At 37.2% G+C, this 57,671-nt stretch carries 57 protein-coding genes, 1 pseudogene and 3 other annotated features (1 of these 61 running past the window's edge); of the genes and pseudogenes, 53 read left to right on the forward strand and 5 right to left on the reverse strand.

The features are described 5' to 3' along the window. The first annotated feature begins 209 nt into the window (after nt 1–209). The 25 genes from citZ (at nt 210) to RZN25_02525 (ending at nt 25,226) form a co-directional block, all read left to right on the forward strand. Nucleotides 210–1,325 (forward strand): citrate synthase, encoded by a 1,116-nt coding sequence (gene citZ, locus RZN25_02405; GenBank protein ID MEQ6375683.1) that lies wholly within the window; start codon nt 210–212, stop codon nt 1,323–1,325. A gap of 156 nt (nt 1,326–1,481) precedes the next feature. Continuing rightward, complete coding sequence (gene icd / locus RZN25_02410) at nt 1,482–2,750, forward strand: NADP-dependent isocitrate dehydrogenase (GenBank protein MEQ6375684.1); 1,269 nt, start codon at nt 1,482–1,484, stop codon at nt 2,748–2,750. Between the two features lie 25 nt (nt 2,751–2,775). Next, a complete protein-coding gene (mdh, locus tag RZN25_02415) occupies nt 2,776–3,714 on the forward strand; it encodes a malate dehydrogenase (protein ID MEQ6375685.1) in 939 nt (312 codons plus the stop codon). 73 nt (nt 3,715–3,787) lie between these two features. Next, on the forward strand, nt 3,788–4,264 hold the full coding sequence (locus RZN25_02420) for a MaoC/PaaZ C-terminal domain-containing protein (GenBank protein MEQ6375686.1): 477 nt from the start codon (nt 3,788–3,790) through the stop codon (nt 4,262–4,264). A 138-nt stretch (nt 4,265–4,402) separates the two neighbouring features. Then, entirely contained in the window at nt 4,403–5,119 is a 717-nt protein-coding gene (locus RZN25_02425) for a response regulator transcription factor (protein ID MEQ6375687.1), read from the forward strand. Further along, nucleotides 5,116–6,858 carry an ATP-binding protein gene (locus tag RZN25_02430; protein ID MEQ6375688.1) on the forward strand — a complete coding sequence of 581 codons (1,743 nt, stop codon included), beginning with the start codon at nt 5,116–5,118 and terminating at the stop codon, nt 6,856–6,858. Before RZN25_02425 ends, RZN25_02430 begins: the two co-directional genes overlap by 4 nt. A 106-nt stretch (nt 6,859–6,964) precedes the next feature. Beyond that, on the forward strand, nt 6,965–7,915 hold the full coding sequence (gene hflK / locus RZN25_02435; protein MEQ6375689.1) for an FtsH protease activity modulator HflK: 951 nt from the start codon (nt 6,965–6,967) through the stop codon (nt 7,913–7,915). After that, the gene (locus RZN25_02440; GenBank protein ID MEQ6375690.1) at nt 7,905–8,834 is read left to right on the forward strand and encodes a protease modulator HflC; all 930 of its coding nucleotides are present in this window, start codon (nt 7,905–7,907) and stop codon (nt 8,832–8,834) included. Before hflK ends, RZN25_02440 begins: the two co-directional genes overlap by 11 nt. Nucleotides 8,835–8,936: 102 nt before the next feature. Next, complete coding sequence (polA, locus tag RZN25_02445) at nt 8,937–11,588, forward strand: DNA polymerase I (protein MEQ6375691.1); 2,652 nt, start codon at nt 8,937–8,939, stop codon at nt 11,586–11,588. 14 nt (nt 11,589–11,602) lie between these two features. Further along, nucleotides 11,603–12,439: a DNA-formamidopyrimidine glycosylase gene (mutM, locus tag RZN25_02450; protein MEQ6375692.1), complete on the forward strand. Its 837-nt coding sequence runs from the start codon at nt 11,603–11,605 to the stop codon at nt 12,437–12,439. 68 nt (nt 12,440–12,507) lie between these two features. Continuing rightward, nucleotides 12,508–13,149: a sporulation membrane protein YtaF gene (gene ytaF, locus RZN25_02455; GenBank protein MEQ6375693.1), complete on the forward strand. Its 642-nt coding sequence runs from the start codon at nt 12,508–12,510 to the stop codon at nt 13,147–13,149. A 12-nt stretch (nt 13,150–13,161) separates the two neighbouring features. After that, the gene (gene coaE, locus RZN25_02460) at nt 13,162–13,761 is read left to right on the forward strand and encodes a dephospho-CoA kinase (GenBank protein MEQ6375694.1); all 600 of its coding nucleotides are present in this window, start codon (nt 13,162–13,164) and stop codon (nt 13,759–13,761) included. Nucleotides 13,762–14,125: 364 nt separating this feature from the next. Beyond that, nucleotides 14,126–15,157, forward strand: coding sequence for a glyceraldehyde-3-phosphate dehydrogenase (locus tag RZN25_02465; GenBank protein MEQ6375695.1), 1,032 nt, complete (start codon nt 14,126–14,128; stop codon nt 15,155–15,157). A gap of 206 nt (nt 15,158–15,363) precedes the next feature. Next, nucleotides 15,364–15,741: an adenosylmethionine decarboxylase gene (speD, locus tag RZN25_02470; GenBank protein ID MEQ6375696.1), complete on the forward strand. Its 378-nt coding sequence runs from the start codon at nt 15,364–15,366 to the stop codon at nt 15,739–15,741. 117 nt (nt 15,742–15,858) lie between these two features. After that, complete coding sequence (locus RZN25_02475; GenBank protein MEQ6375697.1) at nt 15,859–16,251, forward strand: cytosolic protein; 393 nt, start codon at nt 15,859–15,861, stop codon at nt 16,249–16,251. Between the two features lie 24 nt (nt 16,252–16,275). Further along, the gene (gene nrdR / locus RZN25_02480; protein MEQ6375698.1) at nt 16,276–16,734 is read left to right on the forward strand and encodes a transcriptional regulator NrdR; all 459 of its coding nucleotides are present in this window, start codon (nt 16,276–16,278) and stop codon (nt 16,732–16,734) included. 251 nt (nt 16,735–16,985) lie between these two features. Continuing rightward, nucleotides 16,986–18,356, forward strand: a complete 1,371-nt coding sequence (locus RZN25_02485) for a DnaD domain protein (protein MEQ6375699.1) — start codon at nt 16,986–16,988, stop codon at nt 18,354–18,356. 5 nt (nt 18,357–18,361) lie between these two features. Then, the gene (gene dnaI, locus RZN25_02490) at nt 18,362–19,300 is read left to right on the forward strand and encodes a primosomal protein DnaI (GenBank protein MEQ6375700.1); all 939 of its coding nucleotides are present in this window, start codon (nt 18,362–18,364) and stop codon (nt 19,298–19,300) included. A gap of 105 nt (nt 19,301–19,405) precedes the next feature. After that, the gene (locus RZN25_02495; protein ID MEQ6375701.1) at nt 19,406–20,239 is read left to right on the forward strand and encodes a putative sporulation protein YtxC; all 834 of its coding nucleotides are present in this window, start codon (nt 19,406–19,408) and stop codon (nt 20,237–20,239) included. Between the two features lie 44 nt (nt 20,240–20,283). After that, nucleotides 20,284–20,500 (forward strand) — a binding site (T-box leader). Between the two features lie 53 nt (nt 20,501–20,553). Then, nucleotides 20,554–22,491 carry a threonine--tRNA ligase gene (gene thrS, locus RZN25_02500; GenBank protein ID MEQ6375702.1) on the forward strand — a complete coding sequence of 646 codons (1,938 nt, stop codon included), beginning with the start codon at nt 20,554–20,556 and terminating at the stop codon, nt 22,489–22,491. 312 nt (nt 22,492–22,803) lie between these two features. Next, nucleotides 22,804–22,945, forward strand: a sequence feature (ribosomal protein L20 leader region). 85 nt (nt 22,946–23,030) lie between these two features. Next, nucleotides 23,031–23,537, forward strand: coding sequence for a translation initiation factor IF-3 (infC, locus tag RZN25_02505; protein MEQ6375703.1), 507 nt, complete (start codon nt 23,031–23,033; stop codon nt 23,535–23,537). Nucleotides 23,538–23,577: 40 nt separating this feature from the next. Continuing rightward, nucleotides 23,578–23,772 carry a 50S ribosomal protein L35 gene (gene rpmI / locus RZN25_02510; protein MEQ6375704.1) on the forward strand — a complete coding sequence of 65 codons (195 nt, stop codon included), beginning with the start codon at nt 23,578–23,580 and terminating at the stop codon, nt 23,770–23,772. Nucleotides 23,773–23,814: 42 nt separating this feature from the next. Beyond that, the gene (gene rplT / locus RZN25_02515; protein ID MEQ6375705.1) at nt 23,815–24,171 is read left to right on the forward strand and encodes a 50S ribosomal protein L20; all 357 of its coding nucleotides are present in this window, start codon (nt 23,815–23,817) and stop codon (nt 24,169–24,171) included. Nucleotides 24,172–24,244: 73 nt separating this feature from the next. Beyond that, the gene (locus RZN25_02520) at nt 24,245–24,514 is read left to right on the forward strand and encodes a DUF1294 domain-containing protein (GenBank protein MEQ6375706.1); all 270 of its coding nucleotides are present in this window, start codon (nt 24,245–24,247) and stop codon (nt 24,512–24,514) included. A gap of 106 nt (nt 24,515–24,620) precedes the next feature. Further along, complete coding sequence (locus tag RZN25_02525) at nt 24,621–25,226, forward strand: VTT domain-containing protein (GenBank protein ID MEQ6375707.1); 606 nt, start codon at nt 24,621–24,623, stop codon at nt 25,224–25,226. Nucleotides 25,227–25,250: 24 nt separating this feature from the next. Here the strand turns inward: RZN25_02525 and RZN25_02530 are convergent, their stop codons facing one another. Further along, the gene (locus RZN25_02530) at nt 25,251–25,631 is read right to left on the reverse strand and encodes a sigma-w pathway protein ysdB (GenBank protein MEQ6375708.1); all 381 of its coding nucleotides are present in this window, start codon (nt 25,629–25,631) and stop codon (nt 25,251–25,253) included. Nucleotides 25,632–25,768: 137 nt separating this feature from the next. Between RZN25_02530 and dut the strand changes: the two genes are divergently transcribed. Then, nucleotides 25,769–26,203: a dUTP diphosphatase gene (gene dut / locus RZN25_02535; protein ID MEQ6375709.1), complete on the forward strand. Its 435-nt coding sequence runs from the start codon at nt 25,769–25,771 to the stop codon at nt 26,201–26,203. An 86-nt stretch (nt 26,204–26,289) separates the two neighbouring features. Further along, entirely contained in the window at nt 26,290–27,375 is a 1,086-nt protein-coding gene (locus tag RZN25_02540) for a M42 family metallopeptidase (protein ID MEQ6375710.1), read from the forward strand. Between the two features lie 366 nt (nt 27,376–27,741). Here RZN25_02540 and sspI read toward each other — a convergent pair whose 3' ends face one another. Next, nucleotides 27,742–27,951 carry a small acid-soluble spore protein SspI gene (sspI, locus tag RZN25_02545; protein ID MEQ6375711.1) on the reverse strand — a complete coding sequence of 70 codons (210 nt, stop codon included), beginning with the start codon at nt 27,949–27,951 and terminating at the stop codon, nt 27,742–27,744. 88 nt (nt 27,952–28,039) lie between these two features. Between sspI and RZN25_02550 the strand changes: the two genes are divergently transcribed. From RZN25_02550 to pheT, 3 genes are all read left to right on the forward strand, one after another. Further along, nucleotides 28,040–28,789, forward strand: a complete 750-nt coding sequence (locus RZN25_02550) for an RNA methyltransferase (protein ID MEQ6375712.1) — start codon at nt 28,040–28,042, stop codon at nt 28,787–28,789. A 50-nt stretch (nt 28,790–28,839) separates the two neighbouring features. Further along, nucleotides 28,840–29,079, forward strand: a binding site (T-box leader). Between the two features lie 57 nt (nt 29,080–29,136). Continuing rightward, nucleotides 29,137–30,171 carry a phenylalanine--tRNA ligase subunit alpha gene (pheS, locus tag RZN25_02555; protein MEQ6375713.1) on the forward strand — a complete coding sequence of 345 codons (1,035 nt, stop codon included), beginning with the start codon at nt 29,137–29,139 and terminating at the stop codon, nt 30,169–30,171. A 12-nt stretch (nt 30,172–30,183) separates the two neighbouring features. Beyond that, complete coding sequence (gene pheT / locus RZN25_02560; protein ID MEQ6375714.1) at nt 30,184–32,613, forward strand: phenylalanine--tRNA ligase subunit beta; 2,430 nt, start codon at nt 30,184–30,186, stop codon at nt 32,611–32,613. Between the two features lie 17 nt (nt 32,614–32,630). On the opposite strand, the gene rnhC is transcribed toward pheT, so the two are convergent. Then, complete coding sequence (rnhC, locus tag RZN25_02565; protein ID MEQ6375715.1) at nt 32,631–33,569, reverse strand: ribonuclease HIII; 939 nt, start codon at nt 33,567–33,569, stop codon at nt 32,631–32,633. 141 nt (nt 33,570–33,710) lie between these two features. Here rnhC and zapA point away from each other — a divergent pair, with 141 nt between their 5' ends. From zapA to uvrC, 12 genes are all read left to right on the forward strand, one after another. Next, nucleotides 33,711–33,974 carry a cell division protein ZapA gene (gene zapA / locus RZN25_02570; GenBank protein MEQ6375716.1) on the forward strand — a complete coding sequence of 88 codons (264 nt, stop codon included), beginning with the start codon at nt 33,711–33,713 and terminating at the stop codon, nt 33,972–33,974. Then, nucleotides 33,974–34,543 carry a CvpA family protein gene (locus tag RZN25_02575; protein ID MEQ6375717.1) on the forward strand — a complete coding sequence of 190 codons (570 nt, stop codon included), beginning with the start codon at nt 33,974–33,976 and terminating at the stop codon, nt 34,541–34,543. The genes zapA and RZN25_02575 overlap by 1 nt, the downstream gene beginning before the upstream one ends. A 194-nt stretch (nt 34,544–34,737) precedes the next feature. Continuing rightward, nucleotides 34,738–36,468, forward strand: a complete 1,731-nt coding sequence (gene polX, locus RZN25_02580; GenBank protein ID MEQ6375718.1) for a DNA polymerase/3'-5' exonuclease PolX — start codon at nt 34,738–34,740, stop codon at nt 36,466–36,468. A 13-nt stretch (nt 36,469–36,481) separates the two neighbouring features. After that, entirely contained in the window at nt 36,482–38,830 is a 2,349-nt protein-coding gene (locus RZN25_02585) for an endonuclease MutS2 (GenBank protein ID MEQ6375719.1), read from the forward strand. 33 nt (nt 38,831–38,863) lie between these two features. After that, on the forward strand, nt 38,864–39,274 hold the full coding sequence (locus tag RZN25_02590) for a DUF350 domain-containing protein (protein ID MEQ6375720.1): 411 nt from the start codon (nt 38,864–38,866) through the stop codon (nt 39,272–39,274). 313 nt (nt 39,275–39,587) lie between these two features. Then, nucleotides 39,588–41,285 (forward strand): long-chain-fatty-acid--CoA ligase, encoded by a 1,698-nt coding sequence (locus tag RZN25_02595; protein ID MEQ6375721.1) that lies wholly within the window; start codon nt 39,588–39,590, stop codon nt 41,283–41,285. 141 nt (nt 41,286–41,426) lie between these two features. Further along, on the forward strand, nt 41,427–42,017 hold the full coding sequence (locus RZN25_02600; GenBank protein MEQ6375722.1) for a TetR/AcrR family transcriptional regulator: 591 nt from the start codon (nt 41,427–41,429) through the stop codon (nt 42,015–42,017). Between the two features lie 4 nt (nt 42,018–42,021). Continuing rightward, entirely contained in the window at nt 42,022–42,789 is a 768-nt protein-coding gene (locus RZN25_02605; GenBank protein ID MEQ6375723.1) for an enoyl-CoA hydratase, read from the forward strand. An 18-nt stretch (nt 42,790–42,807) separates the two neighbouring features. Then, nucleotides 42,808–43,581 carry an electron transfer flavoprotein subunit beta/FixA family protein gene (locus RZN25_02610; GenBank protein MEQ6375724.1) on the forward strand — a complete coding sequence of 258 codons (774 nt, stop codon included), beginning with the start codon at nt 42,808–42,810 and terminating at the stop codon, nt 43,579–43,581. Between the two features lie 26 nt (nt 43,582–43,607). Next, nucleotides 43,608–44,588: an electron transfer flavoprotein subunit alpha/FixB family protein gene (locus RZN25_02615; GenBank protein ID MEQ6375725.1), complete on the forward strand. Its 981-nt coding sequence runs from the start codon at nt 43,608–43,610 to the stop codon at nt 44,586–44,588. Between the two features lie 161 nt (nt 44,589–44,749). Continuing rightward, a complete protein-coding gene (trxA, locus tag RZN25_02620) occupies nt 44,750–45,064 on the forward strand; it encodes a thioredoxin (protein MEQ6375726.1) in 315 nt (104 codons plus the stop codon). 414 nt (nt 45,065–45,478) lie between these two features. Next, on the forward strand, nt 45,479–47,278 hold the full coding sequence (gene uvrC, locus RZN25_02625; GenBank protein ID MEQ6375727.1) for an excinuclease ABC subunit UvrC: 1,800 nt from the start codon (nt 45,479–45,481) through the stop codon (nt 47,276–47,278). A 514-nt stretch (nt 47,279–47,792) separates the two neighbouring features. Here the strand turns inward: uvrC and RZN25_02630 are convergent. Further along, nucleotides 47,793–48,227 carry a DUF2507 domain-containing protein gene (locus RZN25_02630; protein ID MEQ6375728.1) on the reverse strand — a complete coding sequence of 145 codons (435 nt, stop codon included), beginning with the start codon at nt 48,225–48,227 and terminating at the stop codon, nt 47,793–47,795. A 403-nt stretch (nt 48,228–48,630) separates the two neighbouring features. Beyond that, a complete protein-coding gene (locus tag RZN25_02635; GenBank protein ID MEQ6375729.1) occupies nt 48,631–48,765 on the reverse strand; it encodes a hypothetical protein in 135 nt (44 codons plus the stop codon). Between the two features lie 79 nt (nt 48,766–48,844). On the opposite strand from RZN25_02635, the gene tnpA reads away from it, so the two are divergent. From tnpA to RZN25_02690, 11 genes and pseudogenes are all read left to right on the forward strand, one after another. Further along, the gene (tnpA, locus tag RZN25_02640) at nt 48,845–49,114 is read left to right on the forward strand and encodes an IS200/IS605 family transposase (protein ID MEQ6375730.1); all 270 of its coding nucleotides are present in this window, start codon (nt 48,845–48,847) and stop codon (nt 49,112–49,114) included. Between the two features lie 26 nt (nt 49,115–49,140). Continuing rightward, nucleotides 49,141–49,245: pseudogene (locus RZN25_02645) on the forward strand (IS200/IS605 family transposase). A 343-nt stretch (nt 49,246–49,588) separates the two neighbouring features. Continuing rightward, complete coding sequence (locus RZN25_02650) at nt 49,589–50,200, forward strand: succinate dehydrogenase cytochrome b558 subunit (protein MEQ6375731.1); 612 nt, start codon at nt 49,589–49,591, stop codon at nt 50,198–50,200. A 49-nt stretch (nt 50,201–50,249) separates the two neighbouring features. Next, entirely contained in the window at nt 50,250–52,010 is a 1,761-nt protein-coding gene (gene sdhA, locus RZN25_02655) for a succinate dehydrogenase flavoprotein subunit (GenBank protein ID MEQ6375732.1), read from the forward strand. Between the two features lie 2 nt (nt 52,011–52,012). Next, a complete protein-coding gene (sdhB, locus tag RZN25_02660; GenBank protein MEQ6375733.1) occupies nt 52,013–52,771 on the forward strand; it encodes a succinate dehydrogenase iron-sulfur subunit in 759 nt (252 codons plus the stop codon). A gap of 475 nt (nt 52,772–53,246) precedes the next feature. After that, entirely contained in the window at nt 53,247–53,471 is a 225-nt protein-coding gene (locus RZN25_02665) for a LuxR C-terminal-related transcriptional regulator (protein ID MEQ6375734.1), read from the forward strand. A 272-nt stretch (nt 53,472–53,743) separates the two neighbouring features. Continuing rightward, on the forward strand, nt 53,744–54,124 hold the full coding sequence (locus RZN25_02670; protein ID MEQ6375735.1) for a MarR family transcriptional regulator: 381 nt from the start codon (nt 53,744–53,746) through the stop codon (nt 54,122–54,124). 244 nt (nt 54,125–54,368) lie between these two features. Continuing rightward, the gene (locus RZN25_02675; protein ID MEQ6375736.1) at nt 54,369–55,445 is read left to right on the forward strand and encodes a GerMN domain-containing protein; all 1,077 of its coding nucleotides are present in this window, start codon (nt 54,369–54,371) and stop codon (nt 55,443–55,445) included. 469 nt (nt 55,446–55,914) lie between these two features. Further along, complete coding sequence (gene rph / locus RZN25_02680; protein ID MEQ6375737.1) at nt 55,915–56,655, forward strand: ribonuclease PH; 741 nt, start codon at nt 55,915–55,917, stop codon at nt 56,653–56,655. Between the two features lie 14 nt (nt 56,656–56,669). After that, nucleotides 56,670–57,272, forward strand: a complete 603-nt coding sequence (locus RZN25_02685) for an XTP/dITP diphosphatase (protein ID MEQ6375738.1) — start codon at nt 56,670–56,672, stop codon at nt 57,270–57,272. Further along, nucleotides 57,269–57,671 carry the 5' portion of a metallophosphoesterase gene (locus RZN25_02690; GenBank protein MEQ6375739.1) on the forward strand. The gene runs 110 nt beyond the window's last position, so 403 of the gene's 513 nt are visible here — the first part of the coding sequence; its start codon is at nt 57,269–57,271; the stop codon falls past the right edge of the window. Before RZN25_02685 ends, RZN25_02690 begins: the two co-directional genes overlap by 4 nt.

Genomic DNA, 57,671 nt, shown 5'->3' on the forward strand with positions numbered 1-57,671 from the left:
TAAATGGGCTGTTTAGCGAATCGTTCAGCAGACCCTATAGTAAAGAATCTATTTCCGTTTCTGAGAAATAAAAAATTTCACATTCGCCAGATAATTGTTTATAATTGTGTATGGGGATGATTGTCCTGTAGCAATAAAATAAAGTTAAGCGTTTTCTTACAATAATAAAGGGGACGCACGGGGAATTCTTAAAAAAGGAGAGAGATAACATGTCAGTAACAAAAGGTCTTGAAGGGGTTATTGCAACACAAACTACCGTTAGCTCTATCATTGATGATCAGCTTACATATGTGGGTTATCCCATTGATGATTTAGCAGTTCACTCTACTTTTGAAGAGGTAATCTATCTTTTATGGAATAGCAGATTACCTAATCAGCAAGAGCTTAAGGAATTAAGCCAACAACTTGCCGATGAGATGGTTTTGCCGGATGAAATAATTCAACACCTGAAATCTTATGATTTAAAAACCGTCCACCCAATGGCTGCATTAAGAACTGCTGTCTCTATGTTAGGTCTTTTTGATCCTGAAGCTGATGTTATGGACGAAGAAGCAAACTTTAGGAAATCAGTTCGTCTTCAAGCAAAAATACCTACCATTGTGACTGCTTTTGCTAGAATTCGTCAAGGTCAGGAGCCTATAGCTCCTAAAAAGGATTTAAGTTTCGCTGCCAATTTCCTTTATATGTTATCTGGAAAGGACCCAGAGCCTATTGAAGTAGAAGCTTTCAATAAGGCACTAGTTCTTCATGCTGACCATGAATTGAATGCTTCTACATTTACAGCGCGTGTGTGTGTGGCTACACTTTCTGATGTGTATTCTGGTGTTACAGCCGCAATTGGAGCGCTGAAAGGGCCTCTTCATGGAGGAGCGAATGAAAGAGTTATGAAAATGCTGACCGAAATTGGTGAAGTTGAGAATGCCATTCCATATATAGAAGAGAAATTAGCAAACAATGAAAAAATTATGGGAATGGGACATCGAGTATACCAAAACGGAGATCCTCGTGCTAAACATTTAAAAGAAATGTCTAGACAGCTCACACAATTAACGGGTCAATCAAAATATTATGATATGTCTGTAAAGATTGAAGAATATATAAAAGAACATAAAGGTCTACCTGCAAATGTTGATTTTTATTCTGCGTCTGTATATCACAGCTTAGGGATTGATCACGATTTATTCACCCCGATTTTTGCTGTGAGTCGTATTTCAGGCTGGCTAGCACACATTTTAGAACAATATCAAAACAATCGATTAATTCGTCCGCGTGCAGATTATTCTGGACCTAAGGGACAAAAGTATGTACCGCTTGAACAAAGATAGATGATTAGGGCCGGCATTGCCGGCTTTCTCCATGATAGATTGGAAAAGGATTTTCCAATCTATCGTAAAAACTAAAACTTTCGCCATTAAGACTTGGCAAAATAGTGAATCCATTTTACACTAGGATCGTTGAAATTTTATATGGGAGGTATTTTCGTGTCAATAGGTGAAAAAATTGTTGTAGAAAATGGAGTAATGAATGTCCCAAATAACCCAGTCATTCCATACATAGAAGGGGATGGAATTGGTCCCGATATTTGGGCAGCTGCATCGCGTGTATTGGAAGCGGCTGTGGAAAAAGCATATAACGGGGAAAAAGGAATTGTTTGGAAAGAGGTTTTAGCTGGGGAAAAAGCCTACAACCAAACAGGTGAATGGCTACCATCTGAAACACTTGACGTTATTCGTGATTATAAGATTGCAATTAAAGGGCCTTTAACAACTCCTATTGGAGGAGGAATTCGTTCTCTTAACGTAGCTTTACGTCAAGAACTTGATCTGTTTACTTGTCTTCGTCCAGTTCGTTATTTTGAAGGTGTACCATCACCTGTTAAACGACCTGAGGATACAGATATGGTTATTTTCCGTGAAAATACAGAGGATATCTATGCAGGAATTGAATGGCAAAAGGGATCGCCCGAAGTAAAGAAGGTCATTGAATTCTTACAAAATGAAATGGGAGTACAGAAAATTCGATTCCCTGAAACTTCTGGTATTGGAATTAAGCCTGTTTCAGAAGAAGGAACGAAGCGCCTTGTTCGAGCGGCTATTGATTATGCTCTCCGTGAAGGTCGTAAGAGTGTAACTCTTGTTCATAAAGGTAATATTATGAAGTTCACTGAAGGGGCCTTTAAAAATTGGGGATATGAACTCGCAGAACAGGAATTTGGTGCTCAAACCTTTACATGGGCTGAGTATGACCGTATTGCTGAAGAAAAAGGAAAGGATGCTGCAAACGAAGCTCAGGCTAAAGCTGAGGCTGAGGGGAAAATCATCGTGAAGGATGCAATTGCTGATATATTCCTTCAACAAATCCTTACACGTCCGGCTGAATTTGATGTTGTTGCCACAATGAACTTGAATGGTGACTATATTTCTGATGCATTAGCTGCACAAGTTGGTGGAATTGGTATTGCGCCAGGAGCAAATATAAACTTTGAGACTGGTCATGCTATTTTTGAAGCTACCCATGGTACTGCACCGAAGTACGCTGGTTTAGATAAGGTAAATCCTTCATCTGTTATCTTGTCAGGAGTATTAATGCTGGAGCATCTTGGTTGGAGAGAAGCTGCTGACCTTGTTATGCAGTCTATTGAGAAGACAATTGCAAGTAAGGTAGTAACTTATGACTTTGCACGATTAATGGATAATGCTACAGAAGTAAAGTGTTCTGAATTTGGTAATGCAGTAATTGAAAATATGTAATCCAAAAATCAAGGGGGAAAGAGTCATGGGAATTACTCGTAGAAAAGTGTCTGTTATTGGTGGAGGATTTACAGGAGCTACCACTGCGCTGATGATTGCTCAAAAGGAGTTAGCTGATGTTGTTTTAGTTGATATTCCAAATATGGAAAATCCAACTAAGGGAAAAGCACTGGATATGCTAGAGGCAAGTCCTGTTCAGGGGTTTGATTCTGATATTGTAGGAACATCCAATTATGAAGATACAAAAGGCTCCGATCTAGTAATTATAACAGCAGGGATTGCACGTAAGCCAGGTATGAGTCGTGATGACTTAGTAAATACCAATGCAAAAATCATGAAGAGTATTACAAAGGAAATTGTGAAGTATTCTCCGGATTGTTATATTGTGGTTTTAACAAACCCAGTAGATGCAATGACCTATACTGTTTTCCAAGAATCAGGGTTACCAAAAAATAGAGTTATTGGTCAATCAGGTGTGTTAGATTCTGCACGTTTTCGTACTTTCGTTGCCCAAGAATTAAATCTATCTGTCAAGGATATTACAGGTTTTGTTCTAGGTGGACATGGGGATGACATGGTTCCATTAGTTCGTTATTCTTATGCGGGAGGCATCCCGTTAGAGAAGCTAATTCCAGCTGATCGTCTCGAGGAAATCGTTGAGCGTACCCGTAAAGGTGGCGGTGAAATCGTTAACTTATTAGGAAATGGAAGTGCATATTACGCACCAGCAGCATCCCTAACTGAAATGGCTGAAGCAATCTTGAAAGATCAAAGAAGGGTTCTTCCAGCTATCGCGTATTTAGAGGGTGAGTATGGCTACTCTGATATTTACTTGGGAGTACCGACTGTTCTTGGTGGCAATGGTATCGAAAAAATTATAGAACTTGAGTTAACAGAAGAAGAAAAAATGGCACTTGATAAATCAGCAGATTCTGTTAAAAATGTTATCAAAGTTTTACAGTAACCAAAGATTCGAGGGCTTACCCTCGAATCTTTTTACACACAAAAAGTAAACGCTTACAAAGGGGTGTTTCGTGATGTTAGGAAAGAAACGTAAACTTGGGAAAAAGATCAAGGAAATACAAGTGGGGGATTCTTACGAAAATGAAATTGTCATAAAAGATCGTGATTTACTTTTGTATTTAGGGCTAACAAACGACGCTAATCCTCTTTATATTCAACATGATTACGCTTCTCAAACTCCATTTGAAAGACCAATTGTTCCTTCTATCATGGTTTATGGTATGGTCTCTGCCTCCATATCTATGCATTTACCAGGACCAGGGAGTCATGTTGTTCAATCAAACATATCTTACCCTCATCCTGTATACCACTACGAAAAAGTTAAGCTATCGCTAAAGGTTGAAGAGGTAAATGTTAAAGAACATTTTGCCTTGATCAAGGCTGAGGGAAAACGTGAGGATGGAAAATGTGTTCTTTCTGGGGTAGTGAAGGTCTGTCCAGCCTATGAGCCAAAATCTATGAACTCACATTCACTGGATAACTTTTATTAATACTTTTAATATTTGTATGGGAATTCAGCTTAGGTTGAATTCCTTTTTCTTCATCGTTAATCGTTAGAAACTTGATTAGCTTTCTTACAGTGATATGATAGAATACATATAAGATTTTGTTTATGGAGTGTGACACAAATGGTTCAGCGAGTGCTAATTGTTGATGATGAAGAATCCATTGCAACTCTTCTTCAGTATAATATTGATCAAGCAGGGTTTGAAACAGTTGTGGCTAATGATGGTCTTACTGCATTGGACTTTGCATCTAAAGGAAAATATGATCTTATTATTCTAGACATCATGCTTCCTGAAATGGATGGCATCGAGGTTTGTAAAAGGTTAAGAGCACAAAAGATAGAAACGCCTATCCTAATGCTGACAGCTAAGGATGAAGAGTTTGATAAAGTTTTAGGGCTTGAGTTAGGAGCAGATGACTATTTGACAAAACCATTTAGTCCTAGGGAGGTTGTAGCAAGAATCAAAGCAATCTTAAGGAGGACAACCCAACAAGAGACAAAAGAGACATCCGCAGAAGAGGTACCCAAACAAATAAAAATAGGTAACCTTGCGATATTGCCCGACCAATATGAGGTATACTTGAAGGGCGAAGAGCTGTTTTTTACTCCGAAGGAATTTGAATTGCTTCTGTTTCTTGCCAAAAACAAAGGCAGAGTTTTGTCACGTGATCAATTATTATCGTCCGTATGGAATTATGATTTTGTGGGAGATACCAGAATAGTGGATGTTCACATAAGTCATCTAAGAGATAAGATAGAACCAGATACAAAAAAGCCCTCTTACATTAAAACAATTAGAGGCCTAGGTTATAAACTAGAGGAACCGAAATTAAAATGAAAGGAATAAATTCACGTCCACTCTTAGGATACTCTCTTGTTATTATTATCATAATGTTTAGCCTTGGTGTGATTTTAGTTCAAAGTACAAGGAATTATGTAGTTCATACTGTTGAAGAACGTTTAATAAATGAAGGGACTTATATTTCTTCTTATATTGAAACAAGATCTTTTGAAAAAGACAGTGTTCCTGATGAACTTAAGAAAATTAGTGAGCAGTTAGGGATAGGAATTGCTTACATAAATCAATATGGGGAGTTGAATTATTACACAATTCATGCTCTTGATTTAGAAACGGAAAAAAGAGAGCAGGTCCAATTATACCTTCACAAATATAAGGAAAAGAATATTTCTAATTCTAAAGGAGAATTGGTAGATACTTTATTTTTTTATCCAGTTCCCTTAAATGATGTGGAGAATCATACTCTTCTCCTTATTTTAGAAGTGGGGCTTTTAGAGGATGTTACAAGGAATATATGGATTATAACAGCTATTACATTATCTCTAGGGATAGTAGCAATTGTCTATATTGGGTACGGTATTGTAGGAAAGTATATAAAACCTATGCAATCTGTAACGGAATTAGCTGATGAGTTATCAAAAGGGAATTATTCTGTAAGAACCTATGAGGATTATTATGGTGAGTCAGGGGTGTTGACTGGAGCTGTAAATAAATTAGCACGTAATCTTCAACAAATGAGCATCCAACAAGAGCGATTAAAGACTGTCATTGATAATATGGGAAGCGGACTGCTTCTTATCGATGAAAAAGGATATATTCAATTAGTTAATCGTGCTTTTCTTGAAGTTTTTAGTGGAGAGATAAAAGATTATGTCGGTTATCTATATTATGAAGCAATCTCTTACCCTGACATCCATCAAACGGTTCAGGAAGTATTTATGCTGGATCAAAAAGTGATAAAATCAATGATATTACCTTTAACTATTCAACGTAAGTTTTTAGAAATAACAGGAGTTCCCATTATGAACAATAAGATGGTTCCAAAAGGTGCTGTTTTGGTCTTTCATGATATTACAGAATTGAAAATGCTAGAGAAAACAAGGAAAGACTTTGTAGCTAATGTATCACATGAACTTAAAACACCTATTACCTCCATTCGAGGATTTGCAGAGACATTACTTGAGGGCAATTCTATAGATCCACCTACATCTCAACAATTTTTATCCATTATTTTAAAGGAAAGTGAACGATTACAGTCATTAATTCAAGACTTGTTGGAACTTTCTAAGATAGAGAAAGATGGATTTAAATTAGAGAAATATGAGTTTTTTTTGTCGGACTTAGTTGAAGAAGTCTGGCCAATTTTACTTTCTCAGGCGGAGCAAAAGGGGATTAATCTAACCAAGAAAGTTGACCATATTTTAGTTGATGGTGATCCTAATCGTATAAAACAAATCATTGTAAATCTGATTGTGAATGCAGTTAATTACACAGGACAAAACGGTCAAATTGAACTGATTGGGAGAGAGGAAGATGAATGGATAAGCCTTGTTGTAAAGGATAATGGAATAGGAATCCCCGAGCAGGAACTTCCTAGAATTTTTGAACGGTTTTACCGCGTAGATAAAGCTAGAAGTAGGAATTCTGGGGGGACTGGATTAGGTTTAGCCATTGTTAAGCATATTGTTGAAGCCCATAAAGGAAAAATTAATGTTCAAAGTGAGGTAGGAACAGGGACTACTTTTTCTATTTACCTGCCGCGAAATATTAAAGAATAGGACAGAGGCCTACTCTGCCCTTTTCATATAAAAAAATAAGAAACCTTTTCATGGGCTATTACGTATAAAGATATGTCACAGATAATGATACAAGGGAGAGGACCAAATGAGTATTAAAAGGATGTATATGTGGTTTGCTCTAGGTATAGGATTAATTATCCTTGTACTAGTGGCCGCTACCAGCTGGTATACAGTAGATGAATCAGAACAAGCAGTCATTTTAACCTTTGGACAAGCAGACGAAGATATTACACAACCAGGATTGCATTTTAAGTTACCATGGCCTGTGCAAACTGTAGAAATTCTATCTAAAGAGACTTATAGTTTAGATTTTGGATTTTCGACAGGGGACAACGGAAATTCTGACACAGTGAAGATGATTACTGGAGATGAAAATATTGTTTTGGCAGATTTAGTTGTTCAATGGAAGATTACAGAACCAGCAAAATATCTATACCAATCTAATGAACCAAAACAAATTTTATACGATGCTACATCAGCCTCTTTACGAGGAATTATAGGAAATTCAAAAATAGACGATGCTTTAACTTCAGGAAAAGCGGAAATAGAAAATGAAGTTCGAGACCAGCTTATTTCTCTTATTAACAGCTATGATATTGGGATTTCCATTATTGATGTAAAGTTACAAGAAGTGGACCTTCCAAATGAGGAAGTTCGAAAGGCATTTACAAAAGTGACAGATGCTAGAGAAACGATGAACACCAAGATAAATGAAGCAAGAAAATATGAAAATAAACAAATGGAAGAAGCGCTAGGAGAAAAAGATGCCATCATATCCCGTGCTGAAGGTGAAAAAGTAGAAAGAATTCAAAAAGCAATAGGTGATGTAGCAGAATTTAATGCCTTGTATGAAGAGTATGTTCAGGCTCCTTCCACAACAAAACAACGTCTCGTTCTTGAAACCTTAGAAAAAGTATTACCTGATGCAAGGGTCTATATTATGAATGATGATGGAAATACCGTTAAATATTTACCTTTAGATCCTAAACAAACAACTCGGATCCAAACGGAAGGAGGATCAGAAAGTGAGCAATGATAATATTGTGGATATGAATGAAAAAAAGCCTGTAAATTCAAGGTTTTATGTAAAAACGGGGTTAGGTTTTATATTGCTCGTTTTAGTATTCGCTCTTTTTTTAGCTAGTGTGATTATCGTAAAAGAAGGAGAATATAAGGTGGTTCGTCAATTTGGTGAGGTCGTTAAAATAGAAGATGAACCCGGGTTGAAATTTAAAATACCATTTATACAAAGTGTTACTACTCTACCTAATAAGAAGTTAGTGTATGACGTTGACCAAAAAGAAATCAATACATTGGACAAAAAAAGAATGATTATTGATAACTTTGCTATCTGGCATATTGTAGGTCCTGAAGATATGATAGAAAATGCTCGTACAGTAGAGAATGCCGAAGCTCGAATGGGCGAATTTATTTTTTCTGCTATTCGATCTGAGCTTGGCCAAATGAATTATGAGGAGATCATCAATGACGAGAAATCCTCAAGAGGAAATTTGAATGAGACGGTAAAAGACAGAGTTAATGAGCTTCTTGCTCGGGATAACTATGGAATTCAGGTTGATGATGTTCGTATAAAACGGACTGATTTACCTGATGAAAATGAGCAGTCTGTTTATCTAAGAATGATTTCAGAAAGGGAATCTAAGGCTCAAGAATATTTGTCCCAAGGGGATGCTGAAAAGAATAGAATTACCGCTACAACGGATAGAAAAGTGAAGGAAATGATCTCTACTACCAATGCCGAAGCTGCTCAAATTCGTGGAGAAGGTGAAAAAGAGGCAGCACGTATTTACAATGAAGCATTTGAAAAAGACGGGGAGTTTTACAGTTTATACCGTACACTACAATCCTATAAACAAACGATTAATGGAGAAACTACCATATTTATTCCACAGGATTCTCCTTATGCACAGCTTCTATTAGGATATTTTAATTAATAAAGCGACGCCTTTTTTCTTCTATGAACCAAACATGGTAAAATAGGAGAAATAAGGCGTTTTTAAGTTAAAAACAAGTGAAGTACATAGTGGAGGAATGTAATGATGGGAGAACAATCAAATAAAATCATGCTAATTGACGGGAATAGTATCGCCTACCGAGCATTTTTTGCTCTACCATTATTGAATAATGATAAAGGTGTTTATACAAATGCTGTATACGGCTTTACTACGATGCTTTTAAAAATGCTAGAGGAGGAAAAGCCAACCCACATTTTAGTCGCATTTGATGCTGGCAAAACAACTTTCAGACATAAGACCTATACTGAATACAAAGGTGGAAGACAAAAGACTCCTCCAGAGTTATCAGAGCAATTTCCCGTTTTAAAAGAATTACTAAAAGCTTTTTCTATTCCATTCTATGAGCTTGAACAATATGAAGCAGATGATATTATCGGAACTCTCTCCAAACAAGCAGAAGATCAAGGTTATGATGTGACCGTCATTTCTGGTGATAAGGACCTGTTACAGCTCGTTTCTGAACAAGTGACAGTTACGTTAACAAAAAAAGGGATCTCCCAAGTAGAACGCTATTCACCTGAATTTTTAAAGCAAAAGTATGAAATTTCTCAGGACCAAATTATTGATATGAAAGCATTAATGGGGGATGCTTCTGATAATATTCCTGGAGTTCCTGGAGTGGGAGAGAAGACCGCCATTAAGCTTTTAAAAGAATATAACACTCTAGAAAATCTTTATGACCATTTATCTGAAGTCAGTGGAGCAAAATTAAAGGAGAAACTTGAAACGAATAAAGAAAGTGCTTTTATTAGTAAGGAGTTAGTAACTATTAATCGTAATTCTCCTATAGAAATTACACTGCAGGATCTAGAATTTAATGGTTATGATTCAAAGAAAGTTCATCATCAATTTAGGGATCTAGGCTTCCAATCGCTAGTGGACCGAATTGATTCTGAAGATGGGGAAAGTATTGGAGAAGAAACTGAACCGGTTACAATAGACTTTAAGGTTGTAGAGGAAGTAACAGAAGATTTATTTACTGATCATATGGCATTCATTTTGGAAATGATTGATGAAAATTATCAGTCGGGCGATATTTTAGGTTTTGGTCTTGCCACAAATGAACAGTACTATTTTATTGAAGTTGAAAAGGCGCTAGCATCTAATGAATTTAAACAATGGATAGAAGATCCTTTTAGAAAAAAATACGTTTTTGATGCCAAAAAAACAGTGGTGGCCTTAAAGAAGAAGGGATTATCTATCGAAGGAATCACATTTGATCTGTTGATTGCCTCTTATTTAATTGACCCTTCAGAAAATCATCATGATATACCTGCAATTTGTCATAGACAAAATGACTATTCCATGCCATTTGATGAAGAAGTGTATGGAAAAGGGGCAAAACAAAAAATTCCTGAGATCGAAGTTCTTTCCGAGCATGTAGTGCGAAAGGCACATATTTTGTATGAACTAAGAGAAAGATTTGAAGAATTATTAAAGAAAAATGAACAGTATGAACTTTTTTATGAATTAGAAATGCCATTATCTCTTATATTAGCTGATATGGAGCATATTGGAATCAAAGTGGACAAAGAGCGTCTGGATGAAATGGGAAAAGAATTGCAAAGAAGATTAGGCGAATTGGAACATTCTATTTACGAGCTTGCGGGAGACTCATTTAATATAAACTCTCCAAAACAATTAGGCGTCATTTTATTTGAAAAAATGGGTTTGCCCGTCATTAAGAAGACAAAAACAGGATACTCCACTTCAGCAGATGTATTAGAACAACTTCAAGGGGAACATAAAATCATAGAAAAAATCCTGTTATATAGGCAGCTTGGGAAACTCCAATCTACTTACATTGAGGGTCTTTTAAAAGTAATAGACCCAATTACAGGCAGAGTGCACACTCGATTTAATCAGGCCTTAACACAGACAGGAAGATTAAGCTCTACTGAACCTAATTTACAAAATATCCCGATTCGGTTAGAGGAAGGTCGCAAAATAAGACAAGCTTTTGTACCTTCAAAAGAAGATTGGATAATATTTGCAGCAGACTATTCTCAAATAGAGCTTAGAGTATTAGCCCATATGTCGCGCGATGAAGGGTTAGTGGAAGCCTTTCAAAAGGATATGGATGTCCATACGAAAACAGCAATGGATGTTTTCCATGTGAAAGAGGATGAAGTGACATCTATGATGAGACGTCAAGCTAAGGCGGTTAATTTTGGAATCGTCTATGGTATTAGTGACTTTGGGCTTTCTCAAAACCTTGGGATTACGAGAAAAGAAGCCAAGAACTTTATTGATCGTTATTTCAACAGTTATCCAGGGGTAAAAGATTATATGGATGACATTGTACAAGAGGCAAAACAAAATGGGTATGTGTCAACTATTATGAAGAGAAGGAGATATTTGCCTGATATTACGAGCAGAAATTTCAATATCAGAAGTTTTGCTGAAAGAACAGCTATGAACACCCCAATTCAAGGAAGTGCTGCTGATATCATAAAAAAGGCAATGATCGATCTATATGGACAGTTAGAGGAGAAAAAATTCGAGTCGCGTTTGTTGCTTCAAGTTCATGATGAATTAATCATAGAGGCACCTAAAAACGAAGTCAAAGCCTTGTCCGATTTAGTCAAAAAGGTAATGGAAAATGCAGTTGAGTTATCAGTTCCATTAAAGGTGGATTTTAATTATGGGGACACTTGGTACGACGCAAAATAGAAAGGACGAAAGAGATGCCAGAGTTGCCAGAGGTAGAAGCGGTTAGACAAACTCTTAAAAAACTAGTGATAAGCAAAAAAATCCAGGATGTTTCCGTCCTTTGGCCAAACATTGTTCGTCAGCCAGATGATAAAAATGAATTCATTTCTTTGTTGAAAGGTCAAACCATTATCGATATTCATAGAAGAGGTAAATTTCTTATTTTTGAACTAGAAGATGTTGTACTAGTCTCTCATCTTCGAATGGAAGGGAAGTATTTAGTAATGTCATCTTCTGAGGAGAAGGACGCCTACACTCATATTTTATTTCATTTTGAAGATGGGACTGACTTGAGATACCGAGATGTTAGAAAGTTTGGAACAATGGAGATATTTCCAAAAGGACTAGAAAACACTTTGCCTCCATTAAACGGACTTGGACCAGAACCCTTAGGCAAGGAACTAACTGTCAGTTATTTAGAACACAAACTTCGAAAAACCAGCAGGGTTATCAAGCAAGTGCTTCTAGACCAAAGCGTGATTGCAGGATTAGGAAATATCTATGTAGATGAGGTTTTATTCCAATCTCAAATCCATCCTACAAGAAAGGCATCTTCTCTAACTACTAAAGAAATATCACAGTTGGTGAAGGCGATTAAGGATGTTATACAGAGAGCCATTGAGCACGGAGGAAGTACAATAAGAACATATGTAAATAGCCAAGGGAAAAAGGGAAGTTATCAAGATTATTTATTAGTTTATGGTAAAAAAGAGGAGCCTTGTTCCAGGTGTGGGCATCCTATTGAAAAAATAAAAGTAGCTCAAAGAGGCACTCACTTTTGTCCAGTATGTCAAGCTACACAAAATAGATAGACAACTTACGTCTTGGACTTCTTCCCCATATACTACTCTAGTTGTAGTTAGGGGAGGAGAACGAGATCATGAACGAATTACTAACATTAGTCACGATTGTGTTAGCGGTAAGTTTGGATAGCTTTACTGTTGGGCTTACCTATGGAGTAAGAAAAATGACTTTACCTTGGAAGTCCTTATTATTGATAGGGGTGATGTCAGCCCTAACGTTTTATACTTCTATGTCTATTGGGAGCTATCTTTCAAGCTTTTTAGAACCTCATCAAGCGGAACAACTTGGTGGATGGATATTAATGGCCATCGGAATGTTTGTTTTGCTTCAGTACTTTCGCTCCTCTTTCTCTCTTAAAAAAGAAGGAAAAAATGTGAAACCTTATATATTGAAATGGGAAATCCAATCCTTAGGGGTTGTAATCCAAATACTGAGAAAACCCATGTCTGCGGACTTTGATCGTTCTGGAAGTATTACGGGATTTGAGGCCGTATTTTTAGGTCTAGCTCTATCCTTGGACGCCTTTGGAGCAGGTATTGGGATATCAATGTTTGGCTTTTCAACATTTTTAACATCCTTCTTAGTTGCAGCCACGTCTTCATTGTTACTGTTTACAGGAATGAAGTGTGGGAGAGGTTTATCTTATAAAAAAGGAAGCCAAAAACTTTCTTTTGTACCAGGACTAATACTTGTCATTATAGGAGTATTTAAATTATAGGGGGATTGCGCTATGACACAGGTCATTGGATTAACTGGAAGTATTGCAAGTGGTAAAAGTACAGTTTCTCTTATGTTTGATGATATTGGAATTCCTGTTATTGATGCTGATAAAATAGCCAGAATTGTCGTTCGACCTGGCGAAAAAGCTTACCATCAAATTATTGAGCATTTTGGAGAGGGAATATTAAGAGAAGATAAGACAATTGATCGTAAAAAGTTGGGATCTATTGTATTTAAGGACGAAGAAAAAAGAAAAGTACTCAACCAAATGGTTCATCCAGCTGTTCGAGAAAGAATGATAAAGGAAAGGGATCTTGTTAAAGAAAAAAATGAGAAGGCTGTTGTATTAGATATCCCTTTATTGTTCGAAAGTAAGCTCGAGCATTTAGTGGACTGGACTTTGGTTGTTTTTGTAAATGAGGAAGTGCAGTTAAAACGATTAATGGATAGGGATGGATATACAGAAGAAGAGGCTTTGGATCGAATTCAATCTCAAATTCCTGTTTTCAAAAAGGCATCCCAAGCTGATGAAGTCATTAATAATAACTCTACAAAAGATGATGCCTATCAACAACTCATTCAGATACTGAGAAAAAGAAATTTAGTTTGATATACGTAAAAGAATAATTAACTCAACCTTATAATAAGGTTGAGTTTTTCTTTTTATCCTGCATGAACGGGCAGTAATACCTTCGCCTAAAGTCTTAAGTGAAACAAAAAGAGTAGGGGGATAAACTCCAATGAAAATAAAACATTAATTTTTTCATATTTGTTGGTCAAGCTTGCTTCATGGTTGGCTGCTAGTAAATGTCCGATTGGTTCAAGGGACTTTAGGTCATACCATTGGGTGCTAACAATCAGTGGGGGATGAAGTTTCACTTTATGTAATCAAATTGATTCACTTTTGCATATAATATGTTATACTAATTAACGATAATCTATATATAGTATGGCATATTCGGGAGGCGTTTCATATGAAGACAAGAATAGCAATCAATGGATTTGGACGGATTGGAAGAATGGTTTTTCGTAAGGCGATTGAAAATCCAGAATTAGAAATTGTGGCCATAAATGCGAGTTATCCTTCAGAAACTCTAGCACACCTTGTTGAATATGACAGTATCCATGGTCGGTTTGATGGAACTGTCCACCCAATGAAAGATGGGCTCTTAGTTAATGGACATAAAGTACTATTATTAAATGGCAGAAATCCAGAGGAACTTCCTTGGGAAAAATTTAAAATAGATATTGTAATTGAAGCTACAGGTAAATTCACAACGAAAGAGTCAGCAGGTGCGCATTTAGATGCTGGTGCAAAGAAAGTGATCATTACAGCTCCAGGAAAAGATGTAGATGCTACTATAGTGATGGGGGTCAATGAGGGGGAGTATGATGATCAAGATCATCATATTGTTTCAAATGCCTCATGTACTACGAACTGTTTGGCACCTGTAGCTAAGGTCATTGACCAAGCTTTTACGATTAAAAATGGATTTATGACAACGATTCATTCTTATACTAGCGACCAAAAAAATCTAGATAATCCTCATAAAGATCTACGAAGAGCAAGAGCGTGTGGGCAATCTATTGTTCCTACGACTACAGGAGCTGCGAAAGCGATAGCAGAAGTGTTACCCAACCTAAAGGGAAAACTCCACGGTATGGCCTTGAGAGTTCCTACACCTAATGTATCTCTAGTAGACTTGGTGGTAGATGTAGAGAAGAAAGTAACCAAAGAAATGGTCAATCGAATACTAGCTGAACAATCAAGAAATGATATGTTAGGTATATTAGGATATACAGACAAACCGCTTGTGTCTATTGATTTTACAACTTCACCACAATCAGCTATTATAGATGGACTTTCAACTTTAGTCCTTGATAACCATAAAATTAAAGTAATCGCATGGTATGATAATGAGTGGGGATATTCATGTAGGGTAGTGGATTTGGCTGTGCATATGCACAGAATGATGACAACTAAAAAAGAAGTTCACGCTTCATAAACCTAGATTTTTCAATAGAGAATTTTCGATCAAAACTTTTCTTGCAAATTTAAGAAATACCCTTTATACTACTTTTGAACTTCTGAAAATAAGACGATTTAATGTGGCTACTTAAAGGGTTAGGACCTCATAGGACTAACTTTCCCCCGTGGTAACCCATCATTTTTTCGTTAGAAGTCGAATCTAGTATTAAGGGGGAGTAACAAATGGATACAATGGGTAGACACGTAATTGCAGAACTGTGGGATTGTAATGAAGCAAAATTAAATGATATTGCTTTCATTGAGCAAATTTTTGTCGATGCTGCACTAAAAGCGGGGGCAGAGATTCGTGAAGTTGCTTTCCACAAATTTGCACCTTTTGGTGTAAGTGGAGTTGTGATCATTTCTGAATCACATTTAACGATTCATAGCTTTCCAGAGCACGGTTATGCAAGCATAGATGTGTATACGTGTGGCGATCGAATTGATCCTAATGTTGCTGCAGAGTACATTCAACAGGCATTAGAGGCCAATACCTGTGAAAAGGTAGAAGTGCCACGCGGAATGGGACCAGTTACTTTACAACAAAGAAAATCTTTATAATAAAAGGAGTGTATCCACTACACTCCTTTTTATTTTGGTCATTTGTTTGATCACCATAGAAGTTTGTGCGGTATTCTGTTAAAATTTTTAGTATAATAGTGAATGAGGTGTCGAAAGATGAGTATTAAGGAATTTGTAAATAAGTACTTAAGCAATCATGCAGAAACGAGCGATCGATCACTACAACCGGAGTTAAAAACGAAATATTTTAAGGCCACAAAGGATCAACTTTTTCGTCATTTAATAGATCAATTTAGTAAATCGGCTGATTATGAATTAATAGGATCCTCTGAAGAGAGAGGAGAAATTAGTGTTTATTATAAGAAGAAAAGAAAGACCTTTATGGTAATAAGTGTTATTATGATTCGCCCATATCGCACCGCTGTTGATTTTTCAGTTACAACTGAATCGGCGTTCCCTATTGACTTTGGGAACACTCATCGTGTAATTGGTGAACATTATGAGTGGATAGGAAAAACTTATCCGAATATTGATTCAAAAGAATATTGATGGTTATATTATGGAGATGATCTGATGAGATGTCCGAATTGTCAATCCAAAAACACAAAGGTAATGGATTCACGCCCGATTGAAGAAGGGAAATCCATTAGAAGAAGACGCGAATGTGAATCCTGTCATTTTCGTTTTACGACCTTTGAACGTGTCGAGGAAATTCCTCTTATTGTAGTAAAGAAAGAAGGAACACGTGAAGAGTTTAGTAGAGAAAAACTAATACGGGGTCTTATCAAGGCTTGTGAAAAAAGGCCGGTGGCGTTAGAAAAAATAGAAAAGATTGCCTTAGATGTCGAGAGGGAATTAAGAAATTCTGGCAACTCTGAAATTATGAGTAAGGAAATTGGGGAACTTGTTATGGAACGATTGGCTACTGTAGATGAGGTAGCTTATGTTCGCTTTGCCTCTGTTTATAGACAATTTAAGGATATCAATGTATTTATTGATGAGTTAAAAGAACTAATCAAAAGAGAAGACTAATAAAGTGAAACTACAATCAGTGGGAGTCCCCACTGATTGTTAGCACACAAGGGTATGATTTAAAGGCCCTTGTACCATTGGACATTACCCCCCACCTACTACTCTTTTCGTTTCACTTAAGACTTGAAGTGGGGGGTATTACTGCCCGTTCATGCGGAATGAATTTTCTCTCGTAGAGATTAGTTTTTTCTTTTTCTAACTTTGCCTACAGTCGCACTCTTAGGTGAGCTTTTCTAAAAGGAGAGTTTTTAATGAGCAAAATTGGACAAATCCTTCCTATTCATGGGTATGTTGTTCATTTTAAGGGTATAGGTTCCATCATAGACCATCAGGCACTTATACAGCTATACCAACCCATTGTTGGACCAAAGGCAGTATCCTTATATCTAACTTTATTCTATGAAAATCAAAAACAACAATATCAACAAATCCCCTCTACACATCATCAACTTATGACGTCCATTGGGTTGCCATTGGACGAGATATATACAGCACGTATGTATTTAGAGGCAATTGGACTCCTAAGAACCTTTAAAAAAACAAATGAACAAGCAGGATATATTTTTCATTACATTCTTTACCCACCTTTTTCTGCAAATCAGTTCTTTAAGGATACAATGTTATCATTGCTTTTATCACATCATATCGGGGAAAACATGTTTCAAAAGCTCTATGATAAATTGTATATGGCGGACGATGTAGTAGAGGGCAGTGAAATAACGGCATCATTCCAGGAGGTATTCCAGGATATTTCACTCAAACCATTAGTTCCTGTAGAGTCACAAACGAAGAAAGAAAATGACATACTGGAAAAAACAAAAGAAGAGTTAGTTGACTTTGTTATCCTTGCCAATTCCCTAAAACAAAGAATGCTACCAGTTCAAAAGTTGCTGACCCCTTCATTAAAAACTTTAATCGAACAATTAGCCGCCCTTTACCGATTAACAACACATGATTTTGAGCTAGCTATTCATTGGGCTTTGGATGAAAAACAAGAAATTGATATGGAAGAATTAAAAGAAATCTGTCATGACTTATATATTAAAAATGATCATTCACAAGAAGAAATAAAAAAAGAGGACGAAAATAGACAAACCATTGAAATATCCAATGACCAATTTGGAAAATTAAATGACCAAGAAAAATTAATATATATGATGGAGAGAAGATCACCAAAAGAAGTTTTAGAGGATTTTTCGAATGGATCCAAGGTTCCTGATCAGGATCTGAAAATGATAAGAGATATCATGCATAAACAAGGACTCCCTTCTCCTGTCATGAACATGCTTATTCAATATGTCCTTTACCGTACAGATATGAAGTTAAATAGAAGTTATATAGAAAAAATTGCAGGTCAGTGGAGCCGGCTAGGAATTAAGACAGCCAGAGAAGCTATGGAAGTTACAATCCGTGAAAATAAAAAGTATCAGGAATGGTCAAAAGCATATAAAAAGCAGACACCACCCGTGAAACAAGAAGTTGTGCCGGAGTGGTTTAAAAAGCAAAAAGAACAAAAGTCAGAGCCTAAACAGAAACAACCTACTGTATCTCAAGATGAGTTTGAAAAATGGCAGGAAGAAATGCGAAAGTTTAAGAAAGATAGAAATCAAAAGCAAGGGTGAATAAAATGGAACCAATTCAAACCTCTTTGAAAAAATGGATGGAACAGAGTGAGGGTTTTCAAAAAGAATTTCAAAAGGTGAAGCGAGATCTTCTTCAAGATCCAGAAATTCAAAGACTAATACAGGGACACCCTTCTCTAACAGGTGACTCGTTAAATAAACATTTAATAAAACTATACGAGTATAAAAGTCAATCAAAAAACTGTGAGAATTGTACTTCTTTAAATGGATGTGTCAATATGGTACAAGGATATGTTCCTAAACCAAACGAAGACGGTGGTCCGTTCCGTTTAATATATGAGCCTTGTTCCAAACGAAAGCAATATGAGGAACAAATATCAAAGAAATCGTTTGTACAAAGTTTGTATATTCCTAAAGAAATAATAGATGCCTCATGGGAAGGGATTCACCTAGATGACCCAGAACGAATGCCCATTCTTCAGGAAATTAAGCAATTTCTTATGGATGCTGAGCAAGGAGTTCCATCAAAAGGTCTTTACTTACACGGTCCTTTTGGAGTTGGTAAGACCTATTTACTTGGAGCGATTGCGAATGAGTTAGCAGAATACAAAATTCAGAGCATGATTATTTATATGCCGGAGCTGGTTAGAGAAATGAAAGGCTCTTTAAGTGATGGTTCGATAAACCAGAAAATAGACCGATTTAAAAATGTCCCCGTTTTAATGCTAGATGATATTGGTGCCGAAACACAATCCCCATGGTTTAGAGATGAGGTGTTAGGTGCCATACTACAGTATCGCATGATGGAAAGACTACCTGTATTTTTCACATCTAATTTGAGCCCTGATGAGTTAGAAATTACTCTCTCTGAAACGAACAAAGGTGGAATAGAAAAGATAAAAGCTGGACGAATTATGGAACGAATAAATCAAGTAAGTGAACCCCTTGCTTTATACGGTAAAAATAGAAGGAAACAACGATAAGTAAACATCGTTGTTCTTTTTTATTTTTGGCACGACAAGGAATGAATCATTTTTTTTTGATTTTTCCCATATAATATAACAGTTTTTGTAGGAAGGGGGGAGTCAATGGATATTTATTTTGAACGAAAGGAAGAGGTGCTTCTTTTTTGTAAAATTCTTTTAGAGAATGGATTTAAAGATAAAATTGGTATCCAGCAAAAAAGAAGTCATAGGATAGCATTAGAGATAGAGCCCTCGAGTTATCCAAAAAAGAATATTGCTAGGGTGTTAGCGCGTGTTTTTATTCAAGAGCGAGAGCGACAATGGATTCGTGAAATCATACAAGATTGTTATTACTTTGAGGACAAAGAAGAAGTTGCTCATATTGAGGAAGTATGCCATTCCATTTTAAAAGGGCAATATGAGAAAAACTTTTTTAACCATTCTAGTCATGAAGAGTATATCACTAGTCTTTTCCTAGAGCGGTGGCAAGAAGAACGTTCTTTTTTATTTGAATCTTTTCTTCGGTTTCGGCTCCAGGATTATAAAAAGGAGCTGATTGAATTAGTTGGGGTGTCTATTGAAGATTATAAAAGAGAGCAGGAGTATCAAACTTTTATTCATTCCTTACGACATTTTATTGGAACACAAGATTCTAAGATCAACTATGTAAACTTTCATATAAAAGAACCTGAGCTCATTTATGAGAAAAATGGAAAACTTGTTGATACAATGAAGTTGGAAGAATGGGTAAGAAATCTGCCCTTATATTTATTCAATGTTAATGAAGGTGATCACTTACTAGCATCATTACTAGCGATGAATCCAGAGAAAATTGAAATTTTTAGTGATGATCCTTCAGAACCCAAATTGTTAACTGTTATTAACATTTTCCAAGAACGAGTAAGCATATTGCCTGCTTCTTCTTTTCCATTTTTAAAAAAGAATATAAAATCTTGATTTTCATTTGCACAATGGCTATAATACGTACATAAATGAAAGAACAACAGGTTGAGATAAGGACAAGAGCTATGTGATTCGTTTCAGCAGAGAGGGAAGACTAGGCTGGAAGCTTCCCGAACACGACATATAGTTCACCACCTTTGAGCCCTAACTATGAAAAAAAAGTAGTAGTTAGCGTTTAGTCGCGTTAAAGACTTAATGAAGCCGCGAAAATGCGGAAATAAGGGTGGAACCACGGGTAAAACACTCGTCCCTTTGCTTATTGCAAAGGGACGAGTGTTTTTTGTCTCTCAACTAAAATAAAGGAGCGATTGCGAATGATTCAAGTTACATTTCCAGATGGTACTGTTAAAGAATTTGAAAAAGGGACCACAGGGGAAGAAGTGGCAGCATCTATTAGTCCAGGATTGAAAAAGCAAGCACTTGCTTTCCGTATTGATGGGAAGGAATATGATCTTCGTTCAGAAGTAAAGAATGGACAAATCGAAATTATTACTTACCGAAATCCTAAAGGTATTGAAATTATGCGTCACTCAACTGCACATTTAATGGCTCAAGCCATTCGAAGATTGTATGGTGAGGTTAACTTCGGAGTAGGACCTGTTATAGAAAATGGATTTTATTACGACATCGATATGGAGGAATCCATTACGACGGAAGATTTTCCAAAGATAGAAAAAGAAATGCAGAAAATTGTTAGTGAAAATCTTGAGATTGTCCGTCAGGAAGTTTCAAGAGAAGAAGCTAAGCGCCGTTTTGAAGAACTTGGAGATCCATTGAAGATCGAATTACTAGAGAATATTCCAGAGGGCGAGCAGGTTTCAATTTATGAGCAAGGTGAGTTTTTTGATTTATGTCGTGGGGTCCATGTTCCATCCACAGGTAAAATTAAAGTATTCAAATTACTAAGTGTTTCTGGGGCCTATTGGCGAGGAGACAGTAAGAATAAAATGCTTCAAAGAATTTATGGTACAGTATTTGAGAAAAAGAGTGAGCTAGATGAGCATTTAAGGCTGTTAGAAGAAGCGAAAGAAAGGGACCACCGAAAGCTTGGAAAAGAGCTGGGGATTTTTACTGTTTCTCAAAAAGTGGGACAAGGACTTCCTTTGTGGCTTCCTAAAGGGGCGACTATTCGAAGAACGATCGAGCGCTACATCGTCGATTTAGAAGAACGTCTAGGCTATAACCATGTTTATACTCCTGTTTTAGGAAGTGTTGAGTTATATAAAACTAGTGGTCATTGGGATCATTATAAGGATGACATGTTCCCACCAATGGAAATGGATAATGAGGATTTAGTTCTTCGTCCAATGAACTGTCCACACCATATGATGGTTTATAAAAATCAGTTGCACAGTTATCGAAACTTACCAGTTCGTATTGCTGAACTTGGTATGATGCATCGTCATGAAATGTCGGGATCTCTTGCTGGTCTTCAACGAGTTCGAGCGATGACATTAAACGATGCTCATATCTTTGCCCGTCCGGATCAACTAAAAGATGAGTTCATTCGAGTAGTTCAATTAGTTCAAGCTGTATATAGAGACTTTGGAATTGACGACTATTATTTCCGCCTTTCTTATCGCGATCCAGATGATAAGGAAAAGTATGTGGATAATGATGAAATGTGGGAAAAAGCGCAAGCCTTATTAAAAGAGACTATGGAAGAGATGGAATTAGAATACGAGGAAGTTGAAGGGGAAGCAGCTTTTTATGGACCGAAATTAGATGTACAGGTTAAAACAGCACTTGGAAAAGACGAAACCCTTTCTACGGTTCAGCTTGACTTCCATTTACCCAACCGATTTGATTTAACTTATATTGGAGAAGATGGAAAAGAGCATCGACCAGTTGTCATCCACCGTGGAGTGGTTTCTACAATGGAACGATTTGTTGCCTTTTTAATTGAAGAATATAAGGGAGCCTTCCCAACTTGGCTTGCTCCCGTTCAAGCAAAAATTATCCCGGTTTCAGCAGATGCTCATTTAGAGTATGCAAGAAAAGTGGAGGACAAGCTTCGTGAAGCTGGAGTAAGAGTAGAAGTTGATGAAAGAGACGAGAAAATTGGGTACAAAATTAGAGAAGCACAGATGCAGAAGCTTCCATTCCAACTAGTAGTTGGAGATCAAGAGATTGAGAAAGATACAGTTAATGTAAGAAGATATGGACAAAAGGATACAGAAACACTTCCAATAGATGAGTTTATCAATCTTATTAAGAACGAGATTCAACAGAAGTCAAATCAATAATAGATCATACAAAAAGCGAGGTCGATACATCGATCTCGCTTTTTGTTATACTATCAGAATTTATAACTTTGGGTCGGTTGATAGTACCAGTAAAGCAGGAAGGGAAGCTACTTATAGCTTCTTCGGAGAAACAAGTGATTTTCTTGTTTTAAAGCGTAGCGTCCTTGACTACCTACTCTAGTCGATAGAAAATAACATCTTGATTTTTCGAAAAAAATCGGTTATTCTTGAATAGTTGTGTTTATTTTTGGTCTTTATTGACACATCAGATACACCATGCTATACTTTTAAGGTAAAACTAAACGATGTGTCTTTGACAAGTAGAAGCACCCGCTTCTCACCTGATCGACGCTTTTGGAGCAGTTGGCAGGTCCGACAAATTTGATGATCAATTATGATTGAATCAATGACGGAATGTGTGGGTGCGAAAGAGTGCCTACACTTTTTTTATTGCTGAAATTCTTGTCAAGAATGAACACTGGTAGCCCTTTTAAGGACTACCAAATTAACCTTGGAGGTGGCTGGTTATTAGCAAAGATATGTTTGTCAATGAGAATATACGTGCACGTGAGGTGAGACTCATTGACGTAAATGGAGAGCAGCTTGGCGTGAAATCTCGTCAAGAAGCATTGGATCTAGCGCAAACTGCAAACTTAGATCTTGTAATGGTGGCTCCTAATGCAAAACCGCCTGTTTGTCGCATTATGGATTTTGGGAAGTATCGTTACGAACAGCAAAAGAAAGATAAAGAAGCACGCAAAAATCAAAAGATTATTAATATTAAAGAAGTGCGTTTGAGTCCTAATATCGAAGAGCATGACTTTAATACTAAGCTGCGTAACGCCCGTAAATTCCTTGAAAAAGGCGATAAAGTAAAGGCATCTATTCGTTTCCGGGGACGTGCGATTACTCATAAGGAAATTGGTCAAGAGGTATTAGAACGTTTGGCTAAAGAATGTGAGGATCTATGTACAGTGGAAACAAAGCCTAAAATGGAAGGCCGTAGCATGTTCATAATGCTTGCTCCTCGAAATGAGAAGAAATAGAAACCGAGAGCTTGTCTGACTAGTAAAGGAGGAACTTATAATGCCAAAAATGAAAACCCATAAAGGTTCTCAAAAACGTTTTAAAAGAACTGGAAGTGGCAAACTGAAGCGTTCTCATGCTTTCACAAGCCATATGTTCGCTCATAAAACACAAAAGCAAAAACGTAAATTACGTAAGAGTGCCGTTGTAAGCACTGGAGATATGAAGCGTATTAAAGCAATGCTACCTAAGTAAAACAACGGATGTAGTAAGTCCGCAATCTAGGAGGGATTATTTATGCCACGTGTTAAAGGTGGAACCGTTACACGACGTCGTCGTAAACGCGTATTAAAGTTAGCAAAAGGTTATTATGGTTCAAAACATAATCTATTTAAAGTAGCAAAACAACAAGTAATGAAATCCGGTCAGTATGCTTATCGTGACCGTCGTCAAAAGAAGCGTGACTTCCGTAAGTTATGGATTGCCCGTATTAATGCAGCAGCTCGTTTGAATGATATTTCTTACAGCCGTTTAATGCATGGTCTAAAGCTTGCTGGTATTGAAGTTAACCGCAAAATGCTTGCTGATCTTGCTATTTCTGATGAAAAAGCATTCACAAGCTTAGTAGAGCAAGCAAAAGCTGCACTAAAATAATACTTTTTTACTTAAGCCATTTTCCTCATGAAAGGAAAATGGCTTTTTACTTTAAAGAAGGAAGGATAATGTAGTGACAACTTACATAGTCATTTATTATAGTGCTATAAATCTAATGGCGCTGCTTTTTATGGGCATGGATAAAAGGAAAGCCGTGAAAGGGCAATGGAGAATCCCCGAAAAAACACTCTGGCTGTTAGCGTGGTTTGGTGGTGCAGGTGGTGGTTGGTTAGGTATGAAGTGGTTTCGTCATAAAACCAAACATGGACTTTTCAAGAATGGAATGCCTTTCTTATTTTTAGTCCATATTCTATTTGTTTTTTGGATATCTGATAAATACTAAACTTGTCATAAAGGCTCGTCTTATGTCATATAGTTAGAAGGAGAAACCTAATGGTCGAAGGAGGTAAGTTGTAGGAATAGTAAGATATATAGAAAGGGGAAAATATATGGAGGAAATGGCATCACAGATTATGACTGCTATTGAAACGAGTGGTCGACTGGCTCCCCTTTTATTCATTCTTATTCATGTCATCAGACCTATCTTTTTTCTGCCAGTTGCGTTTATAACGGTATTTGGTGGAGTCTTGTTCGGAACCATATACGGTTCCATTTATTCAATGATTGGTGTCACCTTGTCTAGCCTTTCCTTCTATATAATGATTAAATTGATGCCTAAAATGTTAAATAAATTTACTAGGCTTAAGGAAAAGGTAATGGGAAAATATCCGTCATTGTCCATGAAACAAATTGCCTTGCTTCGGTTAATTCCATTTATTCATTTTCATTTATTATCTTTATGTGTAATTGAACTTTCTAGCAATTTTAAGGAATATACACGTGCATCGTTTTTATCAAATATTCCTCTTGCAGTTGTGTATACATCGTTTGGGCAATGGATATCGAATTTGTCACCAGCAATGGCCATTGTTGCAGTGGCATTATTGCTTCCGATGATCTATCTGCTTAGAAGTAAAGAAGTTATAGTAAAATGGGAGGATTTCTTTCATTCTAATAAAGAAGAATCCTTTCCTCAGAGACAACAAGCAAGTTAAAAAACTCGCCTTAAGGCGAGTTTTTTATTTAATCAACTTGTTTATTGGATATTTCCACTCGATACTGGCATGAGGATAATGAATTAAAATCTCTTTCTCAACAAAATAAAGATCATCTTTTGACATGCCCTTTAAGCGGTTGGGATTTCTAGCCCAAACGGTAATGGTGATCACATCAAATGAACTTTCTGTAGTTCCTAAGTATTTCTCTCCTTCAAAAAGAACCCCTTTATATGTCACTAAAAAGTTTTTTCGAATATTATCGCTATCATCTAAAAAGTAAAATTCCTGTTTATCCTGAGCTAATTCAAGTCTTCGCTTTGGGTTCATGATGTATTTGTAGGCCGTATATACAAATATAATTAACGTAACTAAAATTAAAATTCGCAGGATAAATACAATCATACAGAGTCCTCCCTAAACCGCTTGTATATCTTATACGTTTCAATTTACCATATGGTTTCAATTGTTCTAAAAATTTTTTGGGAAGTTATCTACATGATATAATGATCAGTGGGAAAATGGGAAGGGGCTAAATAAAAATGGACTATCAGATAAAAATAAAACTTTTAACAGATGAAGCTAAATTACCTTATCAAGCTAATCCAGGAGATGCAGGATTAGATCTTTTTTCAACAGAGGAAAAGGTGATCAAACCGGGAGAGAGTGCCTTAATTGGAACGGGTATTCAAATCGAATTACCTATAGGGACAGAAGCGCAAGTTCGACCAAGAAGTGGACTAGCTCTTAAACATTCGGTAACAGTTTTAAATAGCCCGGGAACCATTGATGAAGGGTATCGGGGAGAAATAAAAGTAATTCTAATCAATCATGGGAAACATCCATTTTTAGTGGAAAAGAAGATGCGTATTGCACAGATCGTGATTGCTCCTGTAACAAAAGTTAACATGATTCAAGTCGATGAGTTATCCGATTCAAATAGAGGAAGTGGAGGATTTGGCTCGTCGGGAAAATAATTATATACTACTGAAACCAGCTCTTTGTTTATTCTAGTAAGAAAGGCTATAATAAGTGGTGAATTACATAAGGGAGGTTAGAGGACATGGCAAAATTAGATGAAACAATAACCATGCTTAAAGATTTAACAGATGCAAAAGCCATTCCTGGTGACGAAAAAGAAGCAAGAGATGTGATGAAGCAGTATATCACTCCATATGCTGATGAAGTTTATCAGGATCATCTTGGGAGCTTAATTGCAAAAAAAGTAGGGAAAGAAAACGGTCCTAAGGTTATGGTTGCTGGACATTTAGATGAGGTTGGCTTCATGGTAACACGCATTGATGACAAGGGCTTTGTCTATTTCCAGACTGTTGGTGGCTGGTGGGGACAGGTTATGCTTGCTCAGCGAGTGACCATTCAAACTAAAAATGGGGATGTTACGGGTATAATTGGTTCTAAACCTCCACATATTCTTCCAGCTGAGGCTAGAAAAAAACCTGTTGATATCAAAGAAATGTTTATTGATATCGGTGCATCTAGTAAGGAAGAAGCACAAGAATTTGGAGTAAGACCTGGTGATTCTATTGTTCCTTACTTTGAGTTTACGGTTATGAAAAATGAAAAGATGCTTTTAGCCAAAGCATGGGATAATCGCATTGGTTGCGCCATTGCCATTGAAGTATTAAAGCAGTTAAAAGGTGTGGAGCATCCAAATGAAGTCTACGGTGTAGGGACTGTTCAAGAGGAAGTAGGACTTCGCGGGGCAAAGACATCTGCTAACATGATTAATCCTGATATTGCTTTTGGTGTAGACGTAGGTATTGCTGGAGATACACCAGGAATTAGTGATAAAGAAGCGTCTAGCAAAATGGGAGAAGGTCCACAGATTATTCTTTACGATGCATCTATGGTTTCTCACAAAGTCCTTCGCGATCTTGTTACCAATACCGCTGATGAAATGAATATTCCGTATCAATTTGATGCTATTGCTGGTGGTGGAACAGATTCCGGTTCGATTCATCTTACTGCAAATGGTGTACCAACCCTGTCTATCACTATCGCCACTCGTTATATTCACTCTCATGCAGCAATGCTTCATCGTGATGACTTCGAAAATGCTGTAAAGCTAATCGTTGAAGTGATAAAACGATTGGATGCTGATACTGTAAAAGAAATTACGTTTAATTAATTATTTGTTGAAAGTACGCCTTTGATGGCGTGCTTTTTAATAAGATAAGTATGAAATTTGTCTAGCTCCAGCGAAAAAGCTTCATCGAGTAATCTTCGAAGTTTTGCCCCAAGTAATCGCTGAAAGGAAAGCTACATAGAGCTACTTCGCAGAAACAAGTGCTTTTCTTGTTTCGAGTGGCAGCCTCTCGACTAGAGTCGGTTCCCGCTTTTGCATTAGGATTTGCACTTAGAATATAAGGGCTCCTGACTCTTTCAAGAATATCTTTAACGATAAGCCGAGTTTTCTAATGTTAGTCCGATGAAACACATTCTTCCTAATAAAAAGAAGAGGACAATCCCATATGTCCTCTCCATAGTACCCATATTACTTTTTCAGAGATGATTCCAAGGTTTGTAGCATGTCATTCTTATCATCTTGGTCACAGTTTTGCCAGTATAACTCAAACAGGACACCTAACCCAGGAAGCATCTTTTCTTCCTCACTTTGGATAGCATCTAAAATAGTTGCCTCGATTTGTTCTTCCGAATTTTCCTTCATGTTATCCACGATTGCTCTTCTTAAATTCAAGTTCACTATAAACACCTCACTTTTTCAATCTTCGTTCCTAGTTTGACCATTACTAGTGAAAATATGTATGATAAGAAGCGAGCGGAGGGATACAATGAATGATCTAATCACCTCAAAACAAAATCCAAAAATGAAAGAATGGAAAAAGTTAAAACAAAAAAAGGAAAGATATAAAACACAACGATATCTAGTTGAGGGTGAGCATCTAATTGAAGAGGCTATACAATCAAACGTAACAGTCGAAACCATTATTATTGAGGAAAGCTATCAGGGACATGTTCCTATTTCTTCAAATATACAAATTTATACAGTTACGAAAACACTGTTTCAAGAGATTAGTGACACAGAATCACCTCAAGGAATTGCTGGCATCGTCGTAATGAATGCTGAAGAGTTACCAGCAGAATCCCAAAGAATTCTTTTGTTGGATAGAATACAAGATCCAGGTAATTTAGGAACAATGATTAGAACAGCTGATGCTGCTGGTTTTGATGCTGTTGTGCTGGGAGATGGCTGTGTGGACCTATTTAATAGCAAAGTTATACGTTCCACTCAAGGTTCTCTATTTCATCTTCCCTTCCTACAAAAATCATTGGAAGAAATCATTCCTACCTTAAAGAAAAGCGGGTTTCAGGTTTGGGGTACAGCCCTTGAAAATTCTTCACCCTATCAAGAAGCAACTCCAACACTTCCACTAGCCCTTTTATTAGGAAATGAAGGGGCTGGTGTTTCAAAAGATCTGTTAGAATTAACCGACCACAACGTAAAAATTCCTATCTACGGGAAGGCGGAATCGTTAAATGTAAGTATTGCTGCTGCTATTCTTATGTATTATGTGAGATAAACACTTGCAAGTTTCGTTCCCATTTTCTATAATAAGACATAATTGAATGAAGCAAGGCGTTGAAGGAGCTAGTAAGTGAACCAACAAAAGCGCGTCAAGGGAGGAAATGTCTTAGACTGGAAGCATTTCTCGCGTGTTGTGAACCGAATTTCACTCTGGAGCTATCACTGGGACCTTTGTTTCGACAAAGTAAAGGTGAGCCGGATTAATTTCCGTTATCAAGCAAGAGTGGATTCATATTGTGTGAATTAACTAGGGTGGTACCGCGATACATAAGTCTCGTCCCTTTTTGGGAGGGGCTTTTTTATTTGCATTCAAATGTTTTATTTATACGAGGAGGATAAAAGATGAAGGAGAAACTACAGGAACTTCAATCAGAAGCCTTGAAAAAGGTGGAGGCTGCTGTTGATACAAAAGAACTTCAACAGGTAAAGGTATCTTATTTAGGCAAAAAAGGCCCTATCACAGAAGTATTACGAGGGATGGGAAAGCTTTCAAATGAAGAACGACCAATTATAGGTCAGTTGGCCAACGATGTTCGTGAATCTATTTCCAATGCCATTGATGAAAAACAACAAGTGTTAGAAGAAAAAGCACTAGAAGAGAAGCTAAAGAAGGAAACAATAGATGTTACTCTTCCTGGACGTCCTGTTCACCAGGGCGGCCCACATATTTTAACTAAAATTGTTGAGGAAATTGAAGATCTATTTATAGGAATGGGGTTTTCCGTTGCGGAAGGGCCTGAAGTGGAAACGGATTATTATAATTTTGAAGCATTAAATCTTCCAAAAGGACACCCAGCACGTGACATGCAGGACTCCTTTTATATTACTGAAGAGCTTTTAATGCGTACCCATACATCACCAGTTCAGGCAAGAACGATGGAAAAAGTCCAAGGGAAAGGCCCTGTAAAAGTAATTTGTCCTGGAAAGGTTTACCGAAGAGATACAGATGACGCAACCCATTCTCACCAATTTACACAAGTTGAAGGGTTGTACGTTGATAAAAACGTAAGAATGAGTGATCTTAAAGGGGTTTTAGATGCTTTTGCTAAAAAAATGTTTGGAAAAGAGCGCGAAATCCGTTTGCGTCCAAGCTTCTTCCCATTTACAGAGCCATCAGTTGAGATGGATATTTCCTGTAAGATGTGTCATGGTGAAGGCTGTTCTGTATGTAAACAAACTGGCTGGATTGAAATTTTAGGAGCAGGAATGGTACATCCAAATGTTCTTGAAATGGCTGGCTATGATTCAAAAGAATATACTGGATTTGCATTTGGCATGGGTCCAGAGAGAATTGCGATGTTGAAATATGGAATCGATGATATTCGTCATTTCTATACAAATGATTTACGTTTCTTAAAACAATTTCATCAAGGGTAAGGAGGAATCACAATGTTTGTTTCATTAAATTGGTTGAAGCGATACGTTGATATTGGGAATATACAGCCTGAAGAATTAGCAGAAAGAATTACAAAAACAGGAATTGAAGTGGAATCTGTTGAAAGAATTGCCGGACATATTGACCATCTAGTGGTAGGTCATGTTGTTTCCTGCGAGCAACATCCAAATGCAGACAAGTTAAAGTTATGCAAAGTTGATGTTGGAGAAGAAACACTCCAAATCATTTGTGGCGCTCCTAATGTGGCCCAAGGTCAAAAGGTGGCAGTAGCTAAAGCTGGAGCTAAGTTACCAGGTGGACTAAAAATAAAGAAAGCGAAGCTCCGTGGAGAAGAGTCCAATGGGATGATCTGTTCTATGCAAGAGCTCGGAGTAGATGCTAAATATGTTCCAGAAAAATACAAGGAAGGTATCTTTGTATTTCCTAAGGATACAGAGGTTGGTGCAGATGCTTCAGATCTATTAAATCTAGATGATGTGATCATTGAACTAGGGCTCACACCTAATCGTGCAGATGCTATGAGTATGCTAGGGGTAGCATATGAAGTTGCTGCAATTTTAGATACAGATGTAAAAATTCCTGAAATAACCTATCAAGAAACGACAGAAAAAGCTAGTGACTATATTGATGTTGAGGTTGCTGACAGAGAGGCCAACCCTTACTATGGAGCTTTTATCATTAAAAATGTAAAAATCGGCGAGTCTCCATTATGGATTCGTAATTCTCTAATTGCTGCAGGTATTCGACCAATTAATAATGTAGTCGATATTACGAACTATGTTTTGTTAGAATATGGGCAACCTCTCCATGCCTTCGATTATGATCGATTTGGTTCTAAAAAGGTACTTGTAAGAAGAGCGAACGAACAAGAAAAAATTGTTACTCTTGATGACGAGACTCGTACTTTATCTAAAGATCACCTGGTCATTACAAATAGTGAAGTTCCAGTAGCTATCGCAGGTGTAATGGGTGGAGCAGATTCAGAAGTGCAAGAAGATACAACAACAGTCTTACTAGAAGCTGCCCTATTCCGTCCGCAGGTTATTCGTCAAGGATCTAAGGACCATCAACTGAGAAGTGAGGCAAGTTCTCGATATGAAAAAGGAATAGATAAGGCTAGGGTAAGAAAAGCTGGTGAAAGAGCTTGCCAGTTAATGCAGCAATATGCTGGGGGAGAAGTTCTTCAAGGTGTAGTTGAAGTGAATGAAATCCAACTTGATGAGAAAAAGGTTGAAGTTTCTTTACCAAAAGTAAATATGGTGCTTGGAACTGATTTAGAAGTACGTGATGTGGAAGATATTTTAAGACGTCTCCAATTTAATTATGAAAATCAAGACGGTTTGTTTTCCGTTACGGTACCTACCAGAAGATGGGATATCGACATTTTTGAAGATATGGTTGAAGAAATTGCACGTTTATATGGATATGATAATCTTCCGTTTACCTTACCACAAGGGGCAAGTAAGGGTGCATTAACAACGAGACAGAACCTTAAGCGTAATATTCGTAGATATATGGAAGGGAAAGGTCTAAACGAAGCTATCACTTATTCCTTAACCACGGAAGAAAGGTCACATAAATTAGTTAGCCTTGAAATTTCTTCCAAAGTGGAAGGACCCGTTGGTTTAGCTATGCCAATGAGTGGGGAGCATAGTCATTTAAGATTGAGCATCCTTCCAGAACTACTAGCTAGTGTTCAACATAATCAGGCGCGTCAAATCCAAGATGTAGCCCTTTATGAAGTTGGTTCTATTTATGTTAGCGGAAAGAAAAAAGTCACTGCCCAACCTGAAGAGAATATTAGGTTAGCCGGTGTACTTACAGGTTTCTGGGTAAACCATCCCGTTCAACAGGTTCGTCAACCAGTAGATTTTTATGTGGCCAAAGGAATTCTTGAGGGATTGTTTGACCAGTTAGGCACTTTGAATGAAATAGAATTTAAGGCAGGAGAAGTTGGTGGAATGCATCCAGGTCAAACCGCTTTAATTACCTTAAGTGGAGAAACTATTGGGTTTGTTGGACAGCTTCATCCCTCAGAAGGTAAGTTATACGATTTAAAGAATACATTTGTTTTTGATGTTAATTTAGATAAGGTAATAGAACAATCACAAGTGGAACTAAATTACCGTCCAATTCCAAGGCATCCTGCTGTATCAAGAGATATTGCTTTAGTTGTTCATGAGGCAGTCCCTGCTGGAAAATTAATTCAAACGATCCGTGAAGCAGGGGGAGAATTGTTAGTTGATACACATGTGTTTGATGTGTATCAAGGGGAAAATGTGGAAGCAGGGAGCAAATCAGTAGCTATTTCAATAACCTATCAAAATCCAACTCAAACCCTTACGGAAGAAGAAATCAATACGATTCATGAAAAAGTATTAAAAGCAGTAAGTGAAAAACACCAAGCGGTATTAAGAGGATAATTCATTAAAGCAGAGGCTTATAAATAGGCTTCTGCTTTTGTTGTGTTGGCGAAATGGACTTTTGCGTATTGTTGCAAACTTTCCCTGCCTTTTTCCTTGATCAATGTTGAAGCGGTCTCATCAACTTTCCGTGAGGCACCTTTTGGAAGGTATAATCCTGCTTCTTCTGATAAGCGGTCCATTTCAAGAACAAAACTTGCCCTTGCAATGATTGACGCTGCTGCAACTGCTATAGAGTAGCTTTCTGCCTTTGTCATAAAATATATATTTTCTGGTAAGGAATGCTTCTCTGACTGAAGATGCCGGATGAATACTCCAGGTTCAGAAAATTGATCGACTAAAATCGCCTCCGGTTTTATTGGATCTATTTTTTTCATCAGTTTTTGAATCGCATAGTAATGCAAGATTGTTTTCATTTTCCCTTGTGACCAGCCTTTAACTTGCAGGTCATTATACTGAGGATTATGGAGTTTCACAAGAGAATAGGGTAATTTTTCTTTCACTATTTTTTTTGCTATCTCTGTAATTTTAGGATCCTTTAGATTTTTAGAGTCCTGAACACCAATTTCCCTTAAAAAAGGTACTTGCTCTTGAGTGACATAGACTGCCGCAACCGTAATAGGTCCAAAATAATCACCCGTACCTGCTTCGTCTGTCCCCATATGATTACTAGTAAAGATGGTTGAGGGTGGGTAATAAGAATGTTTTGCTTTTGCTGAGGAAGTTTTGTTGGTTGATTTGTTTGAAGACAGGTCATTGCTTTGCCATCTTCTAGCTTCAATTTCATGACCGGTACCCTGAAATAAGACCTTTCCCGATTTATACGCCGTGATGGTGCAGGTCTTAGTTTTTGCTCGAAAAATCGCCCCTGATGGGGTAGGTTGTAAATTAGATGAGTAGTATTTTTTTATGTTTTCTATCTGTTGTTTATGTACGAGTATGACAGTTTGTGACATATGATTTCCCCTTTCCATTCTTTAGAATATAGCAGAAATTGGTTTATTTCAATAAGGAGAAGAAGTTCAATGCTTTTCTCCTCATGAAGTTCATGTTATGATTAATTTTGAGATTTTGAAATGAACAGGGAGGCTTCCTCTGTGGCGAATTCTGAAAAAACTAGAATTACTGTTGAAATACATAATAATCGCTATACGGTTGTGGGGGACGAATCAGCTCACCACGTTCGCATGGTTGCCAGTTTGGTAGATGATAAGATGCATCAAATCCAAGAAGCCAACCCTAGCTTGGATACTGCAAAATTAGCTGTTTTAACGGCTGTTAATACAATGAGTGATTATATGAAATTAAAAGAAGCCTATCAACAATTATTAGAATCAAAACAGAAAGATGAGGAAAAATAATGATTGATTTAATCCTACTACTTATATTAATCTTTGGTGTTTTTACTGGGCTTAAACGCGGCTTCATTTTGCAACTATTCCACCTTACAAGTTTTATAATAGCTTTTATCGTAGCAGTAGTTTATTATGACCGCGTTGCACCTGTTTTAGAAATGTGGATTCCATACCCTTCTTTTAATGAAGGTTCATGGGCACTCTTTTTAGATAGTCTTCCGTTAGAGTACGCCTTTTATAATGGCATTGCTTTTTTTGCTATTTTTTTCGTTGTGAAAATATTTCTTCACATTATAGCTTCTATGATAGATTTTATTGCTCATTTTCCTATTCTTAGACAAGCAAATGGATTATTAGGTGGAATTTTAGGATTCATCGAAACTTATTTTCTTCTATTTATTTTCCTATATCTTGTCGCACTATTACCAGTTGGATTTATCCAAGATATCATGAAGGATTCTAGCATTGCAAAATTTATGATTGAACATACTCCAGTCGTATCTAAAGAGATAAAATCGTTATGGTTTGAACAAGTAAGTGGTTTCTTTGATGAGCGTGGCCCAACTTCTCTGTAAGAGAAGTTTTTTATTTTACTATCAGCTATTTATTACTTTAGTTGGTTGATAATATAAGTAAAACTAAGGCTTTTACCATTAGGACTTGCACCCCTAAGTAAAAAGCAAAATGTCGCTTTCAAGAATCCCTTTAGCGATAAGCTGAGTTTTTCTAATACTATCAAAAGTTCTCTTAAATGGGGTGAAAATTAATGATACATGTGAATAAAAAAGATGTGATTCGTCTATTAGAGAAAATAGCCATTTTTTTAGAGTTGAAAGGTGAAAATACATTTAAAGTTTCAGCCTATAGAAAAGCAGCACAGGCTTTGGAACGTGATGAACGGTCTTTATATGAGATTGAAGATGTGACACAAATGAAGGGAATTGGAAAAGGAACGGCAGCAGTAATCAAAGAGTACATGGAAACAGGAAAATCCGAAACATTACAACAGTTAGAGAAAGAGGTTCCCGAAGGACTACTTCCCCTATTACAATTACCAGGTATGGGAGGGAAAAAGGTAGCTAAACTTTATCATGAACTAGGTGTCATCGATATGGCAAGTCTGAAGAAAGTGTGTGAGTCTGGGAAAGTAGCATCTTTAGCAGGATTTGGAGAGAAAACAGTAGGTAAAATCTTAAAAAGCATTGAAGAGGCAGGCAAAAGGCCAGAAAGATTTCCTATCGTGTTTATGCTTCCGATTGCTGATCATATCCAACAAGTTTTATCCTCCATCACGGCTATTCAGCGATATAGTTTAGCGGGTAGTTTAAGAAGAGGCCAGGAAACAGTGAAAGATTTAGATTTTATTATATCTACAGAAAATAGTGATGCAGTTAGGACTGAACTTTTAGATAAACTGGCTGTAAAAGAGATTGTTGCAAATGGGGACACAAAAGTCTCCGTCATTATAAATGATAGCTATGATGTATCAATTGATTTTCGTTTAGTTTCCGATGATCAATTTGCAACAACCTTACATCATTTTACTGGATCTAAAGATCATAATGTTCAAATGCGAAAGCTAGCAAAAGAAAAAGGAGAGAAAATAAGTGAGTACGGAGTGGAAAATCTTGAGTCAGGAGAAGTGATCACTTTCTCTTCTGAAGAAGATTTTTTTCATCATTTTGGGTTGGATTTTATCCCTCCAGAAATTAGAGAAGGAACAGATGAAGTAGAAACATATAAGAATCTGGAAGGCAATCTCATTTCCCTTGAGGATATTGTTAGTGATCTTCACATGCATACGACATTCAGTGACGGTGCCCATTCGCTAGAGGAAATGATTCAAAATGCTCAATCCCTAGGTTACTATCATTTAGCCATTACTGATCATTCCAAATTCCTCAAGGTTGCCAATGGACTTGACGAAAATAGAATCAGGCAACAGCAAAAAAAAATAAAAGAGTGGAATCAAGAACATTCTGATTTTAAGGTTCTTTCAGGTACAGAAATGGATATATTACCTGATGGAAGTCTTGATTTTGATGATGATTTTCTATCATCAGTTGATTTTGTCATAGGTTCTATACACTCTGCTTTTAGTCAGCCTAAAGAACAAATCATGAAGCGATTACGTAACGCAATGGAGAATCCCCATGTCGACATGATTGCCCATCCTACAGGAAGAGTCCTTGGAAGAAGAACAGGATATGAAATCGATGTGGAAACCCTGCTCAAATGGGCAACAGAAACAAAAACGATTATCGAATTAAATGCAAATCCTAATCGTTTAGATCTTTCTTGGAGATATCTGAGAAAAGCACAAGAGATGGGTGCATTAATTGCGATTAACACCGATGCACATAATATTGATATGTTAAAAGATATGAAACTTGGAGTGAAGATGGCACGTAAAGGTTGGGTAAGGAAAGAAACGGTCGTAAACACTTGGTCTACAGAAAAACTAGAGGAGTTTTTAAGAACGGATAAAGCATTACGTTAAAGGAGTTCAAATGATGAATAGCCGCATATACTCTGTACTTGAATACGATAAAATTTTAGAGAAATTGCAAAATCACGCTACTTCTTCTTTAGGAAAAAAGGAAGCCAAAAGATTAAAACCATCGACTAAGGTAGAGGAAGTCATTCAGTGGCAGGAAGAAACTGATGAAGGCACCCAAGTCCTAAGAATAAAAGGGAATGTGCCATTGGGTGGGGTATTCGATATTCGTCCATATATCAAAAGAGCATCCATAGGTGGAATTCTATCTACAAGTGAATTAGTAGAGATTGGAAGCACTTTATATGCGAGCCGACAAATGAAAAACTTTTTGGAGGGTATCGAAGAGGACGAACTGACTTTACCTCATTTACGAGAAATAAGTGAGCAAATTAACGTTTTATCTAATTTGGAACATCAAATTAAGTCCTGCATCGATGACCATGGTCACGTCATGGATGGAGCATCTGATTCCTTACGAACTATTCGGACAAAAATGAGAACATTAGAAGGCCGTATACGAGAAAAATTAGTTGGATATACGAGAAGTCATGCAAAAATGCTCTCAGACTCCATCGTTACTATTCGAAATGAAAGATACGTATTACCTGTAAAACAGGAGTATCGTGCCAACTTCGGTGGGATTGTCCATGATCAATCTTCTTCTGGAGCAACGTTATATATAGAACCACAAGTGATTGTGGACTTAAATAACCAGTTACAAGAATCAAAATCCCAAGAAAAAAATGAAGTGGAACGAATTTTAAGGGAGTTATCAGGATTTGTTGCAACTGATTCCGATTTCCTTTCCGAAAATGTAAAGCAGTTGACTCTTTTAGACTTTATTTTTGCAAAGGCTCGTTTTTCCCGGGAAATAAGAGGAGCGATGCCGAAGATCAACGGAAGTGGTCAGTTGAAAATGCTTCAAGCAAGACATCCATTAATTCCGATAGATGAAGTTGTGCCTAATGACATTGAACTTGGGTATGACTTTACATCCATTGTTATTACAGGACCTAACACAGGAGGAAAAACCGTTACTCTTAAACTAATAGGACTTTGTACTTTAATGGCACAATCCGGTTTACAGGTACCAGCATTAGACGGATGTGAAATGCCAGTTTTTGAGAATGTTTTTGCTGATATTGGGGATGAACAATCCATTGAGCAAAGTTTAAGTACCTTTTCCTCACATATGACAAATATTGTAGAAATTTTAAAGCATGTTAATCATCAGACATTGGCTTTGTTTGACGAATTGGGTGCGGGAACGGACCCTCAAGAAGGTGCTGCTTTGGCAATGTCTATCTTAGATGAAGTTGTTCGTAAAGGGGCAAGGGTGGTTGCTACTACCCATTATCCAGAATTAAAGGCTTACGGGTATAACAGGGAAGGTGTAGTGAATGCTTCCGTAGAATTTGATGTGAGCACCTTAAGTCCAACATATCGTTTATTAATAGGTGTTCCTGGAAGAAGCAATGCTTTTGAAATATCTAAGAGGCTAGGTCTAGAAGAGGATATCATCAATAAGGCAAGAGGATTAACAGGAACAGATTCTCAAAGTGTTGAAAATATGATTGCTTCCCTAGAACAATCGACTAGACAAGCTGAAAAGGATTATGAAGAGGCTGAAAGAGTATTAAAAGAGGCAGAACAACTGCGTAAAGAAATTCAGAAAAACTACTTAGAACTGGAAAAGAGAAAAGAAGATCTTTATCGAAAGGCTGAAGAAAAAGCAAAGAAAGCTATTGATCAAGCAAGAGAAGAAGCAGAAACAATTGTTGCTGAATTACGTGAAATGAAATCGAATGCCTCATTGAAAGAACATGAATGGATTGAGGCAAGAAAGCAATTTGATGAAGCACAACCTCACCTTGCACAGAATAAAGATGAACAAGTCGTAAAGAATCACCCACCTAAAGCGTTGGATGTGGGAGATGAAGTGAGAGTTCTTTCTCTTGGACAACAAGGAACAATTACCGATAAAATAAGTGAAAAAGAATACCAAGTTCAAATTGGGATGATGAAGGTTAAAGTGAAGACTAAGGATTTACAACAGGTAAAAAAAGAGAAACCTCAAGAAACGAGGCCAGTTGCAAGTGTTAAAGGAAGCCAGCATCACGTTAAACCCGAACTAGATTTAAGAGGAGAGCGGTTTGAAGACGCTATTCTTGAATTGGAAAAGTATGTGGATGATGCCTTATTAGCTGGGTATCCACAAGTTTCTATTATTCATGGCAAAGGGACTGGCGCTCTTAGAAAGGGTGTACAAGAGTTTGCCAAAAAGCATCGAGCCATTGCTAGCACACGACTTGGTAGTATGAACGAGGGTGGAAGCGGAGTTACTATTTTTGAATTGAAATAGATAGGTTTTTATTAACCATGAGGGGGAGCTCAAATGGATGGTTTCTGGGAAAATCCTTATATTGAAACAGCCGCAAGTTATAGCGTTGTTGTATTGTGTACTGTTCTTTTTTTGGCGATCTTTGAAATTGTAACAAAATATAACAACTGGGAAGAAATTAAGAGGGGGAATCTTTCTGTAGCTATGGCTACAGGAGGAAAATTATTTGGAATAACAAATGTGTTTCGCTTTTCTATCCAACATAACGATACTTTATTAGAAAGTATCGGCTGGGGGGCCTTTGGTTTTCTGCTTCTTCTCATTGCTTATTTTATATTTGAATTTCTAACGCCAGATTTTAAAATCGATGATGAGATTCAAAAAGATAATCGAGCCGTAGGATTAATTTCTCTTGTTATTTCAGTCGGTCTATCCTTTGTTATAGGCGCTAACATTGATAATTGATTAAAAAAGGAGTTTATGATGGAGACCTTAGCTAAAGTACTTGGTGTTGTATCAATCTTATTTATATTGGTTGGGATTGTTTATATGGTGATTGTTAATTAATGGGTGTAAAATCCTTTACAAGAGCCCGTTAGTTACAATTTATAAATCTAGTCGGCTGGTAGTAAAGTAAAACTGGGGCTTTCACCATTAAGATTTGGCGATAAGCCAAGTCTTAATGGCAAGTTAAATTTTTTAAATATTTAAAATCATATTTATATTCGATATCGAAAGCGTTATAATGAATATATCTATATAAAGGGAGGGAAGTTTCATGGAAAATCGACCTTGGTTAACCCATTATCCTGAGGCCATTCCAAAAACAATAGAGTATTTGGAACAGCCTTTGCAGGAATTTTTAAAGACAACGGCTTTAGAATTCCCAAAAAAGAAAGCGCTTTATTTCGAGGGAAAGGAAGTTACATTTGAAGAAGTTTACAAATCCTCTAAACAGGTGGCATCTTTCTTACAAAGTAAGGGGCTTGAAAAGGGTGAACGAGTAGCCATCATGCTACCTAACTGTCCACAGTCAGTTATTAGTTATTATGGGGTTTTGTTAGCAGGAGGTGTTGTAGTCCAAACGAATCCGTTATATACAGAAAGGGAACTAGAATATCAAATTAGGGATTCTGGGGCGAAATTTATTGTGTGTTTGGATTTACTATTCTCAAGAGTTGAAAATGTAATGAAAAAAACTGATTTATCAAATGCTATTGTGTGTAGTGTAAAGGAATATTTGCCTTTCCCAAAAAACCTGTTATATCCATTTGTACAGAAAAAGCAAGCAGGAGAAGCAATTAAAGTGGAAGAAAATGAACAAATTCATGTATGGGGTAGTGTCATGAATAGTTCACCAAATTACGAACCAGTGGAGATTAATCCTAAAGAAGATCTGGCTATTCTCCAGTACACTGGGGGAACAACTGGGAATCCAAAGGGAGTTATGCTGACCCACTACAATCTCGTGTCTAACACTCAAATGTGTGATGCATGGCTTTATAAGAGTGAAAGAGGGAAGGAGACAACACTTGCCATTTTACCTTTCTTTCATGTTTATGGAATGACCACGGTTATGAATCTTTCTATTATGAATGGTTCAAAAATGGTACTCCTACCAAAGTTTGAAGCTCTTCAAGTGCTAAAAATGATAGAAAAAACAAGACCTACTTTATTTCCTGGAGCACCGACCATATATATAGCTCTATTAAACCATCCAGAATTATCTAATTATGACCTATCTTCAATTCAAGCATGTATTAGTGGTTCAGCGCCATTACCTACTGAGGTCCAAAGTCGCTTTGAAAAAGTAACAGGTGGAAGGTTGGTAGAAGGATACGGTTTAACAGAAACCTCACCAGTCACTCATTCTAATTTCTTATGGGATCAGAGGGTGAATGGAAGCATAGGTGTACCATGGCCAGATACCGATGCAAAAATAGTTCAGATGGACAGTCAGGAAGAAGTTGAAGTAGGTGAAGTTGGAGAATTAATTGTCAGAGGACCCCAAGTGATGAAAGGCTATTGGAATAGGCCAGAGGAGACAGAAATGGTTTTACAGGACGGCTGGCTGAGAACAGGAGATTTGGGGTATATGAATGAAGATGGCTATTTCTTTATTGTGGACCGAAAAAAGGATATAATCATTGCAGGAGGATATAATATATATCCAAGAGAAGTGGAAGAGGTTCTCTACGAGCATGAACAGGTACAGGAAGTTGTTATCGCAGGTATCCCTGACCCTTATCGCGGAGAAACTGTAAAAGCGTATGTTGTTCCTAAAGAAGGAGAAATCCTTAATGAAGGGGAATTAGATGCTTTTTGCAGAGAACGATTAGCAGCATACAAGGTACCCAAGATTTATGAGTTTAGGGATGAGCTTCCAAAGACGGCTGTTGGTAAGATTTTAAGAAGGGCACTTATTGATGAAGAAAAAGAGAAGTTGGATCAACAGATGGAAAAAGTTGAGCCGTAATGGGCTCTTTTCTTTGGTTAATATTTGGACAAGTAAATCATGGGTTTCTCATTGACAGTCATTTAATGGTCTTGTAAAATGAAAACATGAATGAATAATCATTCAGTTTCAGAGCAAGAAATTAGAAAGCGAGAGAAATTCATGAAAAAAAACAGGCCGAAGTTTAAACAGATTATTGATGCTGCGGTAATTGTGATAGCAGAAAATGGATACCATCAATCGCAGGTCTCGAAGATAGCAAAGCAAGCAGGTGTAGCTGATGGAACAATCTATCTCTATTTTAAGAATAAAGAGGATATCCTGGTTTCGCTTTTTCAAGAAAAAATGGGTCAATTTGTTGAGAAAATAGAAGAAGAAATAAAGCCGATAGATTCAGCTAGTTTAAAACTATTAAAGTTAATTGAAATGCACTTCATTCAGCTTTCTCAGGATCACCACTTAGCCATTGTGACTCAATTAGAGTTAAGGCAATCCAATAAAGAACTTAGACAAAAAATTAATGATGTTTTAAAACCTTATCTAGTTCTTATGGATTCCATTGTCCAAGAAGGAATCGACCAAGGCATATTTGAACCAAACTTGAATAAGAGACTTATAAGACAAATGATTTTTGGAACTTTAGATGAGATGGTAACAAACTGGGTCATGAAGGAACAAAAATATAATCTGTTAGAGCAGGCTGAGACTATTCATGACTTATTATTAAATGGACTTACGAAGCGAAAGGGGTAATGAGATGTTAACTTTAGAAAAGACAAATCAAGTTGGAGTGGTCACAATTGAGAGTCCGCCAGCCAATGCTTTGTCTTCCGAGCTACTACAAGAATTATCAGAAACACTGGACAACATAGAGAATAACAGGTCTATAAAAGCATTGATACTAAAGGGAGAAGGGAGGTTCTTTTCAGCTGGTGCTGATATTAAGGAGTTTACTTCCCTCCAAAGGGAAAAAGATTATGAAATTTTAGCAAGAAAAGGTCAAGATTTGTTTGAGCGAATGGAAAAGTTTCATATTCCAATACTTGCTGCCATCCATGGTGCTGCACTTGGAGGCGGTCTTGAACTAGCTATGGCTTGTCATTTACGGATTGTAACTCCGACAGCAAAGTTAGGCCTTCCTGAGTTAACCTTAGGAATTATACCAGGATTCGCAGGATCTCAAAGACTCCCTAGATATGTAGGTGCAGCAAAGGCTTATGAAATGATTTTAACAGGTGAACCCATTTCTGGAGAAGAAGCTGTTCAGTTGGGTCTTGCAAACCATGCAGTATCCGAGGAAGAGTTATATGACTTTTCTCTTAAACTAGCAGAAAAAATGGCTAGCAAAAGTGGACCATCTATAAAAGTGATTATGAAATTAATTCCATTTGCGTACACAAGCCAGTTTGAACAAGGCATGGATACGGAAGCAAAGGAATTTGGAAAGATCTTTGGAAACGAGGATGCGAAAGAAGGCATTCAAGCCTTTATCAATAAAAGAAAGCCAAATTTTATAGACAAATAGAATTGGGGAGGTAATTGAATGAATATCTATGTTTTATTAAAGCGCACTTTTGATACAGAAGAAAAAATTACTGTATCTGGAGGAAAAATTGATGAAGAGGGTGCAGAGTTCATCATTAACCCTTATGATGAGTACGCTGTTGAGGAAGCTATTGTCCTTCGAGATGAGCATGGAGGAGAGGTTACTATAGTTTCTGTAGGGGGAGAAGACGCTGAAAAGCAATTAAGAACAGCCTTAGCAATGGGGGCTGATAAAGCAGCGCTTATTAATATTGAAGATGATCTTGAGGCAGTGGATCAATACTCAACTTCAAAAATCCTACAAGCTTATTTTGAGGATAAGGAAGTAGATCTTATTTTAGCAGGAAATGTAGCGATAGATAATGCCTCCGGTCAAGTAGGTCCCAGATTAGCTGAACTTTTGGATATACCTTATGTAACTACAATTACAGATATCAAGATAGATGGTTCAACAGTTTATATTGATCGTGACATTGAAGGTGATGTTGAAAAGGTAGAAACCTCTTTGCCATTACTTGTGACATGTCAGCAAGGTCTTAATGAGCCTAGGTATCCTTCTTTACCGGGTATCATGAAAGCGAAGAAAAAACCTTTAGAAGAATTAGAGTTAGATGACTTAGATTTAGATGAAGATGATGTAGAGCCAAAAACAAAAACTTTAGAAATTTTCCTTCCACCTGAAAAGGGAGCAGGTAAAGTATTAGAAGGAGAATTGAATGATCAAGTAAAAGAGCTTGTTAGTCTGTTACGTAATGAGGCAAAGGTGCTTTAATAACTTCTATAGAGGAAGGGGAATGGATGATGAATAAATTTTTAGTCCTAGGTGAACTTCGTGATGGCTCACTTAGAAATGTTTCTTTTGAGGCAATTGGTGCAGTTAAAAAAATAAATGAAAATGCTGAAATTGTTGGGGTTATATGTGGAGAAGGAGATTTAAATGAAACTGCCAATGAAATGATCTATTACGGAGCAACTCGTGCTATTACTCTTTCCAATGATGCTCTGAAAACGTATACATCTGAAGGTTATACCCAAGCTTTACTTTCTGTTATTGACTCTGAAAATCCTGATGGGATTATTTTAGGTCATACAGCTGTTGGTAAAGACTTGTCTCCTAAGGTTGCAGGTAAACTTGATATAGGGCTAATTTCTGATGTGACAGATGTAGAGGTCGTCGGGGACCAGGTTGTGTTTACGAGACCAATATATTCTGGTAAGGCTTTTGAAAAGAAAATTATAACAGATGGTTTATTATTTGCGACTATTAGACCAAATAATATTGCTCCATTAGAAAGAGACGAAAGTCGTAACGGCGATATTGACCAACAGGAAGTAGAAATCAAAGATCTTCGTACGGTGATCAAAGATATTTTAAGAAAAACTTCTGAAGGAGTGGATTTATCAGAAGCTAAAGTCATTATCGCAGGTGGTCGAGGGGTGAAAAGTAAAGAAGGCTTCGAGCCACTACAGGAATTAGCAGATGCTTTAGGTGGGGCAGTTGGTGCTTCTCGTGGGGCTTGTGATGCTGATTACTGTGATTATTCCCTTCAAATCGGTCAAACGGGAAAGGTTGTTACGCCTGATTTATACATTGCTTGTGGAATTTCAGGGGCTATCCAGCATTTGGCAGGTATGTCTAACTCAAAAGTTATTGTAGCAATAAATAAGGACCCAGAAGCTAATATTTTTAATGTAGCTGACTATGGGATTGTAGGAGACTTATTTGAAGTTGTACCTATGCTTACGGAAGAAATTAAAAAAATGAAAGTAAATGCATAAAAAGAAAAGGCACCGGTCTTATCGGCGCCTTTTCTTTTTATGAACGAATCAAATTAGGTTACGTGGTAACAATATACACAAACAAAATATTCGCACCCTTAATGACGAAATGATATACTTTAAAAGAGTTAAATGGAATTGTAAGAAGGAGGAATAAGAGAATGGCAATTGTAGCAGCTACTGATCAAACCTTTTCTGAAGAAACAGGCGGCGGACTCGTTCTAGCTGACTTTTGGGCACCTTGGTGTGGTCCATGTAAGATGATTGCTCCAGTTTTAGAAGAAATAGATTCTGAAATGAGTGGTAAAGTTAAAATTGTAAAGCTTGATGTAGATGAAAATCAAGAAACAGCTAGTAAATTTGGAGTTATGAGTATTCCGACGTTGCTCTTTTTTAAGGGTGGAAATGTAGTAGAACAAGTGGTTGGTTTCCAACCAAAAGAAGCATTAGTTGAGCTTATTAATAAGCACGCATAAGTTTTGCGTTAAAGACAGCCGTTCAATGGCTGTCTTTTTTACAAGATAAGAAAATTTGTCTAGCTCCAGCGAACAAGCTTCATCGAGTAATCTTCGGAGTTTTTGCCCCGAGTAATCGCACAAAGGAAAGCTACGTAGAGCTACTTCATAGAAACAAGTGCTTTTCTTGTTTCGAAGGGCGCTTGCGCTTTTCTTATACTATCAGAATTTATAACTTTAGTCGGTTGATAGTATAAGTAAAACTGTGTCTTTCGCCATTCAGACTTGCACTCCAGAGTATAAGGGCTTCTAAGAAAGCAAAATACACTTTCGCGAATCCTTTTAACGATAAACCAAGTTATTCTAGCTATTAAAGTTGTCCTTCGGTTCTTTTTGAAAACAGGTTATAATAGACGGAAGGAGGGAGTGAGAGGATTGAAGGAGCATCTAAGATCTAAGTTAGCTGTTCTCCCAGATCAACCAGGTTGTTACTTAATGAAAGATCATAAAGGAACAGTTATTTATGTAGGAAAAGCAAAAATTTTAAAGAATCGAGTTCGCTCTTATTTTACTGGAGCTCATGATGGGAAAACTTTACGTCTTGTGCAAGAGATAGACGATTTCGAATATATTGTAACCTCCTCTGAAATGGAAGCTCTTATCCTTGAAATGAACTTAATTAAAAAATATGATCCGAAATACAATGTACTACTCAAGGATGACAAGACCTATCCATATATTAAAATCACGGCAGAGGAACAACCAAGATTGCTGGTCACACGCCAAGTGAAAAGAGATAAAGGGAAATATTTCGGCCCTTATCCTAACGTATATGCTGCAAGAGAGACAAAAAAACTACTCGATCGATTATATCCATTAAGAAAGTGCTCTACAATGCCTGAGCGGGTTTGCCTGTACTATCATATGAAACAATGCTTGGCACCTTGTGTGAATAACATATCTAAAGAAACGAATCGGCAAATTGCACAAGAAATTAGCCGATTTTTAAATGGTGGACATAAGCAGGTTAAAGAAGATTTATCAAAAAAAATGCTCGAGGCGTCAGAGAATTTAGATTTTGAAAGAGCAAAGGAATATAGAGATCAGATACAACATATTGAATCTGTTATGGAACAGCAAAAAGTGACTATTAATGATCAAGTAGATCGTGATATTTTTGCCTACGCTATCGATAAAGGGTGGATGTGTGTTCAAGTCTTTTTTGTGAGAAGCGGAAAGCTGATTGAACGTGATGTGGCATTATTTCCTTTTTTTGATAGTCCGGAAGAGACATTTCATAGCTATATTGGACGGTTTTATATCCATCAGAATCACCCTAAACCATATGAAATCCATGTTCCGGTTGAAGCGGATCGCGAGTTATTGAATCGTGTGCTAGATGTTCAAGTCAAAACACCAATCAGAGGTAGAAATAAAGAACTTGTCCAATTGGCCAAGAAAAATGCACAGATAGCTTTAAAAGAAAAGTTTTTTCTTATTGAAAAGGATGAAGAGAGGACAATAAAAGCGGTAGAGCAGTTAGGAGATCATCTGCATATTGAGACTCCTCACCGAATTGAAGCCTTCGACAATTCGAATATTCAAGGAACTTCTCCTGTTTCAGCAATGGTGGTTTTTATTGATGGACGCCCTAACAAAAAGGAGTATCGTAAATACAAAGTAAAGACAGTAAAAGGCCCTGATGATTACGAAACGATGCGCGAAGTTATTCGCAGGCGCTACCAAAGGGTATTAAAAGAAAACTTACCTTTACCTGACCTTGTATTGATTGATGGAGGAAAAGGGCAAATGAAAGCTGCTACAGAGGTATTAGAGGATGAACTGAGTTTAGATATCCCTGTCTGTGGACTTGCCAAGGATGATAAACACCGGACAAGTGAATTATTGTACGGATCTCCACCCGCTGTTGTGGAACTTTCAAGAAAATCTCAAGCTTTTTATTTAGTTCAACGGATTCAAGATGAGGTGCATCGTTTTGCTATTTCCTTTCACCGACAAGTTCGTGGAAAAGGAACGATTCAATCCAAATTGGACCAAATACCAGGAGTAGGAGAAAAACGGAGAAGAATGCTCCTACGACATTTTGGTTCACTTAAGAAAATTAAAGAATCCGATGTGAAGGATTTAACGGCAGCTGGGATTCCCCAACAAGTTGCAGAAAGCATTTTAGAATATCTAAGTAAATCACAAGAAAATATAGATCTAAAGGATTAATAAAAAGATGATTCCTCGGGCTTGAGGAATCATCTTTTTTACAAGATAAGAAGATACCAGCGAAAAAGCTTCCTAGAATAATCTTCGAAGCTTTTGCCCCGAGTAATCGCACAAAGGAAAGCTACATAGCGCTACTTCACAGAAACAAGAGCTTTTCTTGTTTCGAGGGGAAGCCTATCGACTAGAGTCGGTTCCCTCCTCTCCATCGATAAGTCAACATCGATGAAGGAGGTTCGGTTAAAACCGCGACATCGTGTTGGGACTGCGATTACTTGTCCCACCGAAATGATTTGCAACGCCTACGTGACCCACATCCTGTGGGCCTCACCGCCTTACGTCAATGATCAAGGGCGCTTGCGCTTTTCTTAATTGTTTTCTCTTTTGCTCGCATATGTTCTAGTGCACGTGGTGGTTGCTAGCACTTAAATGAAAAAGTAGGCAGGCAATTTGAAAAGGTGAGGTTATTGGGGCTTACTGTTTCCCAGTACTTGTCTCTGCTTGCCCTACTTACTTTCTAACTCTCAACTAACACTTCAAAGACTACAGTGTTCTTATTTTTTACCTCAAAGTTAGCTTCTGTTTGTCTGCCGGTAATTAATCGGATCTGCTCAGCAATAAATCCACATTCTAAACGATAATTTATTGGCTGTTCATAATTATTACGGACATCAATAATAGGACCTGTCAGTTCGTAAGAATAAAGAGTCTTTTTTTCTTTTAACAACTTCAAGTCTCCCCATCCTACTTGTTTAAAAAAATACGGAAGCTCATCTAAAATGTTTAGTGGAAATTTTCTTGCTAAATTTTTCCCCATATAATACAAGATCTTATTTGCGTCTTGTCCTAAGAGATCAGGTAATGCGATATGTCTTAGAAGCTCATGACCAGCTAAGGGCCCAGTGATTCCTGATAATTGATATAAGTCAAAGGTACGTTTTTCTTTTTTCATGTAATCAGCCTCATCCCTTTCTGTTTCTATTTTCTATTGTTTGCGGGATCTTGTGAACCTCTCCAACTAATTGCTTACCAATTTGATGGAGCATCCCTTATCTTGAATACAGTACAAAACAAGCACGATTAAGCCCCCTCGGTGACTTCATTGCCTGATGAAGACTAATTAACGAAGATAAAGTTTGAGATGTTCTTTTTGCCAATACAGGAACTTTTGCCTACAAGGACAACCGTGAATTTTCAGACATGGATTTTTGATATGCTCGAATAAAATAACGAGCTGCTATATTATAACTTGCTGACAGATCAGCATGATAGATCTTTCCCGTAATGAAAGTGGCAAGGTCTTTTTTACAAGATATTTGTTTCTGTAACCATTAATCGACCCAACCAGATGGATGTTATACTTTACGCAATTTATTCGTTAATCGAAACAAACGGTCTTTTTCTTTTTCTTCGTTATAAATGAATAGGGTTTCATCAAAAATATGAGAATGATTGGTAATTTTATGGCCTAGTGTTTTTGCGACTTCCATCATTAACCCCCATTACCAAAACATATGTTCTATGACGAAGTATACCATATAGATGTTTTAGTTGTAAACGTAAAAAGATATGACTGATGACAAAAAGAATCGGCATGCTTATTACAAGTTAACGTACCACTTAGTTGTAGTGACGAAATATAGGCATAAATGTATTTTTGAAGACATAATGAATAGATGGAAACAAATCACACTAGAATTATTTAAAAAGTGGGATTGTGAACTTCTCGAAATGAATGGAGAATCAGATCATGTAGACCTGCTATTTGACGCACCGACTCAGAATAATCTAGCAAACACGATCAACACAGGTATAAAACAGTCACCTCTCGTAATGTAAGAAAAGAGTTCCCGAAGGAACTTGAAAAATATTATTGGAAATCTTATTTCTGGAGTAGAAGTTATATGATTTTAACCACACGCGGATCAACAATTGACGTAATTAAAAATATAGAAAAGCAAGGTGAGTAAGACCTTAGCGCCTAACCCCCACTAAATCAAGATTTTGAAGGGGAATGAAGCGCTGATTTTTTGTTTAATCTTTCATTCCTCTTTTTTCTCATGATTTTTTTGAAAATGAAATGAATTTTCAAAAAAATGCGAAAGCATAAACTATTGACACTTGATTTCTTGACGCTTTTTAAGGATAGAAGTACAATAAATGTGTTACAAAATATCCATTTGTCGAGATAATAAAAAGCAGTATAAAAGTGTTGGAAACCTATCCCAACTTTTTTTATTGAAATTAAAGCGCTTTTATTATTTTGAAATAATGGGGGGAGAAAGATTTTTCAAATCATGAGGGGGGTAACAGATGGCTCAAGATCGTGAATTTCAAATGCGTAGGCTCCATTCTTTGCTAGGGGTAATTCCAATTGGAATATTTTTAGTCCAACATCTAGTGGTCAATAATTTTGCTACTAGAGGACCAGAGGCATTTAATGCGGCTGCTGGTTTTATGGAAAGTTTACCTTTTAGGTATTTCTTAGAAGTATTTATTATCTTTTTACCATTATTGTACCATGCGATCTATGGGGTGTACATTGCATTAACAGCTAAAAACAATTTAAGTAGGTATGGTTTCTTTAGAAACTGGATGTTTTATTTGCAACGCCTAACAGGAATCATAACTCTTATATTTGTAGTATGGCATGTCTGGGGAACGCGTATTGCAATTGGGTTAGGGAGAGCGGAATTAGACTATTCCTTAATGGCTGACATTTTTTCTAGTCCGTTTATGCTTGTGTTTTACATAGTTGGGGTCGTTTCTACAATTTTCCACTTTTCGAATGGACTTTGGTCATTTCTTGTTAGCTGGGGAATCGCGCAATCTCCACGTTCGCAACTATATGCAACTTATTTTTCAATGATAGTCTTTGTTTTACTGACATATGTCGGACTAACAGCTATTTTTGCCTTTGTATAAAATGATTGAACTAATAATGTAGGCAGTTATAAATAGGGGAGTGAGTAGTATGAGTAACCGTAATATCGTTATCGTCGGTGGTGGTCTTGCAGGTTTAATGGCTGCAATCAAAGTTGCTGAAGCTGGCGCACATGTTGATTTGTTATCAATTGTTCCTGTAAAGCGTTCTCACTCTGTATGTGCCCAAGGTGGAATTAACGGAGCGGTAAATACAAAAGGAGAAGGGGATTCTCCATGGGAACACTTAGACGATACAGTTTATGGTGGAGACTTCTTAGCGAATCAACCACCTGTTAAAGCAATGTGTGAAGCTGCACCAAGTATTATTCATATGTTGGACCGTATGGGGGTTATGTTTAATCGTACACCGGAAGGACTCTTAGATTTTAGAAGATTCGGAGGTACTCAACATCACCGTACAGCATTTGCTGGTGCTACGACTGGGCAGCAATTGTTGTATGCATTAGATGAACAGGTTCGTCGTTATGAAGTGGAAGGACTTGTTACGAAATATGAAGGATGGGAATTCTTATCTGCTGTAATTGATGAAGAAGGTGTGGGGCGAGGAGTTGTTGCTCAAAACCTTTACTCTCATGAAATAAAAGCATTTAAGGCAGACGCCACAATTATTGCTTCTGGCGGTCCTGGAATTATTTTTGGAAAATCAACGAACTCTGTTATTAACACAGGTTCTGCTGCTTCGGCTTTATATCAGCAAGGGGTACACTATGCAAATGGAGAGTTTATTCAAATTCATCCAACAGCAATTCCAGGTGACGATAAATTACGTTTAATGAGTGAATCTGCACGTGGAGAAGGTGGACGTGTATGGACTTATAAAGATGGGGAGCCTTGGTACTTCCTAGAGGAGAAATATCCAGCCTATGGAAACCTTGTTCCAAGGGATATAGCAACTCGTGAAATCTTTGATGTATGTGTCAATCAAAAACTTGGAATTAATGGAGAGAACATGGTCTATCTTGACCTTTCTCATAAAGATCCGAAAGAATTGGATATAAAGCTTGGTGGAATTATTGAAATTTATGAGAAGTTTATGGGGGATGACCCACGTAAGGTACCAATGAAAATTTTCCCTGCCGTTCACTATTCTATGGGAGGACTTTGGGTAGATTTTGACCAAATGACGAATATACCAGGAATTTTGGCAGCAGGTGAATGTGACTATTCACAACATGGGGCTAACCGTCTGGGTGCTAACTCTCTTCTTTCATCTATTTATGGAGGAATGGTTGCAGGACCTAATGCTATTAAATATATCGATGGTTTAGAAAAATCTGCGGAAGACATAAGTGATAGCATCTTTGATAAGCAACTTCAATATGAGCAAGAAAAGTTTGATCGTATTTTGGCGATGGATGGTGATGAGAACGCCTATGTTATCCATAAAGAGCTTGGAGAATGGATGACAGATAACGTTACTGTTGTTCGTGAAAATTCTAAGTTGTTACAGACCGATGAAAAGATACAAGAACTATTAGAACGATTTGAAAAAATTAATGTAAATGACACAATGAGGTGGAGTAACCAAGGGGCTATGTTTGTTCGTCAATTGGAAAACATGCTTCATCTAGCACGTGTTATTACGATTGGTGCATATAACCGTAACGAGAGTCGTGGAGCTCACTATAAACCAGAGTTTCCAGACCGTAACGATGACGAATGGTTGAAGACAACTATTGCAACCTTTGATCCTGAAAATAAAGCTCCTGTTTTCACATATGAAGATGTGGATGTCTCCTTAATAAAGCCTCGTAAACGAGACTATACGAAGAAAAAAGGGGGTAAATAAACATGAGTGAAAAGAAAGTAATAACCCTCATGATTCAAAGGCAGGATAATCCCGAATCAGCTCCGTATGAGGAAACGTTTGAAGTTCCATATAGAGAAAATATGAATGTCATATCTGCTTTAATGGAAATTCGTAGAAATCCTGTAAACAGTAAAGGGGAGAAAACCACCCCTGTATTTTGGGATATGAACTGTTTAGAGGAAGTTTGTGGAGCCTGTTCTATGGTTATTAATGGGAAAGCTCGTCAATCTTGTACTGCTTTAGTCGATCAATTGGAACAACCAATCCGCCTTGAGCCAATGAGAACATTCCCGGTTCAGCGTGACCTAGCCGTAGACCGTAGTAGAATGTTTGATTCATTGAAAAAAGTAAAAGCATGGATTCCTATTGATGGAACTTATGATTTAGGACCTGGGCCAAGAATGCCAGAAACAAAAAGACAATGGGCTTACGAATTGTCTAAATGTATGACATGTGGGGTCTGCTTAGAAGCTTGTCCAAATGTAAATAGTAAATCAGATTTTATTGGACCACAGTCTCTTTCTCAAGTTCGTTTATTTAATGCACATCCAACTGGAGAAATGAATAAAGCGGAACGTCTTCAAACCATTATGGGAGATGGAGGACTAGCTAATTGTGGAAATTCACAAAACTGTGTTCAATCATGTCCAAAAGGTATTCCTTTAACGACATCTATTGCTGCTCTAAATAGAGATGCAAGTATTCAATCATTTAGAAATTTCTTTGGAAGTGATCGATAAAATATTTGGATCCCCGTGATTGTGTTCACGGGGATCTTTTTAAAAGATAAAGTATAAAATTCGTCTAGCTCCAGCGCCCTATCGACTAGAGACGGTTCCCTCCTCTCCATCGATAAGTCAACATCGATGATGGAGGTTCGGTTAAAAACGCGACATCCGATTACTAGGCCCACCGAAAACATTTGTCGCAACACCGAACTGACTCGCAGGATGCGAGCCCTCGTGAACCGTGTTTCCTTTGGGCCTACACGATGTAGGTCACCACACGATGTGACGGCTTTAGCCGACGATCCTTAATATCGATGAGGTCCACCGCCTTACGTCGATGATCAAGGGCGCTTGCGCTTTTCTTATGCTAAAACAGTAAAAAGTCTTTTGAAAAAGTGTAACAGTATCTTAATCTTTCTCATAGTATACAATGACTAAATAACTACCCTTCTCCATGCAGCTTTCAATAGCAAGGAGGGTTTAGCCTTTGAAAGACGGAGACTATAAGCAGAAGCAACTATTAACCAAAAGAGAGAAAGAGGTCTTTGAATTGCTTGTTCAAGACAAGACGACGAAAGATATTGCACAAGAACTATTTATTTCAGAAAAGACCGTCCGAAACCATATTTCAAATGCGATACAGAAGTTAGGTGTAAAGGGGCGCTCGCAGGCAGTTGTGGAGCTTCTGCGCATGGGAGAACTTACACTGTAAGAAGGTCTAGCTTATGATATGATGTTTCGCTTCAGTCGTCGAAGGTCTACATTTAAAAATCCTTTGCACGTATGCAAAGGATTTTTTCCTTTTGAAAGTTTTTATCTAAATAAACAACCTCTTATATTTCTATAAGGAAAAAAAGTTGCAATTTATGCTTAAAAAAGCAACAATAAAGTCATATCCTACTGGAGGTGTCAGTGTTGAATCCAACAATTAAGGAATCAGATACAATTATCGAAATAGAAAAGAATCTACGTTCTATTTCTTCTATGATAAAACAGAATGGTAGGGAAATTTTGCAAAATTACCCTATCACACCTCCACAGTTTGTTGCTCTTCAATGGCTATTGGAGTATGGGGCAATGACTATCGGTGATTTATCTCAAAAAATGTATTTTGCATATAGCACTACTACTGATCTAGTAGATAGAATGGAAAAAAACGAACTTGTAATGAGAAAGAAAGATTCTAAAGATCGAAGAGTAGTCCAAATACATCTTTTAGAAAAAGGGAAAAAGATCATTCAAGAAGTTGTGGCTAAAAGACAGGAATACCTAACAACTATTCTTGAAGGTTTTTCAGAAGAGGAAACAAGGAATATCCAAGACATACTTTCAAAACTCCAAAGAGAGATGGAGAAAGGGACATAATTTATATAATAAAGAAAAGGCTGGTTATACAAGAGACATTCACCGCTCTTGTATAACCAGCCTTTTTTTGATTTTTATGAACAGGTTAATCAAAGATTAAAAAGATTTGTGCTTCATAAAGGTGATGAGGAATATTTTTATTCCCTCTCTTACGCAATCTGTAAATTTTTTTATAGAAGCTTGGTCTATTTTTTTAGATAACTCGTATACATGATAGTACAAACCATCTTTGGGAGGGAAAGAAATGCAAAAAAAGATATGGATTGGATTCGCGAGCTTGGTCTTAAGCTTACTCTTATTGACCGGGTGTGGATTTGAGGGGGAAGAAGGATTGGAAAACATGGATCCACCTCAAGGAAATGTGAACAATGGTGCTGAAGATACAGAAAACAACAATAATAATACAGGGGACAATGACGGTGATGTGGAGGGAGAGTCATTAAATGACGTGATGAGAACCCTCTATTTAATTGATTCAAACGGATTGGTAGTACCTCAATCCCTTCCCCTTCCATTAGACGAATCTAAAGCTGTAGCAAAGCAATCTTTAGAATATTTGGTGAAAGGTGGACCTGTCACCGCCTTATTACCAAATGGATTTGAAGCGGTGCTGCCAGCTGGAACTGAAATTAACGGCGTGAATTTAAAAGAAGATGGAACTCTAGTCGTAGATTTTTCTAATGAATTTGGTGAGTATCGTGCAGAAGACGAACTGGCAATTCTACAGGCGGTAACTCATACTCTTACGCAGTTTGACACTGTCAAACAAGTCAAACTTCAGATTAATGGATATGATCTTGAAGCAATGCCGGTAAATAATACACCAATTTCAAAAGGACTTTCAAAAACTAGTGGAATTAACATCCATTCAGAGGATGTTACAAATTTAGTGGGTAGTGAAGCAGTGACTGTTTATTATCCAGCTCAAAATGGGGCTTCCATGTATTACGTACCAGTGACCACACATGTAGAAGAGAAAGAAAACATCTATGCTTCCATCGTAGAAAAATTAATTGCAGGGCCTGGATTAAACTTACCATTACTAAATGTCTTTAATGATGGAGTTAAGCTTGTTGAGGAACCATCATACAACGATGGTATTGTTGGATTAACTTTCAATGAATCCATTTTAAATCTTTATGATGAACCTTCGATTGCGGAAGAAGTCGTAGAAACTCTTGTTCTTTCCTTGACTGAACAACCAGGTGTAGAAGGTGTTCAAATTGAAGTGGAAAATATGGAAAGCACGGAGTTTGCTGATGGTGTCGATCTTTCTAAGCCTGTAACAAGACCAGTGATGATCAATACAGGGAGTTATTAAATCCTATTCTTCAGAAGACAGTTCATTGAGCTGTCTTCTTTTTTAAATTGCATGAAAGCATAAAATCTGTCTAGCTTCAGCGGAAAAGTTTTATTGAGTCATTTTCTCAGTTTTTGTTCCGAGAGAAAAAGGCATAACTTTTCGAGGATGTAGGTCAAGCTAACGAAAGCGGACGATGTGGAAATTTCAGCCGACGATCCTTGTTCACGATTTCAGGCCACCTCCTTACTTCGATGGCCACAAGAAATACTTCTGAGAATTTACTTCGTAGAAACAAGTGCTTTTCTTGTTTCGAAGGGCGCTTGCGCTTTACTTATTTTTTCGTTGGAAATGCTTAGTTGGTGACCAAAATTAATTTTTTAAACGTGGTTAACATAATACAATTGGAAATTCGTTCTTTTTTTTGGTAAGTTATGTGTAGTGATAAAAGTAATTCATAGATTTAGACGTTTGAAGGAGGAAAATACATATGCGAAGTGATGGCCGTTTTGTTCATGATATTAGAAATGTCCATATAGAAACTCATTATTTAAAGCATCCAGAAGGCTCTGTACTCATACATATGGGAGACACAAAAGTAATTTGTAATGCCACTATTGAAGAGCGGGTTCCACCATTTTTAAGAGGTGGTGGAAAAGGATGGGTCACTGCTGAATACTCTATGCTACCTAGAGCTACTGAAACGAGGAATATACGCGAATCATCCAAAGGAAAAGTTTCAGGAAGAACGATGGAGATACAGCGTTTAATTGGAAGAGCATTAAGGTCTGTCGTTGATCTTGAAAAGTTAGGGGAAAGAACAATCTGGATTGATTGTGATGTGATCCAAGCAGATGGCGGGACTAGAACTGCATCTATAACAGGGGCCTTTGTTGCCTTGGTTCTTGCTGCTGCTAAAAAGCTAGAGGATGGGACTATTTCTGAATGGCCAATAAAGGATTATCTTGCAGCTGTTTCTGTAGGAATTTTATCAGAAGGAACGGCTGTTGTTGATCTATGTTATGAAGAAGATAGTCAAGCCAACGTAGATATGAATATTGTAATGACGGGAAGTGGAGAATTTGTTGAAATCCAGGGAACAGGTGAAGAGGCAACTTTTTCCCAAACACAGCTTCAAGAAATGTTAGAACTAGCGAATAATGGAATAAAAGAACTTTTTGAAAAACAAAAGGAAGCTTTTGGTTCAGAGCTTCAAGAGAAAATGATTTAAGAAGGTGCAAGTGAATGAATAAGCTAGTACTAGGTACTAAAAACCAAGGCAAGATTAAAGAGTTAAAGTCTCTATTTACTTCTTTTGGTATAGACGCGATAAGCATTTCAGAGATAGAAGGTCTACCAGACATTGAAGAAACAGGAAAATCTTTTGAAGAAAATGCAGCTCTTAAAGCGGAAGGTATTATGAGACATACAGGACTGCCAGCGTTAGCAGATGATTCTGGCCTAGAGGTTGATGCACTAAATGGGGAACCAGGAATTTTTTCTGCCCGGTATGCTGGCAGTGAAAAGGATGATCAAAAAAACATAGACAAGCTTCTACAAGAATTAAAAGATGTTCCCGCAGAAAAACGTCAAGCAAGGTTTGTGTGTGTAATTGCTGTTAGTTTCCCTAACGAAGAAACTCTATTAAGAAGCGGGACCTGTGAAGGAATGATTGCCTTTGAGCAAAAAGGGGATCATGGATTTGGTTATGATCCTGTTTTTTATCTACCAGATTTAAATAAAACAATGGCTGAATTAACTCCTGAAGAGAAGAACAAGATCAGTCATAGAAGCCGTGCACTACAAAAGGTGGCACAATGGTTTGAATCTAGGGGAGAAGGAAGATGACAAGTTTTTTAGTTATGAGTGATACACATGGTTTAACCAATGAAATTGAAAAGATAAAGAAACGTCATTCTTTCGATTTTTTGATTCATTGCGGAGATTCGGAATTAGACTTTCGTTCAAAGGAAATGGAAGGGTTTCTTAAAGTGAGAGGAAATTGTGACTTTGACTCCAATTATCCCAATGAAGTGATAGAAGAAGTGGACGGTTTAAAGCTATTTGTCACCCATGGGCATCTGTTTAACATAAAATCTAGTCCATTGGCATTGTCCTATCGGGGAGACGAGGTGCAAGCTAAGTTAATATGCTTTGGTCATACTCATATTGCTGGATCTGAGTGGATTGATGGGAAAGTATTTTTAAATCCGGGAAGTGTACGTCTTCCAAGAGGAAAGTACCCGG

The sequence above is a fragment of the Bacillaceae bacterium S4-13-56 genome, assembly GCA_040191315.1.
GTDB lineage: Bacteria > Bacillota > Bacilli > Bacillales > JAWJLM01 > JAWJLM01.

Excerpts from the sequence above, each read along its gene's own strand:
- mutM (MEQ6375692.1), top strand. The coding sequence starts at position 11,603 with ATGCCAGAGTTGCCAGAGGTAGAAGCGGTTAGACAAACTCTTAAAAAA.
- RZN25_02540 (MEQ6375710.1), top strand. The coding sequence starts at position 26,290 with ATGGCAAAATTAGATGAAACAATAACCATGCTTAAAGATTTAACAGAT.
- sdhB (MEQ6375733.1), top strand. The coding sequence starts at position 52,013 with ATGAGTGAAAAGAAAGTAATAACCCTCATGATTCAAAGGCAGGATAAT.
- sdhA (MEQ6375732.1), top strand. The coding sequence starts at position 50,250 with ATGAGTAACCGTAATATCGTTATCGTCGGTGGTGGTCTTGCAGGTTTA.
- RZN25_02595 (MEQ6375721.1), top strand. The coding sequence starts at position 39,588 with ATGGAAAATCGACCTTGGTTAACCCATTATCCTGAGGCCATTCCAAAA.
- rnhC (MEQ6375715.1), bottom strand. The coding sequence starts at position 33,569 with ATGTCACAAACTGTCATACTCGTACATAAACAACAGATAGAAAACATA.
- RZN25_02675 (MEQ6375736.1), top strand. The coding sequence starts at position 54,369 with ATGCAAAAAAAGATATGGATTGGATTCGCGAGCTTGGTCTTAAGCTTA.
- RZN25_02590 (MEQ6375720.1), top strand. The coding sequence starts at position 38,864 with ATGGATGGTTTCTGGGAAAATCCTTATATTGAAACAGCCGCAAGTTAT.
- ytaF (MEQ6375693.1), top strand. The coding sequence starts at position 12,508 with ATGAACGAATTACTAACATTAGTCACGATTGTGTTAGCGGTAAGTTTG.
- RZN25_02585 (MEQ6375719.1), top strand. The coding sequence starts at position 36,482 with ATGAATAGCCGCATATACTCTGTACTTGAATACGATAAAATTTTAGAG.
- rplT (MEQ6375705.1), top strand. The coding sequence starts at position 23,815 with ATGCCACGTGTTAAAGGTGGAACCGTTACACGACGTCGTCGTAAACGC.
- RZN25_02525 (MEQ6375707.1), top strand. The coding sequence starts at position 24,621 with ATGGAGGAAATGGCATCACAGATTATGACTGCTATTGAAACGAGTGGT.
- RZN25_02465 (MEQ6375695.1), top strand. The coding sequence starts at position 14,126 with ATGAAGACAAGAATAGCAATCAATGGATTTGGACGGATTGGAAGAATG.
- mdh (MEQ6375685.1), top strand. The coding sequence starts at position 2,776 with ATGGGAATTACTCGTAGAAAAGTGTCTGTTATTGGTGGAGGATTTACA.
- RZN25_02425 (MEQ6375687.1), top strand. The coding sequence starts at position 4,403 with ATGGTTCAGCGAGTGCTAATTGTTGATGATGAAGAATCCATTGCAACT.
- dut (MEQ6375709.1), top strand. The coding sequence starts at position 25,769 with ATGGACTATCAGATAAAAATAAAACTTTTAACAGATGAAGCTAAATTA.
- RZN25_02485 (MEQ6375699.1), top strand. The coding sequence starts at position 16,986 with ATGAGCAAAATTGGACAAATCCTTCCTATTCATGGGTATGTTGTTCAT.
- RZN25_02630 (MEQ6375728.1), bottom strand. The coding sequence starts at position 48,227 with ATGAAAAAAGAAAAACGTACCTTTGACTTATATCAATTATCAGGAATC.
- RZN25_02685 (MEQ6375738.1), top strand. The coding sequence starts at position 56,670 with ATGAATAAGCTAGTACTAGGTACTAAAAACCAAGGCAAGATTAAAGAG.
- nrdR (MEQ6375698.1), top strand. The coding sequence starts at position 16,276 with ATGAGATGTCCGAATTGTCAATCCAAAAACACAAAGGTAATGGATTCA.
- RZN25_02475 (MEQ6375697.1), top strand. The coding sequence starts at position 15,859 with ATGAGTATTAAGGAATTTGTAAATAAGTACTTAAGCAATCATGCAGAA.
- pheT (MEQ6375714.1), top strand. The coding sequence starts at position 30,184 with ATGTTTGTTTCATTAAATTGGTTGAAGCGATACGTTGATATTGGGAAT.
- RZN25_02635 (MEQ6375729.1), bottom strand. The coding sequence starts at position 48,765 with ATGGAAGTCGCAAAAACACTAGGCCATAAAATTACCAATCATTCTCAT.
- coaE (MEQ6375694.1), top strand. The coding sequence starts at position 13,162 with ATGACACAGGTCATTGGATTAACTGGAAGTATTGCAAGTGGTAAAAGT.
- RZN25_02610 (MEQ6375724.1), top strand. The coding sequence starts at position 42,808 with ATGAATATCTATGTTTTATTAAAGCGCACTTTTGATACAGAAGAAAAA.
- RZN25_02650 (MEQ6375731.1), top strand. The coding sequence starts at position 49,589 with ATGGCTCAAGATCGTGAATTTCAAATGCGTAGGCTCCATTCTTTGCTA.
- RZN25_02430 (MEQ6375688.1), top strand. The coding sequence starts at position 5,116 with ATGAAAGGAATAAATTCACGTCCACTCTTAGGATACTCTCTTGTTATT.
- RZN25_02605 (MEQ6375723.1), top strand. The coding sequence starts at position 42,022 with ATGTTAACTTTAGAAAAGACAAATCAAGTTGGAGTGGTCACAATTGAG.
- RZN25_02600 (MEQ6375722.1), top strand. The coding sequence starts at position 41,427 with ATGAAAAAAAACAGGCCGAAGTTTAAACAGATTATTGATGCTGCGGTA.
- RZN25_02420 (MEQ6375686.1), top strand. The coding sequence starts at position 3,788 with ATGTTAGGAAAGAAACGTAAACTTGGGAAAAAGATCAAGGAAATACAA.
- rph (MEQ6375737.1), top strand. The coding sequence starts at position 55,915 with ATGCGAAGTGATGGCCGTTTTGTTCATGATATTAGAAATGTCCATATA.
- RZN25_02530 (MEQ6375708.1), bottom strand. The coding sequence starts at position 25,631 with ATGATTGTATTTATCCTGCGAATTTTAATTTTAGTTACGTTAATTATA.
- tnpA (MEQ6375730.1), top strand. The coding sequence starts at position 48,845 with ATGACTGATGACAAAAAGAATCGGCATGCTTATTACAAGTTAACGTAC.
- RZN25_02550 (MEQ6375712.1), top strand. The coding sequence starts at position 28,040 with ATGAATGATCTAATCACCTCAAAACAAAATCCAAAAATGAAAGAATGG.
- hflK (MEQ6375689.1), top strand. The coding sequence starts at position 6,965 with ATGAGTATTAAAAGGATGTATATGTGGTTTGCTCTAGGTATAGGATTA.
- RZN25_02495 (MEQ6375701.1), top strand. The coding sequence starts at position 19,406 with ATGGATATTTATTTTGAACGAAAGGAAGAGGTGCTTCTTTTTTGTAAA.
- polA (MEQ6375691.1), top strand. The coding sequence starts at position 8,937 with ATGATGGGAGAACAATCAAATAAAATCATGCTAATTGACGGGAATAGT.
- RZN25_02615 (MEQ6375725.1), top strand. The coding sequence starts at position 43,608 with ATGATGAATAAATTTTTAGTCCTAGGTGAACTTCGTGATGGCTCACTT.
- trxA (MEQ6375726.1), top strand. The coding sequence starts at position 44,750 with ATGGCAATTGTAGCAGCTACTGATCAAACCTTTTCTGAAGAAACAGGC.
- dnaI (MEQ6375700.1), top strand. The coding sequence starts at position 18,362 with ATGGAACCAATTCAAACCTCTTTGAAAAAATGGATGGAACAGAGTGAG.
- infC (MEQ6375703.1), top strand. The coding sequence starts at position 23,031 with ATGTTTGTCAATGAGAATATACGTGCACGTGAGGTGAGACTCATTGAC.
- speD (MEQ6375696.1), top strand. The coding sequence starts at position 15,364 with ATGGATACAATGGGTAGACACGTAATTGCAGAACTGTGGGATTGTAAT.
- citZ (MEQ6375683.1), top strand. The coding sequence starts at position 210 with ATGTCAGTAACAAAAGGTCTTGAAGGGGTTATTGCAACACAAACTACC.
- pheS (MEQ6375713.1), top strand. The coding sequence starts at position 29,137 with ATGAAGGAGAAACTACAGGAACTTCAATCAGAAGCCTTGAAAAAGGTG.
- rpmI (MEQ6375704.1), top strand. The coding sequence starts at position 23,578 with ATGCCAAAAATGAAAACCCATAAAGGTTCTCAAAAACGTTTTAAAAGA.
- RZN25_02670 (MEQ6375735.1), top strand. The coding sequence starts at position 53,744 with ATGATAAAACAGAATGGTAGGGAAATTTTGCAAAATTACCCTATCACA.
- RZN25_02575 (MEQ6375717.1), top strand. The coding sequence starts at position 33,974 with ATGATTGATTTAATCCTACTACTTATATTAATCTTTGGTGTTTTTACT.